Below are 57671 nucleotides of genomic sequence, written 5' to 3'. Positions count from 1 at the left end.
GGCGCGGTCAGGGTGACCGTGGCCGACGTGGTCGGCGCCGGGCGCGCCTGCGGCGAGGTGGCGGGCTGCGGCTGGGCGGCATGGACCGCGCCGGACAACGCCAGCGCGAGAGCGAACACGAGGGGGGTACGGCGCATCGGAAGCGGGACTCCAGGGAAGTGCGACAAGGCTAACCACATAAAGTGAAACGCCGCCCTTCGGCGGCGTCGGTGGCCTGATCCGGCAAAGCCGTCATTTCAGGTTGGCGAGCATCCAATCGACCGTGGCATGGATCTGCTCCTCGGTCAGCGCCGGATTACCGCCCTTGGGCGGCATGATGCCACCGTCCGGGCCCGTATAGCCCTCCACTGCGTGCTTGTAGAGCGTGTCCTTGCCCTGGGCGATGCGCGCATCCCAATGCCCGTGATCCAGCGTCGGCGCCTTGCCGACGCCATTGGTATGGCAGGCGGTGCAGAGGTTGTCGTAGATCACCTTGCCGTCGGTGGTGCCACCGTAGGCGACCTGCGAGGCGGCTTTGACCAGCGCGGCGGCATGGGCGGCGGCCTGCGCGGCGGCACCGGTGCTGCCGGCGTACACCGCACCGGCCGGCGCGATGCGCTGCTCGGTACGTTTGGCCGCCATCGGCGAGACTTCAGGGGGAATGCTGGTATGCAGGTAGGCCGCAAAGATGATGAGGCCGAGTGTGATGGCCATCAGCAGCGCGATGACCATGGAAAAGCGTTTCAGGAACTCGAGGTCGTAATTCCGCACTCTCTATACCCCTGGCTGGTAGTCGTTGGACCACGGCTTGTCGGCCGAGTATGACCAGCGTCGGCGGCGCTGCGCAAGCGACCGCCGGGTGTCGCAATGCAGCATCGGCGCGGCTCAGGCGCCCGCGGCACGCAGGCAGAAAACACAGATCGACTCGACCAGCGCATCTTCGTCGCCGTGCGCGTCGCGGCTCAGTGCGGTCGGGCCGACCAGCGCCTCGGTGAACGCGCCGACGATGCAGGCCGCTGCGACATGGGTGTCCTGCGGCGGGAAGGTGCCTGCCTCCACGCCATCGGCGACGATGCGCCGGAACACATCGCCGAACAGACGGCGGCAGCGGATGCGCTCGGCTTCCACTTCCGGATCGACCGGCTCGGCGATGAAGGCATAGGCCAGCCCGGGCCCGGCCAGCGCGCGGCGCACGAAGGCGGTGATCGCCCGGCGCAGGCGCTCCGGCGCGGGCAGCGGCTCGGCCGCGATCGCCTCGAAGATGCGCAGCTCGTGCTCGACGGCGGCGGTGAGCACCTCCACGAACAGTTCGGCCTTGGAGGGGAAGTGCCGGTAGATCAGGCCGGTGGAGACCCCGGCTTCGGCCGCCACCGCGGTCACCGGGGCGTTGCGGTAGCCGCCGGCCGCCACCAGCACACGGGTCGCCAGCAGGATGCGTTCACGGGCGCCGGCAAGGCGTTCTTCCATCAGGGCGGAGCGTTTATAGGCCATTTGTTGATTCTATGTTCAATTTTTGAATTTGTGTTCACTTCTTTGTCGAACCCGGCTACGCTGGGGGTACATCGCCCGCGGGACGGCCCTGTCAGCCCGTCCATCCCTCCCGGCGCGTCCCATCCCTTGTTGTTGCGGAGTCGCCCATGCACGTCCCGACCATGAACTTCGATCTCGGCGAAGAGATCGACCTGCTGCGCCAGAGCGTGGCCCATTTTGCCTCCGCTGAAATCGCCCCGCTGGCGGCCCAGGCCGACGAAGAGAATCTGTTCCCCAATGCGCTGTGGCGCAAGCTCGGCGAACAGGGCCTGCTCGGCCTGACCGTGGAAGAGGAATACGGCGGCAGCGGCATGGGCTACCTCGCGCATGTGGTGGCGATGGAAGAAATCTCGCGCGCCTCCGGTGCCATCGCGCTGTCCTACGGTGCGCACTCGAACCTGTGCGTGAACCAGCTGCGCAAGAACGGCAACGAAGATCAGAAAAAGCGCTACCTGCCCGGCCTGTGCAGCGGCGAGCTGGTCGGCGCGCTGGCCATGAGCGAACCGGGCGCCGGCTCGGACGTGGTCTCGATGAAGCTGCGGGCGGACAAGCGCGGCGATCACTACGTGCTCAACGGCAACAAGATGTGGATCACCAACGGCCCGGATGCCGATGTGCTGGTGGTCTATGCCAAGACCGATCCGGATGGCGGCGCCAAGGGCATCACCGCGTTCCTGATCGAAAAGGGCATGAAGGGCTTCTCCACGGCGCAGAAGCTGGACAAGCTCGGCATGCGCGGCTCCAACACCTGCGAGCTGGTCTTCCAGGATTGCGAAGTACCCGAAGCCAACGTGCTTGGCGTGGTCGGCGGTGGCGTCAAGGTGCTGATGTCCGGTCTGGACTATGAGCGCGTGGTGCTGTCCGGTGGCCCGCTCGGCCTGATGGCCGCCGCGATGGATGTGGTGATGCCGTACGTGCACGAGCGCAAGCAGTTCGGCGAGGCGATCGGTACCTTCCAGCTGATCCAGGCCAAGCTGGCCGACATGTACGTGGGCCTCAATGCCTGCCGCGCCTATGTCTACGCGGTGGCACGCGCCTGCGACCAGGGCCGCACCACGCGCCAGGACGCGGCCGGCGCGATCCTGTATTCGGCCGAGAAGGCCACCTGGCTGACCGGCCAGGCGATCCAGATCCTGGGCGGCAACGGCTACATCAACGAGTACCCGACCGGGCGGTTGTGGCGCGATGCCAAGCTGTATGAAATCGGCGCCGGCACCTCGGAGATCCGCCGCATGCTGATCGGCCGCGAACTGTTCCAGCGCACCAAGTAAGGGCCCTGCCATGACCGTATTGAGCACCCAGCTGCAACCGGGCAGCGACACCTTCGAGGCCAACCGCGCCGCGCTGCAGGCGGTGGTCGACGACCTGCGCGCCACCCTGGCGCAGACCGCACTGGGCGGCAGCGAAGCGGCACGCGCCAAGCACACCGCACGCGGCAAGCTGCTGGTGCGTGACCGCATCGATGCCCTGCTCGACCCGGGCAGCGCCTTCCTGGAAATCGCCCCGCTGGCCGCGCACGGCATGTATGGCGACCCGATCCCCAGCGCCGGCGTGGTTGCCGGTATCGGCCGGGTCTCGGGCGTGGAGTGCGTGATCGTGGCCAACGATGCCACGGTCAAGGGTGGCACCTACTACCCGATGACGGTCAAGAAGCACCTGCGCGCGCAGGAAGTGGCCGAGCAGAACCGCCTGCCCTGCATCTACCTGGTGGATTCCGGCGGTGCGTTCCTGCCGCTGCAGGACGAGGTGTTCCCGGACCGCGACCATTTCGGCCGCATCTTCTACAACCAGGCCAACCTGTCCGCGCAAGGCATTCCGCAGATCGCCTGCGTGATGGGCAGCTGCACCGCCGGTGGCGCCTACGTGCCGGCGATGAGCGATGAAACGGTGATCGTGCGCGAGCAGGGCACCATCTTCCTCGGCGGCCCACCGCTGGTGAAAGCGGCCACCGGTGAAGTGGTCACCGCCGAAGAACTGGGCGGTGCCGATGTGCATACGCGCATCTCCGGCGTGGCCGACCACATGGCCGACAACGACCTGCAGGCGCTGGCCCGGGTCCGCGCGATCATCGCCCAGCTCAACTGGCGCAAGCCCGAGCCGGCACTGGCGGTGCAGGCCCCGGTGGAACCGCGGCATCCGGCCCACGAGCTGTACGGCGTGATCCCGGCCGACACGCGCAAGCCGTACGACGTGCGCGAAGTGATCCTGCGCCTGGTCGACGATTCGCGCTTTGATGAGTTCAAGCCGCGCTACGGCAACACCCTGGTCACCGGCTTCGCGCACCTGCATGGCTACCCGGTGGGCATCATCGCCAACAACGGCATCCTGTTCTCCGAGTCCGCGCTGAAGGGCGCGCACTTCATCGAACTGTGTACCCAGCGCGGCATTCCACTGGTGTTCCTGCAGAACATCACCGGCTTCATGGTCGGCCGCAAGTATGAGCACGGCGGCATCGCCAAGGACGGGGCCAAGCTGGTGATGGCCGTGGCCTGCGCCAAGGTGCCCAAGTTCACCGTGGTGATCGGCGGCTCGTTCGGTGCCGGCAACTACGGCATGTGCGGCCGCGCCTACTCGCCCAACTTCCTGTGGATGTGGCCGAACGCGCGCATCGGCGTGATGGGCGGCGAGCAGGCCGCCAGCGTGCTGGCCACGGTCAAGCGCGACGGCATCGAAGCCAAGGGCGGGCAGTGGTCGGCCGAGGAAGAAGACGGCTTCAAGTCGCCGATCCGCGCGCAGTTCGAATCGCAGGGCCACCCGTACTACGCCAGCGCCCGCCTCTGGGATGACGGCGTGATCGATCCGGCCGACACCCGTCGTGTGCTGGGCCTGGCGCTGTCAGCCAGCCTCAACGCCCCGGCGAAGAAGACCGACTTCGGCGTGTTCCGCATGTAATGCACGGGCGGTGCCGCCTGGCACCGCCGTCCCTGGCCCGCGCAACGAGACCACCATGTTCACCAAGATCCTGATCGCCAACCGTGGCGAAATCGCCTGCCGCGTCATCGCTACCTGCCAGCGCCTGGGCATCGCCACCGTGGCGGTGTACTCCGACGCCGACCGCAACGCGCGCCACGTGCGCCTGGCCGACGAGGCCATCGCGATCGGCCCGGCGCCGGCGCGCGAGAGCTACCTGCGCGGCGACGCCATCCTGGCCGCCGCCCGCCGCACCGGCGCGCAGGCGATCCATCCTGGCTACGGCTTCCTCTCGGAGAACGCCGGCTTCGCGCAGGCCTGTGCCGAGGCGGGCATCGTGTTCATCGGCCCCTCCGCCGCGGCGATCCGCGCGATGGGCGACAAGAGCGCGGCCAAGGCGCTGATGCAGCAGGCCGGCGTGCCGCTGACGCCGGGCTACCACGGCGACGAGCAGATCCCCGAGTTCCTGCGCAAGCAGGCCGACAGCATCGGCTACCCGGTGTTGATCAAGGCCAGCGCCGGCGGCGGTGGCAAGGGCATGCGCCGCGTGGATGACAGCGCCACCTTCACCGAGGCGCTGGCCAGCTGCCAGCGTGAAGCGCAGTCCGCCTTCGGCAACGCACACGTGCTGGTCGAAAAGTATGTCGAGCGTCCGCGCCACATCGAGATCCAGGTGTTCGGCGACAGCCACGGCAACGTGGTGTACCTGTTCGAGCGCGACTGCTCGGTGCAGCGCCGCCATCAGAAGGTGCTCGAAGAAGCGCCTGCGCCCGGCATGACGCCCGAGCGCCGCGCCGCGATGGGCAAGGCCGCCGTCGATGCCGCGCGCGCGGTCAACTACGTCGGCGCGGGCACGGTGGAGTTCATCGCCGGCCCCGATGGCGATTTCTACTTCATGGAAATGAACACCCGCCTGCAGGTGGAACACCCGGTCACCGAGTGCATCACCGGCACCGACCTGGTGGAATGGCAGCTGCGCGTGGCCAGCGGTGAGCCACTGCCGCTGCAGCAGGATCAGCTGCAGATCCGCGGGCATGCACTGGAAGCCCGCCTGTACGCCGAAGATGCCGACCGCGGTTTCCTGCCCTCCACCGGCACCCTGCGCCACCTGCGCCTGCCGGCCAACACCGCGCACGTGCGCGTGGACGCCGGTGTCGAGCAGGGCGATGCGATCACCCCGTTCTACGACCCGATGATCGCCAAGCTGATCGTCTGGGATGTCGACCGCGACGCCGCGCTGCGCCGCATGCAGCAGGCCCTGGCCGAGTGCGAAGTGGTCGGCGTGACCACCAATGCCGCCTTCCTGCGCCGGCTGGTGATGACCGATTCGTTCACCCAGGCCAAGCTGGACACCGCGCTGATCGAGCGCGAGCAGGCCGCCCTGGCCCCCAACGACGGCGACAGTGATCCGGCGCTGTTGGCGCTGGCCGCGATTGCCGGCGTGGCCACCAGCGAAGCCGCCCGCCGTGATGCGCGTGACCCGCACTCGCCGTGGCAGGCCCAGGACGGCTGGCGCCTCGGCGCGGCCGCTGCACGCGCGCTGACGCTGGAGCACCGGGGCGCGCAGCGCAGCGTCACCGTGCAGGGCGCGGGCGCGGGCGCGGGCGAACAGTGGACCGTCCACATGGACGGCAACGCGCTCGCGGGCAGCGGTGGTTTGGACGGTGATGCACTTCGCGTACAGATCGGCGAGCAGCTGCACCGCGCCACCGTCATCCGCGACGGCAACGAGCTGTACCTGTTCGGCAGCGAAGGCGTGCAGCGCTTCACCCTGCATGATCCGGTCAGCGAAGCGGACCAGTCCGTTGCCGATGCTGGCAGCCTGGTCGCGCCGATGCCGGGCCGTATCGTCGCCACACTCGTGTCACCGGGCACGGCGGTCAAACGCGGCGCGCCGCTGCTGGTGCTGGAAGCGATGAAGATGGAGCACACGCTGCAGGCACCCGCCGATGGCACCGTGCAGGGCTACCGGGTGAAAGCCGGAGACCAGGTGGGCGATGGGGCGGTGCTGGTGGATTTCGAGGCGGGGTGAGTCACCCGGTTGGCGGCTCGGCAGTGAGTACCGGCGTCCACACCTGGCCGCCGGGGTCGAACTCAGAGGTCGACATCTGCTGTGCGCGCCAGCCTACGCCACACACGGCGAGCGGGCTGAGCTGCATGGGATCCATGCCGAGCACCTGCTCGATATCCTGTTCGTTGATCGCGGCCGTAACAAAGGCCCCCAGGCCCTGTTCGGTCGCGCAGGTCAGCAGCAGCTGCGAGATGTGGCCAACATCCAGGATCACCGCGCGGTAGGCCTTGGGATGGTGGCGGTACTTCCAGTAGGTGCGCGCGAACCGGGGGGCCAGCACGATCAGCACCGGCGCATCGGCAAACCAGTGTTGGCCTGCGGTGAACAACGCCGCCAGCTCTGCCATGGACCGCGCATCGGAAGGCAGGGCGGACACGCCGTGCGAGGCAGGATCGTAGTGATACAGACCCGCCTGGAGACCCTCGACATGCTGCACCAGCAGATACGCTTCGGTGGGATGCAGGCCCCCGGCGGACGGTACGTTCTTTTTGAGAAACACCGCGTCTTCTTCGACCACCTGCCGTCCAGTTTCAGCCAGGGTGCGCTGCAGCAGTCGTGACAGCTCGGCCAGCGGCAGTGGCTGCGCCGTATCGAAGTTGCGGCAGGTGCTGCGCTCGCGCAGGCTGCGGTCGAACGCCTCCTCGGGCTGGCGTGGCAGGCGACGAGGTTCTCCTGCGTGGGGAGCCAACGCGGGCGGTGGCGGCCCAAGGTGTGCACGCAGCCCCGCCGCGGTGTGCAGTCCCGCCGATTCCAGGGCTTTCACGCTGTCCTGGCCCTGCCAGCGGCCCTGCCAATGGAGCATCGCGGCAGGTCCCCACCACGGCACCTGCCGCAGCTGCGCTTCACGTTCAGCCAACGCGTCGCGATCTGCGCCCTGTGCCTGGACCAGCCCATGCGCCAGCAGGTAGCGCAGATCGCTGTCATCTTCCCCGGCGGGCCGTGGCTCCCATCGCTCCGGGTCGAGACGTCCCAGCAGCAGCACCTGTGACTCATTGAGCTCGACCGGCGCCGGCAGGTGCGGTGCCAGCGCCGTCCAGACACTGCGCAGGGTCATGCCCGTACCACCGGATACCAGCGCGCGCAGATCGAAGGAGGTCTGCTGTCGGGGCTCGAGGTAGAGGGTGCGGCATCGGCGCAGGTGGAGGGTATCGTGCATGGGCAGCCAGAAAGGGAAGCATCGCGTGTTCCAGTGTGTCGGCCGGGATCGCCAAAGATGAAGGCCGATGATCATCGGGCGACTCAAGCGCTTCACGCGCCGGCCGCTATCGATCGCGGCTGTAACGTCACACCCCGGCCTGCGCGTACGCCCCCTCCTTCCCTCCGCTATCTCCGAGACATCCCACATGACCAGCACTTCTCCGCCGCTTTCCTCCAACGATGCCGTACAGCTGCTGGATCTGCTCAGCAGCGACGATACGTTCCGTACCCTGTTCCAGGCCGATCCCGCCGCCGCGCTGGCGACCATCAGCGCCGAGGCGGGCGCGGCATCGTGCGACTGCGAATCAGGCGGTCCGCTGGCCAGCAAGGAAGAATTCCTGGCCGCTCGTACGCGCCTGCTCGCCCACCTGACCGCCACCAGCTCGTTCAGCTTTCCGCACTGTTTCGTCAGCGGTGACATCGACTCACAACTGCAGCGCAAGCCGCAGCCCTGAGGTCTGGCGGTTACTGCAACGACGTCGCGTCCAGACGTCGTTGTGCGGCCCGGCTGTCATGGACATTCAGCGCCTGCAGGAGATAGGAACCGGCGTTCTCCGCGTAGGCCCTGCCGCGTTGTGTCGCCAGCCAGCGTTGCTCGGCGGCGGCAGCCACCTGGTCCCCGGCGGCCACCAGGCTGTCCTGCAGGGCGACGTGGACCTGGAACAACTCGCTGCCGTCGATGAGCGCGCGCAAGCGCTGCACCGATTGCGCAGCCCGGCCATCCACGCGATCCTGGTTGGCCACCAGCACCGCCACCATCTGCGTTCCACGCGGGTCATCCAGTGCCTTGGCAAGTCGCTGCAGATGCGGCAACTGGCGACGTGCCACGTCATAGAGCTCGGCGCGTTGCGCGAGATAGGCCGAGGCAGCGGCCATGTACAGCCACTCTCCCCGCTCGCCTGCCGCAGGATCGGCCGCCTGCGCGATCATGGTGGCGATAAGCTGCTCATATTCGTGTGCGCCGGCCTTTCGCACGGCAATGCTGGCCAGCGAAAGCGACTGCGCCTGGAACATTCCGCAGATCCGCGCATTGTCACCACAGTGGCGCAGCGCACCTGCATTGGCCCGCAGTGCCGCCGCCGGCTCGCCTGCGTCCAACGCGACGGCGGTGCCCTCCAGGTGCATGGCAAGATCATCCTCCCGAGCGGCGGCAAGCATGCGCTGGGCGCCCACCAGGTCGCCATGAGCGGCGAGCGCGGCGACCATGTGGCGGTTCACTGACCATTGACCGATCCGTGCGGATTGACGATAGCTGCGCAGTGCCGCATCGGCGTGATTCTGCGCCAGCTCGGCGCGACCGAGCGCCTGCAACGCCATGGCCTGCAACGGGTTCTGTGCGACAGCGGCCTTGCGTGCAGCCTGCTCGGACTCGCTATACCGCCCCACGCTCAGCATGGACCAGGCGTAGTTGGCATGGGCGCCGTGGTAATCGGGATAGAGATCGCCCAAGAGCTTCCACTTTTCGGCCGTGGCGAGTGTTCCGGCGCCGTTGAGATCGGCATCCCAGGCGTCCATGTACAGCCGATCCCGCCCTGACAAGCGACCGGCAGCGCGTTTTGCCGCGGCCAGCGATTGCCGGGCCCCTTCGGGATTGCCCCGGCCCCACTGGATGCGCAGCTGTGCCAGGTAGGCGAACGCGAAGTCCGGATCGAAACGCACCGCCTGCCCGAAAAACCGCTGCGCGTCGTCATAGCGTCCATCGCCGTATGCTTTGACGCCCATCGCGTAGGCATGCAGCGCATCCAGGCTGGCCGTCGCCACCTTGGGCAGCGGCATCGAGTCCCGCGAGATGTCATGCATGGCCTCGCCGAGCTCCACGCGCATCTGAGCCACGACGTCATCGGTGGATCCCAGCAGGGATTCCATGCCGCGGCCATCGGCATGGTCGGACCACGCCGTATTGCCGGTGTTGGGATCGATCAGTTCCAGTGAAACACGCAGCCGCCCATGCACTTCGGCCACGGTGGGTACGATCACGGCTCTGGCACCCTCACGCAGCGCGACCTCGATCGCCGCGTCGCGGTCCAGCGCTCCACCTTCGCGACGCATCCGCTCCAGCGTTTCCTGCACCTTCATGTCGCTGAGCACATTGACGTAACGCGACTGCTCCAGAGAAATGCGGAACGCCTGTTGAAGACTGTCGTCCAGCAGTGCATTGCCGGTCAGGTTATGGAGGTTGCCCAGTACCACCCAATCCCGTTCGCCGAAGGCAATGGCCGGCGTCGGGCGTAGAAAGGCCCAGGTGCCGAAGACCATGCCTGCCACCAGCGCCACCTCGGCCAGCAGTGTCATCGGCCGGCGCCACAGCGGCACGGCACGGCGGGCCTTGGGGCTGCCGCGTGGGGCACGCAGCGGCGCAAACTCCGGTTCGCCCACTTCATGGATGTCCTGGCGACCGGGCATGCCCTTGAACCGCCAGCCGCCGTGCGATTTCCACACCAGTCGCTCGCCACGCTCCCCCAGCTCGCCCACCGCGCGATGGGTCAGCGATTCGGCCACGGCCGAGAGCAGGATCTGCCCGGGCCGGGCAAGGGCCATCAGGCGCGCGGCCATCGGCTTGGCCAGGCCCTCGACCTCCAGCGATTTGGCCCCAACCTTGATCGCCTCGGGGCTGTTTTCCCAGGTCAGCACTTCGCCGACGTGCAGGCCCGCGCGTGCGCGCAGCACGATGTTGCGTTGCTTGCCGATCTCCTGCAGGCCGCGCTGGTAATCCAGCGCAAAGCCGAGACCATCGATGGCGCGCTCGAACAACAGCAGCAGGCCATCGGAACGATCGATCAGGCGACCATTCCACGGTTGCTGCAACACCAGCACCAGCCGGTCATGCGCCTGGAACAGCTCCGCCGCCGCCGCATCGCCAATCCGCTCCACCAGGATCAACGAGTCGCACAGATCGGTGAACAGCAGCGCCCGCATCTGCGGGGCCTGGGTCGACGTTCCGTTGTCGCCGTTCATGCCGATCTCCCGATCAGGGTGTGGCGGTCGCTGATCGCGACCAGTGCAATCGGTTGCCGCCCAGCCGTTTGGCCTGGTACAGCGCATTGTCGGCGCGGGCGTACCACTCGCTCCAGTCGGTCTGCGGGTCGATCAGACAGACCCCGATGCTGACCGGGCACACATGCGGCACGCCATGCGCACGGCCGATCAGGCCATGCACCGCGCTGAGAATGAACTCGGCGGCGTGCTGCAGGCTGTCCTGGTCGGCGCTGCGCAGCAGCAGGCAGAATTCGTCGCCGCCCAGCCGGCAGGCCACGTCCGGCTCGGTGGCCACCGAGCGCAGGATGTTGGCCACGCTCTGCAGCACGCGGTCGCCGGCCTGGTGGCCGTGCACATCGTTGACCTGCTTGAACTGGTCGCAGTCGATCAGCAGCAGGCCCTGCGGCGCGCTGTTTTCCTGCGCACGGCAGTCCTGCAGGTAGAGCGCGAGGCCACGCCGGTTGTGCAGGCCGGTCAGCTCGTCGGTGCGCACCAGCTCGCGCGTGTGGGTGAGCTGGTGAGTGGTGACGTAGAGGTTGTCCAGCGCGGTTTCGAGATCGTGGTTGCGGCGGCGCAGCTGGCGGATCAACACCTGCTCGTTGCTCACCACCCGCATGATCGTGCGGCGCAGGAAGTAGGCCAGCAGACCAGGGTCGCGGTCGACCAGACGCTGGAAATCGTCGTGGTCCAGTTCCAGCACGATGCTGTCCTCGACCGCACGCGCGCCGGCCGTGCGCTGGTGGTCGCCGATCAGCAGGCCCAGCTCGCCGAAGAATTCATTGGGACCGAGTGACTTCACGACGAGGTCTTCGCCGAAGTCCAGTTCGATGCAGCCGCTGACGATCACGTACATCGTGTTGCCGGCGTGGCCGCGATGGAACAGATGGGTGCCTGAGGGCAGCTTGCGTTGCCGGCCGAATTCGGAGAACAATGCGGACTCGCCGTTGCTCAGGATGGCGTGCACGATCTCAGCCATCGCCTTGCGGTCGATGTCTGGTTCCTGTTCGCACATGATCGCCGCCGCACCCTTGCCGGTCATTTCCGAACACCCGCTTTTCAGCGTCCCCCTGGTGAGCGATGGAGGATAGCACTCCTCAAAACTGTGCGCCCTATCCCATTTCCGACTTTTACCCCCCAAGATCGTGAAAACACGCGTGTTCTACCGCGTGTGACGATGTGAAGAGGCGGGTCCCGAGACGACGCAGGGCGGCCGATCCCCGACCGGCCGCCCTGTGGGCCTTCCTTGGCCGCCCTTCCTGGATCAGGCCGCCCGTTCGGCGTTGAACTGCTCTTCCTCGGTGGACCCGCTCAGGGCGGTGGTCGAGGACTGGCCCTGCTGGATCGCCTGGGTCACCGCGTCGAAGTAGCCGGTGCCGACCTCGCGCTGGTGCTTGACCGCCGTGAAGCCGCGGTCGGCGGCGGCGAACTCGGCTTCCTGCAGCTCCACGAAGGCGCTCATCTGGCGGCGGGCGTAGCCGTGGGCCAGGTTGAACATCGAGTAGTTCAGGGCGTGGAAGCCGGCCAGGGTGATGAACTGGAACTTGTAGCCATATTTGGCGATCTCCTTCTGGAAGGTCGCGATGGTGGCGTCGTCCAGGTTCTTCTTCCAGTTGAAGCTGGGCGAGCAGTTATAGGCCAGCAGCTTGCCCGGGAACTTGGCGTGGATCGCTTCGGCGAACTTGCGGGCGAACTCCAGGTCCGGCTTGCCGGTCTCGCACCAGATCAGGTCGGCGTAGGGGGCGTAAGCCAGGCCGCGGCTGATGGCCTGGTCCAGGCCGTTGCGGGTCTTGTAGAAGCCTTCCACGGTGCGTTCGCCGGTGGTGAACGGCTGGTCGTTGCCATCCACATCGCTGGTCAGCAGGTCGGCGGCCTCGGCGTCGGTACGCGCCACCAGCAGGGTCGGCACGCCCATCACGTCGGCGGCCAGGCGCGCAGCGTTGAGCTTTTCGATGGCCTCGCGGGTCGGCACCAGCACCTTGCCGCCCATGTGCCCGCACTTCTTCACCGAAGCCAGCTGGTCCTCGAAGTGCACGCCGGCCGCGCCGGCCTCGATCATCGCCTTCATCAGTTCGAAGGCGTTGAGCACGCCGCCGAAACCGGCTTCGGCATCGGCCACGATCGGCTGCAGGAAGTCGATGTCATCCTTGCCTTCGGCATGGTGCAGCTGGTCGGCGCGCAGCAGGGTGTTGTTGATGCGCTTGACCACCGCCGGCACCGAATCGGCCGGGTACAGCGACTGGTCCGGGTACATCTGGCCGGCCAGGTTGGCGTCGGCGGCGACCTGCCAGCCGGACAGGTAGATCGCATTCAGGCCGGCCTTGACCTGCTGCATGGCCTGGTTGCCGGTCAGCGCACCCAGCGCGTTGACGAAGTCCTTTTCCTGCAGGTACGTCCACAGCTTCTCCGCGCCCAGCCGCGCCAGCGAGTGCTCCACGTGCACGGTGCCACGCAGGCGCACCACATCGGCGGCGGTGTAGTTGCGGGTGATCCCGGCCCAGCGCGGGTCGGTGTTCCAAGCGTGCTGGATCTGTTCGGCGGTCTGCAGGGTGCTCATGTCGAATCTCCAAAGGGAACGGATGCGGTAACAGCAGGTGGATGGCGGGTGGTCAGTCGAGGCGGTCGTAGGCCGGCAGGGTCAGGAAGTCGGTGAGCTCCTCGCGGCGGCTGAGGTCGGCCAGCAGCGAGATGGACTCGGGGATGCGGGCGCTGCCGGGCAGCGCGGCGCTATCGCCCAGCCGCGCCGGCAGCTGGGCCAGGGTGGCGTCGAGCAGGGCCAGGTCGATGGCGGTGCCGTCGTCCAGGTGCTGGCCGGGGGTATGCAGCCACTGCCACAGCTGGCTGCGGCTGATCTCGGCGGTGGCCGCGTCTTCCATCAGGTGGTGGATCGGCACGCAGCCGTTGCCGTCCAGCCAGGCGGCCAGGTAGCGCACGCAGACCTCGACGTTGCCCTCGAAACCGGCGCGGGTGATGGTGCCGGTGGGCGCGGCGATCAGGTCATCGCGGCCCACCTGCACGTCGTTGCGCAGCACGCGGTGCTGGTTCGGTCCGGGCATGTGCTCGTCGAAGATCGCCTGCGCGACCGGGATCAGCGCGGGGTGGGCGACCCAGGTGCCGTCATGGCCGGCGGTGACTTCGCGCAGCTTGTCCGCCCGCACCCGCGCCATCGCCTGCTCGTTGGCGGCCGCGTCGTGGTTGATCGGAATCTGCGCGGCCATGCCGCCCATCGCATGCGCGCCACGGCGGTGGCAGGTGCGGATCAGCAGCTCCGAATAGGCCTTCAGGAACGGCTGGGTCATTGTCACCTGGCCGCGCTCGGGCAGCACCTTGTCGGCGTGCCGGCGGAAGGTCTTGATGTAGGAAAAAATGTAATCCCAGCGGCCACAGTTCAGGCCGACGATGCGGTCGCGCAGCGCATGCAGGATCTCATCCATCTCGAACACCGCCGGCAGCGTTTCGATCAGCACGGTGACCTTGATCTGCCCGTGCGGCAGGCCCAGCATGCCCTCGATGTGCGACAGCGCGGTCTCCCACAGCGCCGCCTCTTCCATGCTCTGCAGCTTGGGCAGGTAGAAGTACGGGCCACGCTGCCTGCACATCAGCGTGCGGGCGTTGTGGAAGGCGAACACCGCCGCATCGAACAGGCCACCGGCGATCGGCTGGCCATCGATGCGCACGTGCTTCTCATCCAGGTGCCAGCCCCGCGGGCGGACGATCAGCACGGCCTGCTCGTTGAACGGCCGCAGGGTGTACTGCTTGCCCGGCTTCCCATCCACGGACGGGCCGGTGTGGGTCAGATCGCCACGCACCGCGCCGATCAGCGCCTGCTGGCCGGCCAGCAGGTTGCGCCAGGCCGGGGCGGTGGAATCCTCGAAGTCGGCCATGAACACCTTGGCGCCGGAGTTCAGCGCGTTGATGACCATCTTCGGGTCGGTCGGGCCGGTGATCTCCACCCGGCGGTCCTGCAGCGCCTCCGGCAGCGGGGCGACGTGCCAGTCGCTGGCGCGGATCTCGGCGGTATCGGCTCGGAAGTCCGGCAGGCCGCCGCCATCGAAGAAGGCCTGGCGGGCCACGCGTGCCTGCAGCCGGCGCTGACGCTCCGGCTCCACCGCCCGGTGCAGCGACACCAGCAGCGCCAGTACCCCCGCCGGCAGCAGCGCGGACTGGCCAGCCAGCTGGGTGGTGAGGGCAATGCCGGGGGTGGCCGGTGCATCGGCGGGGGTGGGCTGGGCGGTGGCGTAAGCGACGGCGGACATGGCGGGCTCCTGCGGTGCGGTTGAGCTCCACCGTGCGCCGCCGTGCCGATATTTGACAAAGCAGTTATTGCAATGGCTTACATAAGGTGGGCTTATACTCGTGACGCCATGACCACGCCGCGCACGCCAAGTCCCCGGTTTTCCTACAAATCCGATCGGCTCAAGCCGCTGCGGGCGTTCTGCCAGACGGTCCGCCTGGGCTCAGTCTCACGGGCAGCTGAGGCGCTGTTCGTCAGCCAGCCGGCCATCAGCCAGCAGTTGCAGGCCCTGGAGCGCGAACTCGGGGTCAACCTGTTCGAGCGCAGCGGCCGCCGTTTGGTGCCCAGCCGCGAAGGTCAGTTGCTGTACGAGATGGCGCTGCCGCTGGTGGAGAACCTGGACGGGCTGGAGGCCAGCTTCCGCGACAAGGTCAAAGGGCTGGACGCCGGCGAGCTCAACATCGCGGCCAACAGCTCGACCATCCTGTACCTGCTGCCGCGCATCGTGGAGCGCTTCCGCCAGCGCCACCCGGACGTCCGCCTGACCCTGCACAACGCGATCAGCGCCGACGGCACCGACCTGCTGCGCAGCGATGCGGCGGACCTGGCGGTGGGCTCGATGACCGACGTGCCGGCCGACCTCAGCTACGCCCCGGCCTACCGCTTCGAGCAGGTGCTGATCGCCCCGCCCGATCATCCGCTGGCGCATGGCGAACTGAGCCTGGAGGCGATCTCGCAGTACCCCCTGGTGCTGCCGCCCAAACGCCAGATCACGTACCGGCTGGTGGACCAGGTGTTCCAGCGGCATCGGCTGCCCTACACCGTGGCGCTGGAGGTGGGTGGCTGGGAAGTGATCAAGCAGTACGTCGCGATGGGCATGGGCATCTCGATCGTGCCGGCGCTCTGCCTCCACGATGCTGATCGCGAGAAACTGGTGACGCGCTCGATGAGTGCGTGGTTCCCGGAGCGCAGCTATGGGGTGATCGTGCGGCGCGGGCGTTTCCTGTCACCGCAGGCGCGGGCGTTCATCGAGCTGATCCAGCCGGACCTGTTCAGTCCGCGCAGCTATGATGAAAGTGGTCATTCCGAGCGCTGACGCACGCCCCATGTCCATCGAACTCCGCCACCTGCGCTACTTCCTGGCCGTCGCCGAGACACTGCACTTCGGCCGCGCGGCCGAGCGGCTGGGGATGTCGCAGCCGCCGCTCAGCCAGCAGATCCGCCAGCTGGAAACACTGCTCGGCGCGCGGTTGTTCCTGCGCGCGAACCGCCGGGTGGAACTGACCGACGCCGGTCGTGTGCTGCAGGAGCAGGCGCGTGAGGTGCTGGCGCGGGTGGAGACCGCGATCGATCTGACCCAGCGCGCGCAGCGCGGGGAAACCGGTGAGCTGCGCATCGGGCTGACCCGGGCCACGCCGCTGTCCACGCAGATTCCGCGCGCGATCTTCGCCTACCGTCAGCAATTCCCGCAGGTGCAGTTGAAACTGCGCGAGATGAACACCCTGCAGCAGATCGATGCGCTGATGGCCGGCGAGCTGGATGTCGGGTTGATCCGCAAACGTGCCCTGCCCGCGCCGCTGATGTCTCGCAAGCTCTTCAGTGATCCACTTGCGCTGGTGGTGCACGATCAGCATCCGCTGGTGCGTGAGTTGCCGGCCGATGCGGCGGTGGCGCTGCGGCTGTTCGCGCATGAGCCGTTTGTCGGTTTCCTGCGCGAGGTGGGTGCGGGCATCCACGATCATGTCATCGCGCTGTGCCGCAGCGCGGGGTTCACCCCACGCATCGTGCAGGAGGCAGGGGAAGCCTCGACGCTGATCAGCCTGGCGGCCTCGGGGCTGGGGGTAACGGTACTGCCTGCCTCGTGCTGCCATATCCAGGTGGACGGCGCGCGCTTCGTCGCACTCAGTGATCGCGCGGCCAGTTCCGAAGTGCACGTCGCCTGCCGACGCGGTGCGGCGTCGCCCTTGATCGGTCACTTCACCCGGCTGCTGCAGGGTGTCAGCGGCTGAGCGCGAGCGTAGCGGTACCCGGTTGCACGCGCTGGCCCAGGCGCCAGGCGATCACGCCACCGGCTACAGTCAGTACGCCGACGAAGCCGCACACGCCCAGCCAGTCCCAGCGGGTGTAGAACACGCCGCCGAGCACGCCGGCCACGCTGGAGCCCAGGTAGTAGGCGAACAAATACAGGGCGGACGCTTCGGCGCGCATCGCACCGGCGCGGCTGCCAACCCAGCTGCTGGCCACCGAGTGGCCGCCGAAGAAGCCGAACGTCACCAGCGCGATGCCGGCCGCCATGCAGCCCAGCCACGGCATCGCCAGCAGCACGATGCCCAGCGCGATCAATCCGTAGCAGATCGCCAGCACGCGGCTGCGGCCATGGCGGTTGGCCTGCTGCCCCATCCACGCCGAGCTGAAGGTGCCGACCAGATACACGCTGAAGATCAAACCGACCACGGTCTGGCTGAGGCCATACGGCGGCGCCAGCAGGTGGAAGCCGAGGTAGTTGTAGAGGGTGACGAACACGCCCATCAGCACGAAGGCGGTCGCGAACAGCCACGGCAGACCGGGATCGCCGAACAGGCTGCGCCAGCGCGCCGGCAGTTCGCGCAGGCCGCCACGGCGGCTCTGGAAGTGGCGCGAGGGCGGCAGCTGGATCCACAGCAGCACGGTACTGAGCAGCGCGATCAGCGAGACCACGCCAATGCCCCAGCGCCAGCCCCAATGGTCGGCGACGATGCCCGCGATGAGACGACCACTCATGCCGCCGATCGCATTGCCGCCGATGTACAGGCCCATCGCCAGGCCCAGCGCGCGGCTGTCCATTTCTTCGGCGAGGTAGGTCATGCCCACCGCCGGTACGCCACTGAGCGCGATGCCGAGCAGCGTGCGCAGCACCAGCAGCGTAGTCCAGTCATCCACCATCGCGGTGGCGACAGACAACACGCTGGACGCCAGCAACGCCGCGACCATCACGCTGCGGCGCCCGATGCGGTCGGAGATCAATCCCGCGATCAGCATCGAGACCGCCAGCAGACCGGTGGTCAGCGACAGGGTCAGCGCACTGTTGGCTGCGGAGACGCCGAAGTGGCGACTGAATTCGGGCAGCAGCGGCTGCACCGTGTAGAGCAGCCCGAAGGTGGAGAAGCCGGCCAGGAACAGCGCGGCCGCCGTGCGCCGGAAGGCCGGGGTGCCCTGCTGGATCTGATCGCCGTCCGCCGCTGCGGTGGCCGGGGAGCTGCGATCGGGGACCGCTGCGGTGTCGCCATTCATGCCGGTAAGGCCCGCGTGGACGGGCCGGAGCGAGGAGTCAGCGCTCAGGATAGGCAGCGCCGGCAGGTCGATCCATAACCTGATAGATCTGAATCGAGACGATCCAGATATCGATTCAGATCGTGGCCGGGATTACAGCGCCTGCCAGGTCAGGCCTTCCCCACGGCGGTAGTAGACGTGCGACGCCTTGCCATACAGCGCGCTGGCCTGGACCAGGCCGAAGAAGCGGCCGTCGGCGCTGTTGCCGCGGTGGTCGCCGAGCATCAGCACCTCGCCCGCCGGGACGGTCAGCCCGGTGATATCGGGCCCGCCGCCCTGGCCCAGATCCAGCTGCGCCAGATGCTGGCCGAAGTCTTCGATCTCGCCGACCCCGGCCTGGGCCAGCGGATGGCCATTGATGCTCAGGTGACCATCGTGCAGCTCGACCCGATCCCCGCCGACCGCCGCGATGCGCTTGATCAGGCGGGTGCCGTCCTGCGGTGAATCGAACACCGCCACGTCACCCCGCTGCGGCTGGCCGGTGTGCAGCAGCTCCATCGAGGTGAACGGCAGGCGCACGCCGTAGGCACGCATGTCCACCACCACCCGGTCGCCCGGCATCAGCGTGTGCTGCATCGAGCCGCTGGGCACCTGGTAGTGATTGGCCAAGGTGTCGCGCGCCGCGGCGAGCAGGCCGAGCATCACCAGCAGCGGCAGGGCTTCCTTCCTCAGCCAGCGCAGCAGGCGATGGTCGGTGGGGGCGGCGTCGGCGGGGGTGTCCATACGGGCGCTCCAGGAAGTGTGTGGCTGTGACCGGATGGACGGCGGGCAAGTTCCCTGCCCCGCGCTGAAAAAGCTACGCACTGTTTACGCAGGGGCCGTCCGGTCGGCATCGCGGTTTTACGGGGCGCGGCCGCATCGTGGCGACACCGCGCCGAAGGGCGCTTCGAAGAGACGTTCCATGACCATCCTGCTGATCCGGCACACACCGTCGAACGCCGTGCCGGACGCGTCGCCGCTGCCTGCGCGGGTCGCCGGGCACCGCCTGGCCTGCCGCGACTGCGACTCCCTGCCGACCTTGGTACGCTGCCTGCAGCGTGCCCAGCGCAGCCGCCCGGCACTGGTCCTGATCGCCACCGCGGCGGTCGATGCGCCGCAGTGGGCCCGTTATGGCCAGGCGCTGCGCACCGCGCTGGAGGACCTGCCGGCGCCGTACATCGAGATGGCCAGCAACGACGACGACGCGCTGGACGAGCACCTGCATCCGCAGCATGCTCCGGCCGCGCGGGTGGTGTGCAGCAGCGGCCGCCAGGACGCGTGCCGCCTGTCGTTGGCGATCGCTGCCCATCGCCTGCAGGCCGTGGAGGACTGAACCATGTCGATCTTCATCATCCGCGGGCCGGAAGCGGCCGGGCAGCTGATCCGTACCGCGCAGCCGTTGCCGCCGCTCGTTCTCAAATCCCTGGTGCACCGTGCGATCGATGCGGGCACCACGGTGGCGATCCGCGCGTGCGGCTCGGAGCAGGAGTTGCTGGATGCCCTGCGCGTGGCCGATCACAGCCGCGGCGAAGTCACCCTGCTCGATCCGGGTGCGTGCGTGGACAGCGCGCGCCTGCAGCGCCTGCTGCCGCATCTGCACAACGCCTACGTGGAAGTGCACGACGACGATGCGCGCGCACCGGAAGCGTGCTTGCCAGCGGAGGTGGGCCAGCGCATCGGCGTGGCGCGCGGCTACTGCGCGCAGAGTTACATGCACGCGCTGGAGATCGCGCTGGATCACCTGGGGTGCAGTGAGATCGCCGAAGGCGTGCACGTGGGGACGTGATGCGCGGAGTCGGTGGGGCGGGTGCTGGGCCCCTATGCCCTTGGAGGCGAAATAAAGGGGGAGGCGGCGGCCGCAGGCCGACGCCGGAGGACATTCGCCGGAAAGGGCATAGGGGCCCAGCGCCCGCCCCAGCGGAGCCGCAACCAAAAAAAACGGCAGGGTTTCCCCTGCCGTTTTGGTTTCAGCGTGTACCGGTGGCAGGCGTATCGGCCAGTCACCGGCGTACCGACCAACGGTCGGTACCTACCGGGATGCCGCGATTATTTCAGGCCACGATTGACCAGCAGCGGTTCCACCGACGGATCCTTGCCGCGGAACTCGCGGTACAGATCGGCCAGCTCCACGCTGTTGCCGCGCGAGAGGATCTTGTCGCGGAAGACCTGGCCGTTCTCCGGGGTCAGGCCACCATTTTCCTTGAACCACTCGAAGGCGTCATGGTCCAGCACCTCGGCCCAGAAGTAGGCGTAGTAACCGGACGAATACCCGCCACCCCAGATGTGATCGAAGTAGCTGGTGCGGTAGCGCGGCGGCACCTGCGGCAGGTCGACCTTGAACTTCTTCAGCGCGGCCGCTTCAAACGGGGCGACGTCCTGCAGCTTGGCGTCGGCCGGCTGGGTGTGCCAGGCCAGGTCGAGCAGGGCCGCCGAGAGATACTCGGTGGTCGCATAGCCCTGGTTGAAGGTGCGGGCCTTGAGGATCTTGTCGACCAGCGCCTGCGGCATCGGCTCGCCGGTCTTGTAGTTCTTGGCGTAGTTGGCGAAGACCTTCGGGTCCAGCGCCCAGTGCTCGTTGAACTGCGAGGGGAACTCGACGAAATCGCGCGAGGTGCTGGTACCGGCGATGGACGGGTACTTCACCTTCGAGAACATGCCGTGCAGCGCATGGCCGAACTCATGGAACATCGTGGTCACGTCATCGAAGCTCAGCAGCGCGGGCTGGCCGGCGGCGGGCTTGGTGAAGTTGCACACGTTGTAGACCACCGGCTTGGCACCGGTCAGGCCGTCCTGTTCGACGAACACGTCCATCCAGGCGCCACCGGACTTGCTGTCACGCTTGAAGTAGTCGGTGTAGAACAGGGCCAGCGAGGTGCCGTCCTTGTCGAACACTTCGTAGACCTTCATGTCCGGGTGGTAGGTCGGGATGTCGGTACGCGGCTTGAAGGTGATGCCGTACAGCTGCGTGGCGGCGTAGAAGACGCCGTTCTGCAGGACGTTGTCCATCTCGAAGTACGGCTTGATCTGCGATTCGTCCAGGTCGTACTGCGCCTTGCGCACCTGTTCGGCGTAGAAGTCCCAATCGGAGGCAGCAAGCTTGAAACCGCCCTTCTGTGCGTCGATCACCTTCTGCATTTCGCTGATCTCGCCACGCGCCTTGGCGGTCGCCGCCGGCACGGTGTCGGTCAGCAGCTTGAGCGCGGCGGCCGGGGTCTTGGCCATCTGGTCGGCCAGGCTGTAGGCGGCATAGTTCTCGAAGCCGAGCAGCTTGGCCTTCTGCGCGCGCAGCTGGGCCAGGCGCTGAATGGTCTCGCGCGTGTCGTTGGCGTCGCCCTTTTCAGCACGGGTTTCCGACGCCTTGAGCACGGCGGCGCGCTGCTCGCGGTCGCTCAGCGAGCCGAGCACCGGCTGCTGGGTGGTGTTCTGCAGCGGCAGCAGGTACTTGCCATCGAGGTTGCGGGCCTTGGCATCGGCGGCGGCGGTGTTGATCGCATCCTCGTCCAGGCCGGCCAGCTTGGCCTTGTCATCGACCACCACGGCACCGGCGGCGGTCGCAGCCACCAGACGGGTGTGGAACTGCGTGGCCAGCGTGGTTTCTTCCACGTTGAGCTTGCGCAGCGAGGCCTTGTCGGCATCGTTCAACTGCGCGCCGGCGCGCACGAACTCCTGGTAGTCACGTTCGACCAGGCGCTTCTGCACCGGGTCCAGGCCCAGCGCATCGCGCTGGTCGTAGATGGTCTTGATGCGGGCGAACAGCTTCGGGTCGAGGTTGATCTCGTCCTGGTGTTCGGCCAGCTTCGGGGCGACTTCTTCCTGCACCTTCTGGCGTGCATCGTTGGTGTCGGCCTGGACCAGGCCGAAGAAGATGCGCGACACGCGGGTCAGCGTCTCGCCACTGCGCTCCAGCGCTTCGATGGTGTTGTCGAAGGTGGCCGGCTCGGGGTTGTCGGCGATCTTGCGGACTTCAGCCAGGTGCTGCTTCATGCCTTCGTTGAAGGCCGGCAGGTAGTCACTGTCCTTGATCCTGTCGAACGGCGGCGCCTGGAACGGCAGCGTGCTGGCGCTCAACAGCGGGTTGGCGGACGCATCGGCCGGCTGCTGGGTCGGGGCGGGCTGGGTATCGGTCACGGGGGTGGACTCCTTGCCGGAACAGGCCGCCAGCGCCAGGCTGATGGCAGCGGCCAAAACTACGGTACGCGACATGAAACGGGCTCCTTGGATGAGGGCGCGGGACGGAAAATCCCGCAGCCGGTCACCCTACTCCCAAAGCCCGCAGGCGGCATGTGCCGGTCGTGGCGCGTGGCTGTGCGGGCCGTGGGGGCTACTCCGCCCGACCCGCCCGGCCGCGCTCAGACGGTGCCGCGGGTCTTGCCCTGCCAGGGGCGGTAGTACGCGCGGATCGCGGCCATGTCGGCCACGTCGTTGCCAGTGGGATGGAACAGCGGGCCGATGCCGATGGTCTTTTCCGGGTAGTGGAAGTACGCCGCCAGCACGGGTACATCGGCCATGCGCGCGATCTTGAGGAAGCCGGCCTTCCAGTGCTGCACCGCCTTGCGCGTGCCTTCCGGGGTGATCGCGTACCACAGGCGGTCCGAGCCACGGATCAGGCTGACCGCCTGCTCCACGGTGCCCTGCGGCGAGCTGCGGTCCAGCGGGATGACGCCGAGCTTGCGCAGCAGCGGCCCCAGCGGCCACCAGAACAGCGAGGCCTTGCCCAGCACCTTGACCTGCATGCCCAGCGCGATCTTCGCCGCCATGCCCCAGAAGCCGTCCCAGTTGGACGAATGCGGGGCGATGATGAACACCACTTTGGGCACATCGGGCAGGGTGCCGGTCACTTTCCAGCCGCCCAGGCGCAGCGTGCAGCGGGCCAGCCAGCGGAGGAAGCGGTTCGGTTTGACCTGCGGCATGTTCGGCGGAACCACCGGCAACAACGGACTTCGGTTGTTCAAGCAATCACTCCCAATTGCGTGTGGTGCGCCCGCGCTTGATCTGCGCGCGCCCCTTTTTGGCGTCCAGACGACGCAGTTTCGACCCGTAGGTCGGCTTGGTGGCCACGCGTGCCTTGGGCACGCTCAGCCCCGCCTGGATGAAGGCGGCCAGTCGATCGCGCGCGTCCTCGCGGTTACGGTCCTGGGTACGGAAACGCTGTGCATCGATGACCAGCACGCCTTCGCCGGTCATGCGCCGGTCGCGGCGGGCCAGCAGGCGCGCGCGCAACGGCTCGGGCAACGAAGGCGAGCCGGCCACGTCGAAGCGCAGTTCGACGGCGGTGGAGACCTTGTTGACGTTCTGGCCACCGGCGCCGCTGGCGCGCACGAACCGCTCGACGAGTTCCGTATCCGGAATCGTCAGGTGCGCGCTGATGGTGACTGGCCCGTTGCCCATGGGCGGCATTGTAAGGGGAGGACCGCCAGTCGGGTGACTGCAACGTGCGTGGATGTCGCCGATAACGTCCTCAATTACGGCCTGATGACGCCATCGCAGGTATTCTCCGGAGTCCACGCAACGCAGGATGCTCCGCCATGTCCCTGATCCGCCCGTTGGCCCGCCGCGGCCTGACCCGCCTCACTCTGGCCCTGGCGCTGGGCCTGGCCGCGATCGCGCCGGCCTTGGCCGCGCCGCCGTCGGATGCCGACATCAACCGCCTGCTGGCCGCCTCGCGCGCGCAGAGCATGCTCGATACGATGCTGCCGCAGATCGAGGCGATGCAGCGCCAGCAGTTCCAGCAGGTGGCGCAGCAGCGTCAGCTGGATGCGACACAGCAGGCCCAGCTGCAGCGGATCGAGCAGCGGACCAGCCAGACCGTGCGTCAGGCGCTGTCCTGGAAGGAGCTGCGGCCGATGTACGTGGATCTGTACAAGCAGACCTTCAGCAAGGAAGACGTGCTGGCGATGGCGGAGTTCTATGAGAGCTCGGCGGGGCAGAGCCTGCTGGACAAGACGCCGGCACTGATGCAGAACGTGATGGTGGCGATCCAGGCCAAGATGCAGCCGCTGTTCGTGGATCTGCAGAAGGACCTGGAAGCGATCGTCAATGAGCCGGCGCCGGCAAAAAAATAACCGGTAGAGCCGACCGTTGGTCGGCTGTCGTGAAGTAGAGCCGACCGTTGGTCGGCTATCGCACGACCCAACCAAACAGATCCATCGCCTTGCGGAATTCGACGTCCACCGGCGCGCTGATGTCCATCGGCGTGCCGTCCGGGTGCGGGAAGCGCAGGCGCTCGGCGTGCAGGAGCATGCGGTGGATGCCCTGCATGCGGAAGCTGCGGTTGTGGCGACCGTCGCCGTGGCTGGTGTCGCCGATCAGGTGATGCGAGAGGTGCTTGAGGTGGCGGCGGATCTGACGGAACCGGCCGGTCTGCGGCTGGCAGCGCAGCAGGGCGTAACGTGAGGTCTCGAACTCGCCCATCGGAATGGCGATCTCGCCCACGGCGACGCGCTGGAAGTGGGTGATCGCCTGCTTCTTGACCGGCTTGCCGGGGCCGCCATCGAGGTCATGGTCGACGGTAAAGGCCTCGTCGGCCGGCCAGCCGCGGCAGATCGCGAGGTAATCCTTGGTGACGTCGCCGCCCATCAGCGATTTGCCGAGCACGCTGGCGCTTTCGCGATCAAAGGCAAGCAGCAGGCAGCCGCTGGTGGCGCGGTCCAGGCGGTGGACGAGGAAGATCGGCTTGCCGAGCTGTTCGCGCAGGCGGTCGGCGAGGAAGTCGTCTTCGCCCCGGGCGAGCTTGCTGTCGTGGACCATCAGCCCGGCGGGCTTGTTGACCACGGCAAGCTGGTCGTCCAGGTGCAGCAGTTGCAGGGGCGGAAGCGCAACAGGCGCCTCGGCGATGGCCTCTGCCTGCAGCTCGATCGCGCTCATCGGCGCCACCAGGCACTGGCCAGCGAGAACACGCCCGCCGCGCCGGTCACCCAGCTCCACACCGGGGCATCGCCGAAGTACCAGCCACCTGGCTGCAGGCCATACAGCACCGCAGCGACGATCATCAGGCCGACGCCGGCGATCGCGGCCACCGCGCGCTTCTGCAGCTTCTGCACGCTGACGTTCAGCGCCGCCAGATCGCGCGAGCGCATCGACAATTCGTGGTCGCCTTCCACCTGCTGGCGCAGCCAGGCGTGGACCAGGCGCGGCATGTCCGGCGTATGCGTCATGATTTCAGGCAGGCGCTTGCGCACTTCCTTGAGCACGCGGCGCGGGCTGTAACGCTCGCGCAGGATGCGTTCCAGCACCGGCCGCGCGACCGCCCAGATGTCCAGTTCCGGATCGAGCTGACGGCCGACACCTTCGATGTTGAGCAGTGTCTTCTGCAGCAGGATCAGCTGCGGCTGCAGCGTGAGCTCGTAGCGCTGGGCCACGCGGAACAGCTTGATCAGCACCTCGGCCAGCGAGATCTGCGACAGCGGGCGGGTGAAATAGGGTTCGCACACCGAACGCGCGGCCGCTTCGAGTTCATCGATGCGCACGTTGTTGGGCATCCAGCCGGCCTCGACATGCAGCGCGGCCATGCGCCGGTAATCCTTGTTGAAGATGGCCATGAAGTTCTCGGCCAGGTAGTACTGATCTTCTTCGGACAGCTGGCCCATGATGCCGAAATCCAGCGCGATGAAGCGCGGGTTGTCGCGGCGCGCCGGATCGGTGTCGACCCAGATATTGCCGGCGTGCGCATCGGCGTGGAAGAAGTTGTCGCGGAACACCTGGGTGTAGAACACCCGCACGCCCTTGGCGGCCAGCGCCTTGCGGTCGATGCCGGCCTTGTCCAGCGCGACGATGTCGTCCGAGGGAATGCCCCACACGCGCTCCAGGGTCAGCGCGCGCTCGGCGGTATGGCTCCAGATCACTTCCGGTACGTACAGATCGTCCGAGTCGATCCAGTTGCGGCGCAGCACGCTGGCATTGGCGCCTTCGCGCTGAAGGTCCAGCTCGGCGGCCAAGGTGTTTTCGACTTCGGCGACCACCTCGCGCGGGCGGATCTTGTCGGCGCGCGGGTGCGCGCGCTCGATCAGCGCGGCGGCCGACTTGAGCAGCGCGATGTCGGCGTCGATCTGCTTTTCGACGTCCGGGCGCAGCACCTTGACCACCACCTGGCGCCCATCGGCGAGCGTGGCCGCGTGCACCTGCGCGATCGAGGCCGAGGCCAGCGGCTGCAGATCGAAGCTGGCGAACGCTTCGCTGACCGGGCGCCCGAGCGCACGCTCGACGATGGCCTGCGCGGCGGCGCCATCAAACGGTTTGACCCGGTCCTGCAGCAGGGTGAGTTCGTTGGCGACATCGGCCGGGATCAGGTCACGGCGGGTGGAGAGGATCTGGCCGAACTTGACGAAGATCGGGCCCAGGTCCTGCAGCGCCAGGCGCAGGCGCGCACCGCGCGACTGTGCGGCGATGTCGGCCGAGGCGCGTGGCACGAACGGCTTGGCCAGGCGCAGCCAGCGTTCGGCCGGGGTGCCCTGGAGCAGATCGTCGAGGCGGTAGCGCAGGATGATGCGGCCGATGCGGCTGGCCCGGAAGATCGCCTTCATGCGCCCACCCGCCGCAGGCGCTGGACGCGCACGGCCATGCGTTCAACGTCGTCGCGCATCACGTCCACATCGTCGTGGAAGGCATCCAGTTCTGCTCGGGGTACCACGTCGCGCGACTCCTCGGTGACAAATTCAGCGGCGCTGTGCGCCAGGTCGGACGCGCCGCGGCGGGCGTGCTGCAGTGCCGAGCGCAGGGTATTGGCGATCTGCACGCCCATGACCTCGCCGAACACGCGCACGAACGGCTGCTGCCAGTCCGGATCGAAACGGGTCGCCAGCTGCTGCAGGCGGCGGGCCAGCTCGGCATCGCCGGAGACCTTGACCCGCCCGGGCGGCGCATCACCGCCACGGCGTGCATTGGCCAGGAACGGCAGCTGGGCCAGCACCCCGCCCAGCGTGCTGCGCACGGCCAGGTCCGGCTCCTGCTGCGGATCGACCGGGCCGACCGTGAGCCGCTCACCGTCCACCCCGATCCGCATCGCCAACGCAGGCGATTCCAGGGTCAGGGCGATGTGGCGGCCATCCAGCGCGGCCAGCGCGCTGCGGGTGTCCGGGTCCAGCGCCAGCGCGCGGTTGAGCGTGAGCTGCAGCGCATTGCCAGCCAGCGGCTTGAGGGAAGAGAGCAGGGAACGGGCCATCACCGCATTCTACCGTGCCCCCTTGAACGGCGGGCGTCCGCGGGCATCACGCGTTGCGCGTTTTGCCATGCACCGCGCGCCGGTCCATCCTGTGTGGTTCCAGAAGAGGCAGGAGCGGCAACAGGCATGGGCAAGACCCGGGTAGGCATCATCTTCGGCGGCCGTTCGGCCGAGCACGAGGTCTCGCTGCAATCGGCGAAGAACATCCTCGATGCACTGGACAAGGACCGCTTCGAGGTCAGCCTGATCGGCATCGACAAGCAGGGCCAGTGGCACGTCAGCGACCCGCGCGACTTCCTGCTCAATGCCGGTGACCCGGCACGGATCGCGCTGCACCGCTCGGGCAATGCGGTGGCGGTGCGGCCGGGCCTGGAGCGCCAGCAGCTGGTCCCGACCGATCCGGCCACCGCGCTGGAGCAGATCGACGTGGTGTTCCCGATCGTGCACGGCACGCTGGGCGAGGATGGCTCGCTGCAGGGCCTGCTGCGCATGGCCAACCTGCCCTTCGTGGGCTCGGGCGTGCTCGGCTCGGCGGTGGCGATGGACAAGGACGTGGCCAAGCGCCTGCTGCGCGATGCCGGGCTGGCGGTGGCGCCGTTCGCCTGCTTCAACCGGGTCACGGCGGCCCGGGCCGATTACCCCGCGCTGGTCGCCGCGCTGGGCACGCCATTGTTCGTGAAGCCGGCCAACCAGGGCTCCTCGGTGGGCGTGAGCAAGGTGCGCACTGAAGCGGAATTCCATGCCGCGCTCGCGCTGGCACTCTCGTTCGATCACAAGGCGCTGGTGGAATCGGCGATCGACGGCCGCGAGATCGAATGCGCGGTGCTGGGCAACGAGCACCCCGAAGCCAGCGTCTGTGGCGAGGTGGTCGTGCACGATGATTTCTATTCCTACGACACCAAGTACATCAGCGAAAGCGGTGCGGACATCGTGGTGCCGGCGGCCATCACCGATGCGGAGCAGTCCCGTATCCGGGAAATCGCCGTGCAGGCCTACCAGGCACTGGATTGTGCCGGCCTGGCACGCGTGGATGTGTTCCTGACCTCGGCTGGCGAGGTGGTGATCAACGAGATCAACACGCTGCCCGGCTTCACCCGGATCAGCATGTACCCGAAGCTGTGGGCGGCCAGTGGGCTGGATTACACCGCGCTGATCACGCGGCTGCTGGAACTGGCGATGGCGCGGCACGCGCACGAGCGCGATCTGCGCAGCTCCATCGCAACGACGGCCTGAACATCGTTGCCGATGTCAGGCCGTCGTGATTTCCGCAGCGCGTCCCACGCCGGAGAGAGGTGGCGCGGGACGCGCCGGACACTAGGTCCGCTTGCGGAACATCGACACCACCGCCAGGATCAGGAAGACGACGAACAGGATCCAGGCAACGTTGCTGGCAGCGCCGGCAATGCCCGAGAAACCCAGTACCGCCGCGATGATGGCGATGACAAAAAAGATGACGGCGTAATGCAGCATGTCGACCCTCGCGTTGATGCGTGCCGGAGTTGGCGTGGGGCCATGTTCACCAACCTGCGGTGTTCAGGGAGTGATGGAATCCTGTGCGTTCGATGAAGATGCCAGCCGGGCCAGCCCTTCTTCGATGCTGACCCGGGGCACATAACCGAAGTCGCGGCGCGCCGGTTCCATGCTGTACCAGTGCGGGGTGCACAGCTGCTCGGCCAGGAAGCGCGTCATCGGCGGTTCGCCGCGCAGGCGCAGCAGCGGCCACAGCCGCTCGCAGACCGCGCCGATCCGGTAGGCCGCCTTGAAGCTGATCGACTTCGTCACCGGCGGGGCCTCCACGGCGGCCAGCAGCTTGTTGAGCAGCTCGCGCATCGGCAGCGGCTCGCCGTTGGAAATGAAGTACGCCTTGCCGGCGCAGGCCGCGCCCGGGGCCAGGTGTTCCAGAGCCAGGAAGTGGGCGAGTGCGGCGTTGTCGATGTAGGTGGTATCGACCTTGTTCTGCCCATCACCGACAAAGCGCAGGCGGCCGGCCCGGGCGCGCTCGGCCAGGCGCGGCACCAGCTGCTGGTCACCCGGGCCCCAGATCAGCCGGGGCCGCAACGCGACGGTGGCCAGCTGCGCATCGTTGGCGGCCAGCACGCGCTGCTCGGCGATGGCCTTGGTGGCCGCATACGGTGCCTGGAAGTTTTCGCCATACGGCACCTCGTCCGCGCCCAGGCCCTCGACCGGATGGGTGGCGCGATGGGTCACGCTGGGCGTGGAGGTGTAGACCAGCTTGCCCACGCCGTGCGCGCGGCAGGCCGCGATGACGTTGTCGGTGCCGACCACGTTGGCCTGGTGGTAGCTGTCATAGCTGCCCCACGCACCGGCCTTGGCCCCGTTGTGGAGGACCGCATCGACCCCGGCCACCGCATGCATTACTGCCTGCGCATCGGCCAGATCACCGCGGATCTGGCCCACGCCCATCGCCTGCAGCGCGGGGTAATGGCCGCGGTTGAACGCCAGCACCTGGTGACCGCGCTCGATCAGCCCCTTGCACAGGGCCTGGCCGAGGAAGCCGCCGCCACCGGTCACGAGGATCTTCATGCGTGCTGCTCCAGTTGCGCGGTGGCCCAGACCGCGAGCTTCTCGCGGCCGATCTTGGCGTTGTGGCGGATGTCGACCGGGAAGCCCGGGTGGAGCAGGAAGCGCTCGATGCGCGCGGTATGCGCGTGCGCGGCGGCCTCGCGGCGCAGCCGCTCGACCAGCGCGGGGGAATCGACGGTACCGGGCAGCAGCTCGTAGCACAGCACCGGCACCTGCCGGCCCGGTGCACCCACGCCGACCAGCGCGGTGCGGGCGAGGCCATCGAGCGCGTTGAACACCGGCTCGACCTGCTCGGTGTAGAGCGGGCCCTGCGCGGTTTCCACGCGCTGGGTCTTGCGCCCACAGAACCACAGCCGGCCCTGCGCATCGAAGTAGCCGACATCGCCCATCCGGTGCACGACCCGCGTGCTGCCATCGGCCAGGGTTTCGGTGATCTTCGCCGCGGCGGTGGCCTGCGGGCGGTTGAAGTAGCTGTCGGTGGCGGTCGGGCCGGCCACGGTGATCTCGCCCACCTCGCCGGCGGCCAGCACGCGCGCCTGCGACCAGCCCGGCAGCGGCGCGTCATCGATGGCGATGATGCGCACCTCGTTCGGCGCGACCACGCGGCCGACACAGGTGCCCGCGCCGGCCTCGGTGGCCTGGCGGGTGTTCTCCAGCTCGCGGCCTTCGATCACGGCCACCGGCAGGCACTCGGTGGCGCCGTAGGGGGTCCAGAACTGGGCGTCATCGGGCAGCAGGCGGCGGATGCGCGCGACCACGTCGGGCGGCACCGGCGCACCGGCCGAGGTCACCCGGCGCACGCTCGGCAGCGGCTGGCCGTGATCGGCCAGCACCCGCATCAGCGCCGGCGAGCCGAACAGCTGGGTGACGCCGAAGCGGTTGATGGCGTCATGCAGCTTGCGCGGATCGGCCTGGGCCGGGCGGGTCGGGTCCATGTCCGGGATCACCGAGGTCAGCCCCAGCGCCGGATCGAACAGCGCGAACGGCGGGAAGGTCGGCAGGTCCACCCCGCCCGGCGCCATCCCGAAGGCGGCGCGCAGCAGCTCGACCTGACCGACGAAATGACGGTGGCGGTAGACCACGCCCTTGGGCACGCCGGTGGAGCCGCTGGTGAACAGGATCGCCGCGACATCCTCGCCATCGGTCGGGGCCAGCGCAGGTGCCGCCGTGGCGCCTTGGGCTTCCAGCCGGGCCAGGGTGGTGCCACCCCAGCCCCAGCGACGGCCGACGGTCACCAGCAGGCGCGCAGAGCGGCACCAGCGCAGCACCAGGCGCGCCATGTGGGCCAGGCCGATGCCGATGAAGGCCTCCGGCTGGGCCTCGTCCAGGCATTGCTTCAGCGCGCGCTTGTCGATGCCCGGGTCGACCAGCACCGGGACCGCGCCGTTCTTGAACAGCGCGAACATCAGCAGGAAGAATTCCGGCGAGGGCCGCACCATCACCACCGCGCGCACGCCGCGGCCGATGCCGTGCGCGGCCAGCCCGGCCGCCATCGCATCGCTGCGGGCGTTGAGGGTGCGGTAATCCAGGGTGACGTCATAACGCGCCATGCCGCCGGGCCCGGGCTTGCCGGGGCAGCGGATGGCGATCTGGTCGGGGCGTTCACGGGCCAGCTCGGGCAGGCGCGCGGCGATATTGATGGCGCTGTTCATCCGTTCATTGTCGCCGCTGCAGAAAAATCTTGCGCGCCGGCCAAGGGCGTGGAAAATTCGCGGCCTTCCCACCCATCCACGCATGGCGTGGATCTACGTGTATTCAGCCGGTGCCCCATGCCCCATCCCTGCCTCACCTGCGGCGCCTGCTGCACCCAATACCGTGTGGCCTTCCACTGGATGGAATCGGACGAGGTCACCCCCGGTGGCGTCCCGCACGAGCTCACCCAGGTGCTGGACCCGCACCGGCTGTGCATGCGCGGCACGCTGTCCAAGCCGGTGTACTGCGTGGCGCTGGATGCGGAGATCGGCGTGTACTCGCGCTGCAGCATCCACCCCAACCGCCCCAGCGTCTGCCGTGAGGTGGATGCCTCGTGGGAGTACGGCAAGGCCAGCCCCCAGTGCGACAAGGCGCGCGTGGCGCACGGCATGCCGGCGCTGACCCTGGCCGATTGGCGCTGGCGGGACGAGGCGGACAATGACGATGATCATCCCGATGACAACGGCAATTCCCCGGCACCGCCGCAGGCACCGATCGCAGCGTAGTTGGGGGCGCCGGGTGTTATGACGCCGGGGCAGAAGCAGCCGACCAGAAAGCAGCCGACCAACGGTCGGCTCTACCGACGGGGTCGGATGCGACCCAGCGTCAATACCAACGGCTCAGATCGGGTTCGCGTCCAGAAACGCGCGGATCTTCGGCACCAGCACCTCGTGCTTGTCTTCCAGCACGTAATGCCCGGCATCCTCGAAGGCATGCACCTGCGCCTGCGGCAGTGCGGCCTGGAAGCCGGCCAGGAAGTGGTGGTCGAACACGAAGTCACGCAGGCCCCAGCCGATGAAGGCCGGGCGGTCGGCGAACGAAGGCAGCGCCTCACCGGCGCGCGCCAGCAGCGACCAGGCCTTGTCGGCCGGTGACAGCGGGATGTCCTGCATGAAGCGGATGGTGCTGATGCGGTTGGCGTAGCTGTTGTACGGCGACACGTAGGCGCGGCGCACCTCGGCCGGCATCTTCCGCTCCACGCCCAGCCACGAGGCACCGGACGAGAAGGCGTTGAAGGTGCGGATGATCCACTCACCCACCGTCCAGTGGCGGCCCAGCGCGATCTGCCACGGCATCTTCTTCGCGGCCGGCATCGGGAAGGCGGCGGTGTTGAGCACCACCAAGCGCTTGACCTGCGCGTGGTGCGACAGCGCCCAGCCGAAGCCGATCATGCCGCCCCAGTCGTGCACGGCCAGGGTCACCGGGCCGGTGATGCCCAGGTGCGCGAGCAGCGCGTCGAGGTCATCCACGCGCGACTGCAGGGTGTAGTCGTAGTGCGCGTCATCGGGCTTGTCCGACAGGCCCATGCCGATATGGTCCGGCACGATGCAGCGGTATCTGTCCGACAACCCGGCCACCAGGGTGCGCCAGTAATAGCTCCACGACGGATTGCCGTGGACCATCACCACCACCTCGCCATCGCGCGGGCCTTCGTCGAGATAGTTCATCGACAGGCCGGGGCGCACCTCGAAGCGGTGCGGATGGGCGGGGTAACCGGGCAGCTGGGGCATGCAAACGCACCTGTGAAAAGGGCCGGCAGAACCGGCCCTTGATGTTCAATTCCAACGCCGCAGCAGCCTGCGGCGACTGGTTTACCAGACCACTTCGGCCATCGAGCAGTTCAGGCCCGAGCCGATGCCGAGCAGCGCGATGCGATCGCCCTTCTTCAGCTTGCCCAGCTGCTTGAGCTTGCTCAGCACGATCGGCACCGAAGCCGGGCCGATGTTGCCGTGCTCGCCGAAGATCGTCATCACCTTCTTCGGGTCGATGCCGAAGTTCTTGATGAAGGCGGCGGTGTGCGGCTGGCTGACCTGGTGGATGACGAACTGGTCCAGTTCCTCCACGGCCCAGCCCAGCGCTTCACGGGCGGCCACGAAGGTCTTCTGTGCCAGCTTGATGCCTTCGATCAGCAGCATGCGGGTGTCGGTGACCATGCGGTCCAGGTTGCCCCGGCACAGCTGGTTCCACTCGGTGGCCGAGCGGGTCACGCCACCGCGGTAACGCGGGGCATCGGGCACCAGCTCGGTGCGCGCCATGACCATCGCCGCGGCACCGCAGCCCAGGGTCAGCGCGGCCATCTCGTTGCGGAAGTCATCGGCGGTCACGCCCGGCAGGGCCATGCGCTCGAGGGTCTTCTCGTACACCAGGTTGGCGGTTTCACCGTCGACGATCAGCGCGTAGTCGATCTCGCCGCGTTCGAGCATGCGGGCGGCGATGTCCATGCCGTTGATGAAGGCCAGGCAGGCATTGGCGACGTCGAAGGTCATGCATTCATCGCCGACCCCCAGGTTGCCCGAGACGATGCTGGCCGTGGACGGCTCCAGGTAGTCGCGGCTGACCGAGGTGTTGACCAGCAGGCCGATCTTGTCGGCGCCGATCCCGGCGTCTTCCAGTGCTTTGCGGGCGGCCAGCGTGGCGGCGTCGGAGGCCAGCATGTCGGCATCCCACAGGCGGCGGGCGTGGATGCCCGCGATATCGCCGAGCACATCGGTACGGATGCCAAGGCGATCCAGCGTCGGCTTCAGCCGTTCGTTGATTTCCTTGGACGTCAGCGTGTGCGGCGCGTCGATGTGCGCCAAGCCGGCGATCGATACATTCTTGAAGAGCATCAGTTAGCGCCAAGGCTCAGGCAAAGGGGGCGCTATTGTAAGCCGGCACGGCTTTCACCGCACCTTTACGAATTCACGCCCGGGCGTATGGTCCGGGCGCGGGGTGAAGGGTTCAGCGTGGCGGGCACTGGAAGGCCAGGAAACGCTGGCTGCCATCGGCGGGCAGGCCCGAGGCCTGCACGGCGTTGGCACCGGCGCTGGGCGCCTCGTTGCGGGCCAGGGTTTCCAGCTCCTCCTGCACGCGCAGCGGGTTGCGGTTGTAGAAGCCGACCTTGCTCTTCACGGTCACCACCACCTCGCCCTTGCTCTGGCAGCCGCTGGGAACCGCACCGGCCGGCAGCACGCGGACCGTCTTGCCGGAGGACTCGATCGGCACCCAGGTGCAGGCGGAAACGCTGAGGATCAGGGCGGACAGAAGCAGAATGCGCATGGACAAGGCCTGGCTGGAATACGTAAGGGAGTGTGCGGGAAACAACTGAATCGGGGGTGATCAGGGGCCGGGAGGGTTCCCGGCACCTGAGGGGCGGGCCAGCGCGATGGCTGACCCGCTGTCGGCATCACCGGGCCTTGGGGGCCGCGGCCGGGGCCGCCGCCGCCGGAGCAGCCGGAGCAGCCGGAGCCACCACCTTGCCTTCGGCATCGATCACCTGCACCTGGCCGAGGTTGAGCGCACGCACCGGTGCCTCGGTCTGCTTGAGGTCACCGACCACCACCCAGGTCAGCGCGTTCGGGTCCAGCGTGGCCGCGGCCTGCTGCACCTGGGCCGGGGTCATCGCCTCGATCTCGGCCTTGCGCTGGACCACATAGTCGTCCGGGCGCTGGTAACGCACGATCCCGCTGATGGTCCCCATCACCGCGCTGGCGGTCTCGTAGGCGCCGGGCAGGCTCAGGTTCTGGATGTTGCGGATGCGCGCCACTTCGGCCGGGGTGGCCGGCTTGGTACCGCTGGCGAACTCGGCGATCTCCTTGCGCATCTCCTGCATCGCCTCGGCGGTCTTGTCGATCTGCACCGGTGCGCGGGCGCCCCACGGGCGCTGGCCCAGGGTGTTGCTGGCGCTGCTGCCGGCACCGTAGGACCAGTGCTTCTGCTCACGCAGGTTCATGTTCAGGCGCGAGGTGAAGTCCCCGCCGAGCACGCCATTGGCGATGTCGAAGCGGGTCGAACCCGGGTCCTTGGACGAGGGCACCACCTGGCTGGCGAACAGGTTGGCCTGCACCGCGCCCGGCTGGTCGATCAGGTACACCCGGGCCTGGGTCGGCCGTGCCACGTCCACCGGGGCCTTGACCTGCGGCGCCGGACCCTCGGCCTTCCAATTGCCGAGCTGGCGTTCCAGCAAGGGCACGATTTCCTTCAACGTGGTATCGCCGACCACGATCAGGGTGCCCTGCTCCGGGCGCAGCCAATCCCGGTGGAAATCGACCAGGTCTTCGCGGGTCATGGACTGGATGTCCACTTCATTGCCGCTGCCGGTGAACGGGATCGCATACGGATGACCGGCGCCGTACAGCAGGGTCGGCATCACGCGCATTGCAACCGCGCTGGGGTTGACCTTCTCCTGCTGGATGCCGGCGATCCAGGTGGCCTTGACGCGATCGATCTCGGCCTGGTCGAAGCGCGGCTGGCGCAGCATGTCCGCATACAGGGCCAGCGACGGGGCCAGGTTTTCCTTCAGCGCGGACAGGTACACGCTGGTGCTGTCCAGCGAGGCGGAGGCATCGAGCTTGGCACCCAGTGCATCGGCGGCATCGGCGAACGGCAGCGCGCCGAGCTTGCCGGCGCCCTCGGTGAGCAGCCCCATGGTGAAGTTGGCAGTGCCGGACTTGCGGCCCTGGTCGGCGGTGAAGCCACCCGGGAACTCATAACTGAACTGCACGACCGGGATGTCGTGACGCTCGGCCAGGATCACCTGGGTGCCGTTCTTCAGCGTGGCGCGGTGCAGTTCCGGGAATTTCAGATCCGGGAAGGTCTTGGTCTGCGGCACGCCGGTGCTGCGGTCGACCTGCTTGGCCAGGGTCGTGAAGCTGGGGTCCACGGCGGGCACGGTGAACGGCTTGGGCGTTTCCGAAGGCAGTTCGGCCAGCGCAACGCGCGCGCCCGGCTCGACCACGATGGTGTGGTCGCCGGCGCCCAGCCACTTGGCACCGACATCGCGCACCTGCGCGGCAGTGGCCCCATCGATGGTGGCCAGCGACGTGCGGAAGCAGCCCGGGTCGCCTTCGTACACGGTGCACTCGGCCAGCGCGTCGGCCTTGCCGCCGAAGCCACCGATGCGCTCGATGCCGCGGATGAACCCGGCGCGGAAGGCGGTCTTGCCACGGCTGAGCTCATCGGCGGTCGGACCGTCCCTGGTCAGGCGCTTCACCTCTTCATCGATGATCGCCTCGACTTTGGCCGGGTCCACGCCCTGCTTCACGCTGGCCATGATCACGAAGTTCGAGCCCAGCTGCGAGCTGTAGGCGCCGGCGCTGATGTTGTCCACCAGCTTGTCCTGGTGCAGCAGGCGCTGATCCAGACGCGAGGACTTCGCACCGCCGAGGACCTGCGCGAACAACTGCAGCTGGTCGATGTCGGTGGTGCCGACCTGGGCGACGTTCCACGCGCGATAGATGCGCGCCTGCGGCACCTTGTCGGTCATCACTTCGCGCGTGCTCTTCTCGCGCTTGGCCACGTCCACCTTGGGCTGGGCCATGCTCGGGCCGGCCGGGATGTCGCCGAAGTACCTGGCGACCTTTTCTTTCGCGGTGGCCACGTCGATGTCACCGGCCAGCACCAGCACGGCATTGTTGGGGCCGTACCAGGTGCGGAACCACGTTTTCACGTCGTCCAGCGAGGCCGCGTTGAGATCGTTCATCGAGCCGATCACGCTGTGGTGATACGGATGGCCTTCCGGATACATCGCGCGGGTCAGCTTTTCCCAGACCTGTCCATACGGCTGGTTCTCGCCCTGGCGCTTCTCGTTCTGGACCACGCCACGCTGTTCGTCCAGGGCCGCCTGGTCGATCGCGCCGAGCAGATGGCCCATGCGGTCGGACTCCATCCACAGCGCCATGTCCAGCGCGGTGGTCGGCACGTTCTCGAAGTAATTGGTGCGATCGGTGTTGGTGGTGCCGTTCTGGCCGGTGACACCCACCTGCTTGAAGGGCTCGAAATACTCGCCGTCGTGGTTCTCGCTGCCCTGGAACATCAGGTGTTCAAACAGGTGCGCAAAGCCGGTGCGGCCGGCCGGTTCGTCCTTGCTGCCCACGTGGTACCAGATGTTGACGGCCACGATCGGCGCCTTGCGGTCGGTGTGCACCACCACGCGCAGGCCATTGGGCAGGGTGAACTGCTCGAACGGAATATCGACCTTGGCCACCGTGGCCGGCTTGGCCAGGACCGGTGCCGGCGCGAGTGAGCCCAGTGCGGCGGAGAGCGCTACAGCCAGCAGCGCGGCACGCGGTCGAAGTTGGACGGCCATTCCGGTTCCTTGGTCATGAAAGTGAAGCCGGATGCTAGCGCGCCGTCCGGGCAAAAGGCATCGGCCAACAGTCATTGGGGGGGAAACGGACGGCGCACACGCCTGCCAGCGGACACCTGTCCGGACGGCGGACACCCCATTCCCCCGAAAAATCCTTTGAAATCAACGTTGAAAAGTTGGCACGCGTCCTGCGTGGTACTGGGCGAAGGAAACAGGGATCAAACCGAAACTGACTGGACGCTGAACAAAAACAAGAAAGATCAAATTGTTCTTGCAAGCCCCGAATCGGTGTACTACCTTACTACCACACCACTGCTCACCAACACTAAACAGGACCTCGCCATGAACACCAAGACGCTCGCCATCGCCATCGCCCTCGCCGCCGGCTCCGCATTTGCTTCGTCGGTGCAGGCCGCTCCCGCCATCGTCACCCTGGACACCGTGCAGGTCCGCCCGTCGGCCGACCAGATCGCCCAGGCCGAGGTTGAGCGCACCAGCAGCGTCCCGACCCTGGCCGTGGTGGAAGTGCGCCCGACTGCCGGCCTGATCGCCGATTACCGCGCCGAACTGGCCGCCAACCGCCACGTCACCACGCTGGCCGCCGTTGAAGTGCGCCCGACCGCCGAACAGCGCCAGGCCCTGGCTGCCGAGCAGACCCGTGACCGCGGCTACGTCGCCACCTTCACCGCTGCCGCCACCGCCGTCGCCAACGAAGTGATCATCAACCTGCCGACCCTGCAGGTGCGTCCGTCGGCTGCCGATCTGCAGGCCCTTGCCCTGGAAACCGCCGCTGCCGCCGCCTCGACCCTGATCCGCCAGTAAGCGGTAGCTGCGGTCCCCCGCAGCCACGGCGTACACTTCGCCGATGACTGCCACGCCCACGTTCCATGTCGTTCTGTTCCAACCCGAAATCCCGCCGAACACCGGCAATGTGATTCGCCTCTGCGCCAACACCGGCGCGCGGCTGCACCTGATCGAGCCGCTCGGTTTCGACCTGAGCGACAAGCAGCTCAAGCGCGCCGGCCTGGACTATCACGAATACGCCCGACTGCAGGTCCATCCAGATCTTGAGACCGCCCTGCAGGTGATTGCGCCCAAGCGCCTGTTCGCGCTGAGTACCCGCGGCAGCGTGCGTTACGACACCCAGCACTTTGAAGATGGCGATGCCTTCCTGTTCGGCCCGGAAACCCGCGGCCTGCCCCAGGACCTGCTCGACAGCCTGCCCCACGGCCGCCGCCTGCGCCTGCCGATGCAGCCGGGCAACCGCAGCCTCAATCTGTCCAACACGGTCGCGGTGGTGATGTACGAGGCGTGGCGCCAGAACGGGTTTGCCGGCGGGGAATAAGATGCCGTGCCGACCACCGGTCGGCACCTACCGGTGACACAGGCACCTGCCGGCCGCGTAGCACCTGACCGTTGGTGTAGCACCTGACCGTTGGTGTAGCACCTGACCGTTGGTCAGGTGACCTCAGAACGCATTGATCCCGGTCAGCTCGCGCCCGATCACCAGCTGGTGCACGGTCTCGGTGCCCTCGTAGGTGATCACCGATTCCAGATTGAGTGCATGCCGGATCGCCACATGCTCGGTGGTGATGCCCGCGCCACCGAGCAGGTCGCGGCACTCGCGCGCGATGTCGATGGCCATGCGGCAGTTGTTCCACTTGGCCAGGCTCACCTGCTGCGGCTGCAGCTGCCCGGCGTCCTTCAGGCGCCCCAGCTGCAAGGCCAGCAGCTGCGCGGTGGTGATCCGCCGCGCCATGTCGGCCAGCTTGATCTGCGCACTCTGCGTGGCCGCTACCGGCCGGCCAAACAGCACGCGCTGCTTGGTGTAAGCCAGCGCTTCATCCAGGCAGGCCACCGCGGCACCGATCGGGCCCCAGCTGATGCCATAACGCGCCTGGTTCAAACAGCCCAGCGGGCCTTTGAGGCCCTGCACGTTGGGCAGGCGGTTACGGTCGGGCACGCGCACATTGTCGAAGAACAGCGCGCCGGTGAGCGAGGCACGCAGGCTCATCTTGTGCTTGATCTCCTGCGTGCTGTAGCCGGCCATGCCCTTCTCGAGCACGAAGCCCTGGATGCCGTCTTCGGTGTGTGCCCAGACGATGGCGATGTCCGCCACCGGCCCGCTGGTGATCCACATCTTGCTGCCGTTGATCAGCCAGTCACTGCCATCGCGCACCGCGCGGGTCTTCATCGCCGCCGGATCGGAGCCGCCATGCGCCTCGGTCAGGCCGAAGCAACCGATCACCTTGCCGGTGGCCATGTCCGGCAACCAGCGCAGGCGCTGTTCTTCGCTGCCGTAGGCGTAGATCGGGTACATGCACAGCGAGCTCTGCACCGAGACGAAACTGCGCAGGCCCGAATCGCCACGCTCCAGTTCCTGGCAGATCAAGCCGTAACTCACCGCGTTCAGTCCGCCGCCGCCGTACTGCTCGGGCAGGCTGGAGCCGAGCAGACCCAGTGCAGCGATCTCGGGGATCAGTTCGTCCGGAAAGCGGCCTTCATCAAATGCATCACCGATGATCGGCAGCACCCGGGTATCAGTGAAGCGCGCCACTGTCGCCTGCACCGCGCGCTCCTCCTCGCTCAGCAGCGAACGGATATCGAACAGATCGAACGGATTGAGTGACATGGCATCCCGGCAGGTGGCGGTGGAACAGGCCCCCATTGTGGTCGTTGTGCAGGAAGCGGCCAAGGGACGGCGCCGCAGCGTGGTTGCTGCGCCGCAGCATCCCCGGTAGCCAACACGCGCCGACACCGCTCTCATCGTCGGCGATCTAGGCTTACATGCGCCGTGCCGGTACTCTGGCGCACTGATCCACCGTTTCGCCGTGGTGTGACACGCGCGATTCCCAGGCAACCGCCGCCGTTCAACCCGCGGCACTACCCAAGAGTTACGCAGCCCCATGAGCGAAGAAATCAACGTCCTGCCCCCGCGTGAAGTGATGGAATTCGATGTGGTGATCGTCGGTGGCGGCCCTGCTGGCCTGGCCACGGCGATCCGGCTGCGCCAGCGCGCCATCGAGGCTGGCCGCGAGCTGTCGGTCTGCATCCTGGAGAAGGGCTCCGAACCCGGCGCGCACATCCTGTCCGGCGCGGTGATGGACCCACGCGCGTTGACCGAACTGTTCCCGGACTGGGCCGAGCGCGGCGCACCGCTGAAGCAGAAGGTCACCCGCGACGAATTCCTGTTCCTCAACGAAACCGGCGCGCGCAGCACGCCCAACGCGTTGCTGCCGGAGTGCTTCCACAACGAAGGCAACTACATCGTCAGCCTGGGCGAGGTCACCCGCTGGCTGGCGCAGCAGGCCGAAGCGCTGGAGGTGGCGATCTTCCCCGGCTTCCCGGCAGCGGAAGTGCTGTACAGCGACGACGGCGCGGTGATCGGCGTGGCCACCGGCGACATGGGCATCGAGAAGAACGGTCAGCCCGGCCCGGCGTTCGAGCGCGGCATGGCGCTGCACGCCAAGTACACGATCTTCGCCGAAGGCTCGCGCGGCCATCTCGGCCGCCAGCTGATCGCCCGCTTCCAGCTCGATGCCGGCAAGGATCCGCAGGCCTACGGCATCGGCATCAAGGAACTGTGGCAGATCGATCCGGCCAAGCACGAACCGGGCCTGGTGGTGCACGCCGCCGGCTGGCCGCTGGACAACGCCACCTACGGTGGCGCGTTCCTGTACCACGCCGAGGGTGGCAAGGTGTCGATCGGCTATGTGGTCGGCCTGGACTACAGGAATCCGTGGCTGAGCCCGTTCGAAGAGTTCCAGCGCTTCAAGACGCACCCGGACATCCGCAAGCACCTGGAAGGGGGCAAGCGCATCGGCTACGGCGCGCGCGCGATCACCGCCGGCGGCCTGATGTCGCTGCCCAAGACGGTGTTCCCCGGTGGCGCGCTGGTCGGCTGCGAGGCCGGCTACCTCAACGTCAGCCGGATCAAGGGCAGCCACGCCGCGATCAAGACCGGCATGCTCGCCGCCGATGCGGCCTTCGATGCGCTCGCCGCTGATCGCCAGCACGACGAGTTGAGCGCCTATCCGCAGGCGTTCGAGAGCAGCTGGCTGCATGCCGAGCTGCAGCAGGCCAAGAACTTCAAACAGTGGTTCAAGAAGGGCCAGACCGTGGCCACGCTGATGACCGGCATCGAGCAGTGGCTGCTGCCCAAGCTGGGCATCCGCAACCCGCCGTGGACGCTGCGCCACAGCACGCCGGACCACGCGTGCCTGGAGCCGGCGTCGAAGCACGCGAAGATCACTTATCCCAAGCCCGATGGCGTGCTCACCTTCGACCGCCTCAGCTCGGTGTTCCTGAGCAGCACCAACCACGCCGAAGACCAGCCCAGCCACCTGACGCTCAAGGACGCCAGCGTGCCGGTGCGGATCAACCTGAGCGAATACGCCGGACCGGAAGCACGTTACTGCCCGGCGGGCGTGTACGAGTTCGTCGGCAGCGATGGTCATGAGCAGTTGCAGATCAACGCGCAGAACTGCGTGCACTGCAAGACCTGCGACATCAAGGACCCGACCCAGAACATCGTCTGGGTGACCCCGCAGGGCGGCGGCGGCCCGAACTACTCGGGGATGTGACCGGCCCGGCCTGCGACCACCGGTCGCAGGTCATCGGATGCGGCAGGCGCCACCGCGCTCGCTATCCTGAGCGTCCTGTTGGACCTGACCGTTGCGCCATGGCCCCTGCTTTCCGATCGACATTGGCGTTACTGGCCTGCCTGCTGCTGGCAGCGTGTTCGCGCACCCCGCAAACGCCGGAGCAGGCCCATCAGCAGGATCTGCAGCGCGCGTTCGCGATCTGCGCCGGCTGCCACACGGTCAGCCCCGGGGGTGTGCACCGCTTTGGCCCGAACCTGCACGGCGTGATCGGCCGGCGCGCCGGCAGTGTCACCGGCTACCCGTACTCCACCGCCATGCGCGAGGCCGGGCTGACCTGGAACGAGCAGACCCTGGATGCGTTCCTGCGCTCGCCGACCCACGTGGTGCCGGGCACCCGCATGGTCAACACCACCGCCGACCCGGAGCGCCGGCGGCAGGTGATCGAATACCTGCAGCAGCAGCGATGATCGGCAGGGCGCCGGTCAGGACGCCTGCAGCTGCACCAGATAAGCGCGCAACGCCGCATCGAATGCGCTGACCGCCTCGGCGTGCGCCGCCACGCCTTCGTCGTCGACGCGTTCCATCAGGCTGCGCGCCTGTAGCGCCAGCGCATCGGCCCCCAGCGTTGCCACGGCCCCCACCAGCCGGTGCAGCACATTCACCAGCGCGGGCCCGGCCTGCGCATCCAGGGCTGCCTGCAGCTTCACCAGATCCTCGGCCGAGGCCGTGCACAGGCTCTCGATCAGCACGCCAGCCACGTGCTCCGAACCAAACCGGCGCACGAGCGCGGCCCGGTCCGGCGGCGCGTCATCCGTACCCGATGCCTGCACCGCGCCGGACGGCGGGCGATCCCCGTCCGGCAGCCACTGCACCAGTGCCTGGCGCAAGGCGCCCAGTGCGACCGGCTTGGCCAGCAGATCGTCCATGCCGGCCTCGCGGCAGCGCTGCAGATCGTCCTCCATCGCGCTGGCGGTCAGCGCGATCACCGGCAGCCGGGCGCTGCCGCGGTCGCGCTCCTGCTCGCGGATGCGGCGGGTCATGGCATAGCCGTCCATGACCGGCATCCGGCAGTCGGTAAGGACCAGGTCGAAACGGGTACGCGCCAGCAGCGCCAGTGCCTGTTCGCCGTTCTCGGCCAGCACGTGTGGCAGGCCCAGCTGTTGCATGCGCCACCCCATCAGCGCCTGGTTGGTGGGATGGTCCTCCACGATCAGGATGCGCCGCTGCTGCACTGCGGCCGGCAACGGCACCGCCTGCGTGTGTTCTTCCGCGGCGCCGGGCTGTTCGTCCACCGGCACCACCGGTACGGTCAGCAGCACCTCCACGCGCGTGCCCTCACCGGGCACGCTGTGCAGCGTCAGCGTGCCATGCATCATCGCCACCAGGCGCTGGCAGATGCTCAGCCCCAGCCCGGTGCCACCGTACTGGCGGCTGGTCGCCGCGTCGGCCTGTACGAACGGCGCGAACAGCCGTTCGCGCTGCTCGGGCGAAATGCCGATGCCTGTATCGCGAACGGTCAGGCGCAGCCGCTGCGCGCCGTCGGCCTCAGCGTCGAGCACCGCCAGCGCGATGCCGACCTCGCCGGCACGCGTGAACTTGATGGCATTGCTGAGCAGGTTGAATGCGATCTGCCGCAGGCGCATGCCATCGATCAGGTGCATGGCCGCGAGCGCGTCGTCGATCTGGATCTGCAGGTCCAGTCCCTTGGCCACCGCCTGTGGGGCAAGCAGCTGCTGCACATTGCCAAGCAATGCGCGCAGCGCGACCGGATGCGGTTGCAGCGACAGCGCGCCGGCCTCGATCTTGGAGTAGTCCAGCAGGTCATCGAGGATCTGCCGCAGCATCTGCGCCGAGTCCTCGATCACGCTGATGATGCGGCGCTGCTCGCCATCCAGCGAGGTATGCGAGAGCACCTCCACCATGCCCAGCACGCCGGACATCGGCGTGCGGATCTCGTGGCTCATCGTGGCCAGGAATTCGGATTTGGCGGCGGTGGCGCGCTCGGCGGCCGCCTTGGCCAGCGCCAGCGCGTCGGCCTGGGCGCGCGCATCGGTCACATCGATCCAATAGCCGCTCCACAGCAGCACCCCGTCCTCGGCGTCGTAGGGCAGCGCGCGCGAACGTACCCAGCGCAGCATGCCACTTGGGCGGGTACGGAATTCCATGTCCAACGGGGCGAAGTCACGCGCGGCGCTTTCCATGGCCTGGCGCACACTGGCGCGATCACGCTCGTCGATGCGCGCCATCAGCGCGCTTTCATCGGCCATCGCCTCGGCCGCGGTGAGCCCGAACAGCGCTTCGGTGTCACCGGCGATATACGGCAGCGACAGCCGGCCATCCCGTTCGCGACGGCCCTGGTAGACGATCGCCGGCAGGTTGTCGGTGACGTCGGCCAGGCGCTGCTCGGCACGGCGGCGCATCGTCACTTCACGGCGCAGGCGCCAGTGGCCCCACCCATGGACGAGCAGTGCGGTCAGCAGCACCAGGGCCAGCGGCACCGCCCAGCGCGCGATCCTGCGCCAGTCCAGATCGCTGCGGTACTCGGCCGACAACCAGTCGCTGCGGATCGCTTCGTGCTCGCGCGCGCTCATGTTCAACAGCAGGCGGTCGAATGTGGTGGCCAGCGGCGCATACTGGCGTTTGACCGCCAACGACAGGCGATCGCTGAATCCCGCCGGCGCTGCCACCTGCAGCTGCGCGGGATAGTGATCACGCACGATCCGATCGATGACGGCCAGGTTGCCGATGTAGGCATCGGCGTCTCCCTTGGCCAGCCGTGCCAGCGCCAGTTCGGCGCTGCGCGCGGGCACGATGCGCGCATTGGGGGCCTGCTGCAGGACATACCCGCGCAACCGCTCCGGATCGGACAGCAGGATGCTGCGGCCATCCAGATCGGGCACGCCCAGCACCGATGCACTGCCACTGGCTGTCACCACGACGTTGGGAACGGTGATGAAGGGCTGGCTGAACACCCAGCCGTCGCCCAGGTAGTTCGAATCGTTGGGGATGCCCATGATCGCGTCGACCTCGCCACGGCGCAGCTGCTCGCGCACATCGAACCAGTCGTGCGCCGGCACCCGCGTGAGCTGCGCCCCCACCGTGCGCAGCAGGCGCAGGTACTCGGCCGAGACACCGCTGGGCCGGTCGGCACTGTCGATGAAGGCCAGCGGTGCCGCGTTCGGCGCGAAAGCAAGGCGCAGCGGCGTTTCCAGGACACGCCGCTCCGCGCTGCCCAGGATCACCTGCGACTGCACCGACCATCGCGGCGTCGGGAGCCAGCGCCGTTCCAGGCGCTCGCGCTCGCTCTCGGCGAGCGCGGCCAGGCCCATGTCCAGCGCTTCAGCCAAGGGCTGCTTGGCGTTGGGCACACCGAAATGCAGCCGCTCCGGTGGCAGGTCGCTGGGGCGCAGCAGGCTGACATCGGTCAGCCGTCGCTCGGCGATCAGGGTCGTGGCCACATAAGCGTTGCCGATGTAGACATCGGCCTCGCCCCTGCCGACCATGGCCAATGCGGCGGCGGTGCTGGCCGCGGTCACGCGCCGGGCTTCGGGAAAGCGCGCGCGCACTTCGTCGCTGGTGACGAACTCGCGCTCGGTGACCACGCGCAGGCCGCGCAGGTCAGGATCAGACGATGCCCGGGTTTCGCCGGGGCGGCCCACCAGCGCCAGTGGCGCATGGGCATAGGGGCGGGTGTAGACCATGCAGCGCGTGCGATCAGCGGTGAGGGTGATGTTCATCACCACATCGACTTCGCCCCGACATGCCGCCTCCAGGACGTCGGTCCAGTCGCGATACATCCGCACCTGCACCTGCACCCCCAACTGCCGGGTCAGCAGGCTGAGATAATCGTAGCCGAGGCCGACCGGCGTGCCGTCGCGCATGGACTCGAATGGCGGCCAGCCGCTGTCGTACATACCCAGGATGATGGTAGGGTGCCTGTCAAGCCACTCGCTCTGGTGGGCGGGCAAGGGAGGCGATGAAGCAGCGGATGCCTGCATGCCCATCGCCATCGCGAGCACGAACAGAACCAGCCAGCGAACGACGTGGGTACGCATGCTGCCTGATCTCCGTAGAATGACGTTCCCATCCCGGCACGGCCCGACGGCTGCCTCACAGGCAATACTAGTCCATGACCCTGCGCATTATCATTGCCGATGACCATCCAGTCGTACGGATCGGCACGAAGGCCGTGATCGAATCCAGCGGCGTTGGCCAGGTGGTGGCCGAGGCCAGCACCGTGGCCGAGCTGATGACCGCACTGGGCGACCACGAGTGCGATGTCCTGGTCACCGACTACTCCATGCCCGGCGGCGCGCAGGCCGATGGCTTCGCGATGATCGCCATGATCCGCCGTCGTTTTCCCGAGCTGCCGGTGCTGATGCTCAGCGTGTCCAACAATCTGGCGATCCTGCGCATGGTCGTCGCTACCGGCGTGCTGGGGCTGGTCGACAAGACCTCGTCGATGGACGAACTGCCGCTGGCGATCCAGACGGTGCAGCGTGGCATGTCCTACGTCAGCCTGTCGCTGAAGGAACGCATTGACGCAATCGGCACGGAGAGTGTCGAGGAAGGCGAAGCCCGTCCCCTGTCACCGCGCGAAGTGGAAGTGCTGCGTCTGCTCGGCAGCGGCATGACGGTCAAAGAGATCGCCATCCATCTGCACAAGAGCGTGAGCACCATCAGCCGCCAGAAAGGCGATGCGATGTTGAAGCTCGGTCTGAAAGGCGACGCCGAGTTGTTCGATTACCTGCGCGACGGCGAACGCTGATCCCAGACGCCCGATAGCGGGCGCGTTTCTCATTTTTCTGCGCCGGCGATGCACCGTCATCGTCGCGATGCAGTGCGCGCGTGCATAGCAGATAGCCATCTCCCCATAGTTTGGACGCCACCTAGAGCAATAGTTGCGACGTTTCGGAGAGATTTATGCACTGACTATGCTCACAGCTGAGTACATAGCTTGGCACACGACTCCATAGGCCATTGATTTTAAAGGCGATTGACGCATAGTTCGTGCATCCGGCAGCAAATGCACAGACTATGCGCAGATGACAGATAGCCACCGCCCAATCGAGGTCGCTGTCTGATGCTGGGAGTTGGGAAGTTTGATGAAGTCGCCCAAGGATTGCGGGACGTGCTAGATGGTTGCGAACCGTCCAAATATCGATCTATTTGGCACCCAAAGGGTAAGCGTGAAGGGCCGCTCCATTCAATCGATTGATTCACAAGACTTTTTTCGACATCCGGCGGGTCCCCTCTGTAAGGCTAGTAACACAGTCACCAGATTGCTACAGGGCGTGCATCACTGTGAGTGTGTGGTATACGTCTTGTGAAGAAGCTATAGACACGGAAGCTGAATTGGGGGCAGCTGGAGATGGCAATTGAAACGAGACCGTATACCGTGGCTTCGCTCTGCGACGGCAATGAGTGGTCAGTCCCGGATGCAGACCTCTTGGCAGTTCAGATTGCCATGGTCGCCTTAGGTCAAGCGGATCATTTGGCAGAGATCCTAAAGGCCTCCGGAGTTCCGCAAGTGGAAGCAGACGGTATCGCCAGATCGGAAGCCATTAAACTCGTCACGGCCAGCGCAGATAACCCTTACCACCGCGATGGCTGGTTGTTCCAAGTCATGTCGTGGATATGCGCGCATCGCCTCAATGCAAACTCAGCTATCCGAACACCACACATGATTCTTGCCCACAAAGGGCTGGACGGCCTGCAAGTTGAGGCAGGTGAGAATGGAATTAGCCATGTCGTAATCTTCGAGGACAAGGCGACAGATAATCCCCGGGATGTGATCCGTGATGAGGTCTGGCCAGAATTTCGCGAACTGGAGTCTGGGTCCCGTCAGAACATGATTGCTGCAGAAGTGGTTTCCCTACTCAAGAGTTCTGGCTATCCAAACGCCACCGATGCAGTTAAGAGCATCATCTGGAGAGAAGCCAGGGTGTTCAAGGCATCCATCACGGTTGGAGACTATCATGCATCGCCGCGAGGTCTGAGTTCACTCTTTATGGACTATGACGAAGTTGTCAAAGGCGACATGAGCCGACGTAGAGGGGACATCTTTCATGTCGCCGACCTGCGAGGATGGATGCAGGAGCTAGCCGAGAAAGTAGTCGCCATTCTTGATTCCGGGGTGAAGAGTGTTTGATCGAGAGACCCTGGATCTAATAGCATCCGCCCCCAGCCTTCAGGGGCTTGAGTCCCGGGATTTGGCGAAGGAGCTAACCGCTGCTTACACAAGGATCGTTGCCGCACGAATAAGGCTTCGTAGTGGTGAAGAGGCTGATCACGGCATCGACAGCCTAATTGACGAGATGCGAAGGCTTGCATTCGTACAAGAGTCGCTGGTTTCTCTGGCCCCAGAGTCTGATATCAGGAGGTCAGCGGCGTTTGTCGCAGGGACCGCGCATCATGTGGTTTTTCAAGCAGAGGCACTCTCTGCTGAAGCATCTGCCAGCTGGGAGCTTAGGCTGGACGCGATACCGGCGGGCATTTCCTCTTCGCTGCTGTTTCTAATTGCGCAGTCTCATGCGGACGCGGTGGAAATGACGAAGACGATGGCTCCGCCTGAAAGCTCCGGGAGTGTAAGTTCGTCGCTCATCGACGCACTTCGACGCCTCATCAGAGGCGATCTTGCGACAGTGGCTACCGGTAGCAACTCGACAAGCAGTTGGATGGAGAGCCCTTCGCCTAGCATTGGCCTGGGTGCCACTGCTCTCTACGGCATGATACTTGACGGGGTCAGACTTCTTTCGAGCGAGCTGATGGGAAGGCCGGAGCCGGTCAGGAGCAGCAATGAGATTTTTTCACGTGTGGCCGAGCTATCCATTCGAAAAACAGAATCGACCAATCTCTCCAACCGGCCTGTAGTCTCTGAAAGTACTTACCCAGGGCCATTTCATCTGGCATCTTTGCTCTTGGCGGCAGGAACAGAACTCCGAGCGTCCTCGCTCGTATCGATCAAGCCGCCATCAGGAGTTCCAGAAGACAGGTGGCGCGAGAAAATGGGGTTGATTGCAGGTAGTAGACCCTATCTCTGGAAGAACCATCTACAGGCAGTTAGTAGAGGTTATCTTGATAATGGAGTTTCATCCGTAGTCAGCTTCCCAACCGGCGCAGGCAAATCCACTCTATCTGAGCTAAAGATCGCAAGTACGCTGCTGGCGAATCGGAAGGTGGTGTTCCTTGCGCCCACGCTTGCTTTGGTAGATCAGGTCGCCCGTTCTTTGGGGGCGGCTTTCCCATCTGGAGAAATTCAGAAGGAACGGAGTTCAGATTCTGTTGAAGACATCGTCAACGAGGGACTTCCTGAAATTTCAGTGATGACCCCTGAGCGTTGCTTGGCACTCCTCGGATACGAGCCCGCCGCGTTCGCTGAAGTTGGTCTTCTGACGTTCGACGAATTCCACCTCATCCACTCTGCCGGAGTTGGCCGTGACAGGAGATCCATCGATGCAATGGTTTGTCTACTGAACTTCACGCTTGCGGCTCCTTCTGCAGATCTTCTGTTGATGTCCGCAATGGTCAGCAATGCTTCGCAAGTGGCAGCATGGGTTGAAAACCTAACCAGCAGGCCATGCCTTGCACTGGATTTGAACTGGAAGCCCACTCGGCAGGTACGCGGTGTCGTGCTTTACCAAGCTGCCGAGGTCGCGTCGAGCCAGGCTGTGTTAGCTGCTGCAGCGAGGGCCAGAAGGACGGCGGCGCCTCCTGTCTCAGTAAGACGCCAATTGCAGGTTAAACCCTACGGCTTTATGGGCCTTCAGCAAACGTGGATGACCAACCATATAAGTGATTACCTCCTCGTTCCGCTGCTAGACCGAAATGTCAAGCTGGGTGCGGCGGGCACACGCACGTCGGACTGGTACCTTACCCCGAACTCCACCGAAGTTGCGGCAGAAATTGCCATCGGTGCAGCCACACGTTCTGCAAGCGAGACCTTGAAGACGCTGGTCTTTACCCAAACCATCCTTTGGGCAGCCAGTATCGCGAGGAAGGTTTCAGATGCGCTCCCAGTACGAACGATTTCACTGAACCAGTCTGAGCGGCAAAATTTTGACGCGGCACTCACCGAGCTGGGCGAACGTAGTGCTCTGTATGCTGACGTTGGCGACGGACACGATCTGAGAAGTCGGGCCCTTACGCATCATGGCCTGTTACTTCCGCAGGAGAGGGCCCTTCACGAATCACTTTACAGGCGGCCCGATGGGGTTGATGTCGTCGTAGCGACCTCAACCCTAGCACAAGGGATGAATCTACCAAGCCAAGTCGTGATCATATCCAGTGATCAGAGATTCGACGCCGACTCGGAGCGAATGGGGACTCTGGAGGCTCATGAGCTGCTGAATGCAGCGGGCAGGGCCGGGCGGGCGGGGGAAAATTCATTTGGCTTCGTCCTAGTTATCCCTGGTAGGGTTATGCGTTTCGACGGTGAGTCCAACACTATCAGTCGTTACTGGAATCAGCTTAGGGAGGTGTTCTCTCAAAGCGACCAGTGTTTGGCAGTTGAGGATCCGCTTGCTCGAGTGCTTGACCGGATGCATGCATCCACAGACGAGTTGGATGAAACCGCCCGATACATGCTTCGACGACTCCCGATTTCCTTTGATCGCGAGTCTTCTAGATCTGCCGTTCGCGAGTACCTTGGAAGAACGATGGGAGCCTTCTCAGCAAGTGCCCAAGGAGGCCAAGACTGGGTGGACGTAAGCTCCGAGGTAGTAGCTAGGTTCCGAGACGAATTCGGGGCTGAGCAGAATCCAGACTGGATAGACAAGTTGGCGGCTTCAACGGGAGTTGAGCCCACTGTCATCAGGGGCTTGGAGGCTCGTATGCAGAGGAACTGCCCAGGTGATTTCGCCAATGTGAGAGAGTGGACCGAATGGGTCTTTGACTGGCTTGCAGAAGACCCCTCTCTGGTCCCGCAGCTAGTGAGGAAGGGAAATCTTGAAGGCCTCTTTGAAAGAGACTACGCGCGATTTAGCTCAGACCGAGAAAAAGGGCAGTGGGCTATACCCCGGCTTCAAGAGTTGTTGCTCATGTGGATGGAGGGTAGGTCATTTGTAGAGATGGAAGTTTCGCAGGCCATCGGAGCTAGTAGTGCTGGCAAATGTAAATGCTCGCGGATATTTGCCTTGAGGGTAGTTCCCGACCTTTCATTCATCTTTGGCCTTCCGGAGCAGTTAATCAGAGCTAGGCGGAGGACTGCCAATGACGATGGCGAGTCCGCGGCAAGTGCTTCGAAGCTCTCTGCCTGCGTCAAAGAGGGCTACGCAGAGGTTGAACTTCTTGCACTGTCTTATGTAAAAAATCTTTCTATGGTCCGTCGTGCGGTTCATGAACTCTGGACCGATGTTGAGCGAATCGCACTGTCGCCAATACATCCTGAAAGGTGGGCTGAGACACTGGCTCGAGTGCGGTCGGCCCATCAGGTATACGAAGAGCTGAGGTAGTCATGAGAGGTGCAGCAGACATGCTCTCGTCTCGCTCCCGTGGCGACATCACTCTTGCCTGTCTACCCCAACAGTTTCACCGTAACTGACGGGGGGCTGGTGTGACATCCAACCTATTCTCACTGTTGTTGAAGTCGAGTTGACCGCGCGCCTTTGGCTCAGCTCGTGCCAAGTGCTCTCGATCAATGCCCCCATTTCGGCTTCTTTCATTCACAAGTGAACAAGGGAGCAAGTGTGAGCCGGCTTCAAGTAATGCTTGCCACCTACGTGCTTCTCACCGCCTGCGGACGCCACGGCGACTACAACGATTACGAAGCTGATGCAGAGGTGGCAGCTGCCGCGGCAGAGGATGCAACGCAAGCGACATACGAAGAGTACGGGGCCGACAGTGAAGGTACGGGGGCTGATCTCAGCAGTGTTGATCCTTACGCCATAGAAGACAGCGGCAACTATACTTGCACGCAAGATTGCTCAGGTCATGAAGCCGGCTTTGCGTGGGCACAGGCAAACGACATCTCTGACACGTCGGAGTGTGGCGGCAACTCTCAGCCCTTCATCGAAGGATGCGAAGCCTTCGTCGAGAATCGCCAGGAGTACGCCGATAAACAAGCACAGGAAGCCGCTTTGCAAGCGGCTGAGGCTGCCGGCAATGAAGCTGAGGAGTACGAAGACGATCGCGGGCACCTGATCGACGGGCGCTATTAGCGCAAGCGTTGGCTAGCTCGCTATCTGGCCAATCGCTAGTACTCATCCATAGGACTGAGCCGCCCAAGCTTCTGTGGACACCTAGCACACGTAATGGACTGGCCCCACCACTTCTCGCCGGCAGGGAAGCTGTCCGCGCAATCTGCAAAGTAAGGCCACAAAAGGCGCCATCCCGAAGGCGTCGGCTGTTACGCGTAAGCCTTTGATTTGATGGAGCCCATAACCATTTATGGCTCCTAATGGCCTGCCGAACCCAGATCGCTTGCAACGGACCGTGGATTCCGTATGTTTCGGTGGCATGAGCACCCTTTCACTACCAAGAGCAGCACTTCAATCCCAGTCCGAGGATGAACTGCTAGGGACGATCGTGGATGAGTTTGGACTCTACGTACGTATTGCCGATGCTTGGCAGGCCCTGGGCTTCCGCAGTCTCGAGGCAGCAAGGCGTGCCGCCGTCCAAGGCCGCCTAGGCGTTGACGTGGTGCATATGCCCGGCCGTCGAGGTCGCGTAGTCCCTTCACAAGCCCTCGCCCGCTGGCTCTTCGTGGCCTCAAGAAGCAGGACCCAATAACCTGCTCGCCCTCATTTCCGCAGCGACCGTACAGGAGAGCACCCATGCGATGAGCTGAGTTCAACCACTAGGGTAGAAACAACAAACCCCGGCTTGCAGGCCGGGGCTTGTGTGCAGCTAGCGTTTGGATCCGCTGAGCTGAATCTACCCCCGTCCCGTACTTCTTTCAAGTACCCGCGCGGCCGGGAGGGTGAGGTATTGCCCTCGCCCAGCCAAGGGAGGCCTAGATGACGCCAGATGAACTGCAAAACCACCTAAGAACCTTGGATCTTTCTTTAGAAGACCGGGCATTCGCGTTTGACCTGTACGGCCATGGTGCCGGGCGAACCGTCGGCGCCTATGCACTAGACAATGTGATTGTCGATTTCAGTTCCAAGAAGTGTCGCGCAATACGCCGGCTCGAAAGCCACACAGTTGAGCAGACATATGCCTTAGAGCTTGAGCTGGACCCCGACGTAATTTCGTATGTCTGCCAAGTCAGGTGTCACGGCATACGACGAGGACGCCACATAAGCACCGCACACGCAGATTTCTTCGTGATTCGGAGGTCGAATGTTGAGGTGGTCGAGTGCAAGTCGATCACCAAGCTTGATTCGCTGGTTAAGAAGAAGCCAGATGAGTGGATTCGGGATGGCAGCCATTACCGTAACCTGGCGTATGAGCGATGGGCGGAGTCGCATGGAATTACGTACGTCGTGCGGGCCACCTCCCCATACAACAGCCGCTACCTCCGGAACCTGCAGTTCATCTATCAGAGCTGGGATGAGGAGCTATCACTCGCCCGCCGCGAGGGATTCATAGAAGTCCAGAAGCGACTCACCGCAGGGCCTAAAAGCATCTCAACGTTGATGGTAGAGATAGCTTGGTTCAATGCCGGAATTGCCGCCGCCCTGCTCGCCGATAAGCTTCTTTTCGGCCCGATAGAACATGTGCCTCTCATAGACGTACGGAACTTCTACCTTAGCCTTAATCCGGAACAGGCGCTGGCCATCGGTGTGGAGTTCAGTAAAGGCATCGACGCTCTCTATCTGGACGCGAGCGATCCAATGTCACTCGCCAGTTCAACCGACGTGGAAAAAGCGGTTGCAAGACTCAAGAAGCTCGACCGAGTCATCGCAAGTGGAGAGCCCTTGCCTCGCCGCATGCGGGCTCTGGAAAGGAAAGTTAGGGCCGCACGCGCGGAGGGGCGAAATCCGCTGCAAGAAGCGCTTACCAAATATGCAAACTCCGGGAACAGGTCAAGCCGCCTCACGTCCACCCAAACGGAGGTTCTCAACAAAACAATCAAGTCCCACTGGCTAGGTGGCTTGGTGACGAGCAAGTCTGATCTACATCGAGAGCTCGTCGGCCAGTGTGAAAAGCTCGGCATAGTTGCGCCCGGTTATAAGGCGCTCCTAAGCCGAGTGAAGAACACGTCCCGAGCGGTTCGCGATCTTGCGGTTGGCGGAAAGCGTCGATATCAGGCAAATAAGCCTCGCTCTGACGCGCGCGTAAGATCGGGATCCGCACTGGCCGTACATTCCGTGCTTCACGTTGATGCGACAAAGATCGACCACAGAACATTCATCCAAGGACAAGAAGGCATGGAGGACCAGTGCCCGCTGCTCTATTGCGGACGCGACGAAGCTTCTGGACACGTCATGGCGCACGCGTTTGTCTTCGGTCCAGCCAGGCGGGATGGAATTCTCATACTCTTGCGGAACTATGTTCGAAAGCACCAGAAGCTCCCTCATTCAATACTGATCGATCGGGGCTCTGACCTAAAGTCCGTCCGATGTGAGGTCTGCCAGATACCTGGAGTAACATTTCTTACGGCGCCGACTGGCGGAAGCCGATATAACTCTGAGTGCGAGACCATCCAAGGCCAGATCAATGCGATGGTGAGTCATCGGTTGATCGGCAGCACGAAGCCCGATCAGGCCGGAAGAAGCGTCGACGGAAAGTTCAAGAGCCGCTCGACCGCTCGAATGGAGTTCTCGACCACCGAGTCCGAGATCAATGAGCTCCTGTACGGCCTGCTCCCACGGCTCCCTGGCGCAGATCACTGCGGATCTGGTGAGCGCATGGAAGAACTCATCCGCTTGGCACCTAACTCAGGCCTCCCCATCGTCTTGAACGACGACCTGCTTTTCCGCACCGCTGTGAAGCTTAAGTCAACGTCTTATGAGACAACGCGCGGATTCCGCTTCTGCGGAAGAAACTACACAAATTCAGAACTCTGTAGCCGCCTAGCCTCTGAGAAGATTCTGGAGGCGCGTCGGGACCCAGAAGATACAACATTCGTATGGATTCAGACGACCGCCAGGCGCTACAAAGCGTGGTGTTCTGAGGTTACCAAGATCGGCCACTACACGCCTGAAGATCGATTGTTCGAGGCAATGTGGGATCAGTTCCTTCGCCCGGAAACGGTGATTAGGAAGGAAGACATCCAAAGGCAGAACTACGAAAGGACCAGCGCGGCTAATGCAAGACAGCGCTCTTTGGATGCAGAGCAAAGGAAGGGTGAGAACAGTGCGCCTCCTCTTAGGAAATCAAAGCCGCTCAAAGCGGATGGCGGTCTGAAGATTGACTTCAGTGCTCTTCCTGACCTGGTCACCGAAGGTAGTCGCGATGAGCATTGAGTTTCCGTTGGTCAATCTGCTCTGTAACGAGTCACTTCCCTTCATTCCACACGAACGGTTCGTGACAGCTGAGCGCGAGATGCTTGGCTCCATTGCACGCGCGAGGCCCGGGGAGTTCGTATGGCTTGTTGCCCCGTCGTGGTCAGGCAAGAGTGAGCTGCGACGTCGTCTTATGCCATCGCTTGCAGGCCGACCTAAGCACTGGCCTATCGGCAGCATCCCCTTGATCTCAGTAAGAGCTGTCCTGAACCAAGGCGACAAGTTCAACCCCAAGGATTTTGCCTTGAGGCTCCATCAGGAGATCACAGAACCTGAGATAGGTTGGCTAGAGCCTGACTCCCATCTTGGCAGTCCCCACAGGTTTGACGAGTCTGCTGAAGAACGCGCGTCCTCTCATTTCTGGCAAGACGTTCGATCGCGTCGAGCGGAGAGAGAGCTCCGACTCTCCTTTGAAAGAATGGCGAAGGTTCGCGGCCTAAAGTACATAGTCATCGACGAAGTCGCAAATATCTGTCGAGTCACAAGGACGCAGAGTGCTCGCAACTACATGCTTGGAATCATGGCCCTCATCGAGGAGATCGGCTGCGCGGCGGTCATGTTCGGTACGCATGAGGCCTCTCCCCTCTATGAAGATGCTCAGGAAATCTTCAACCGCTCGGACATCGTCTACATGCGACCGTACAACCTGAAGATGCAGCAGGACCTAGTAGGCTACGCGACGTTGGTAAAGGCAATCGGCGCAGGCTTTCCGTTATCCCATCCCACTCTGCTTCAGGACAACCTGGAGCTGGTTGCATTGAATGGAGGAGGAATATTCGGCCCAACTGTAAGATATCTCCGACGTGCAAATGAGCTGAGGTGCAGAGCTGGATGCTCGAAGCTGACTTCTGACCACCTCAAATCGGCTTCAGGCACACCAAAGAACCACAGCTCGTTCTGGCGAGACATCGATCATTTCAATCGTCTTGCGAGCTCAAAGCCTACAACGTCACTAGCCGACTACTTGAACATTGAGCCTAGCGCTGACGGTGCGGCCGGCGCATGACAGTTCACATTCCAAACTGGACGAAGCTTCCACCCCTAAAGCTCATTGGGGCTGGGACCTCCGGCACTGAGTCCCTCAGTAGCTACTGCCTGCGACTAACGACCCTGTGCGCAGTTCCTTGGTCATCGTTTATCGCTCTTCTCGATGCTGCATCAGGGTCTGAGCCAGGCACTTACAACGATTGCTCGAGGCTATCCGGCTCCGGTCCTGTAGTGCGCAGGCGAGCGAAAGCGCTGGAACGATTAACCGGTCAGTCACTTCTAGGGGGAACGCTCCTAGGAATCGGTGAGCTTGTCTCAGGGAAGTCAGCGACGCTTTGCAAGGGTGCATCGTGGTGTCCAAGATGTCTAGTCGATAGCGTCCAGGAAGATGATTTTCCATATTCGCGTTTGATCTGGCGCTTCGCTGCGTACTCTCACTGTGCCACGCACGGAGCGAGAATTGAAAACACCTGTCCACACTGCGGCAGTTCTGGGTTCAGAGCTGTGAACATCTTAGTGTGTCCAGGATGCAAGGGCTCACTCACCGTCGGCGCACGCTTCGATCCTCCAAACCGTGCTGAGAAATGGACAAACCACTGCGTCGAAGAGCTAATCCAATGGACCGCCGATGACCCCGCTCGGGTTCTGGAAAGATCCAGGCTGTTAGCGTTTGTCCAAGCCGTGGACGATGTTGGCGAGGCCAAGAACCAACGTTACCGGCCACTCAAGACGCATAGAGAGGATTTCGTTCGCTACATGGTATGGCGCGACGCCAATGTTCCGACATTGAGATTGCGACCAAACATTGGGCGAGTAGACTTGGGGGACCTTCTCAGGGCGGCAGCGAGACAGTGTGTCTCTGTGCTGGACATGTTGCTCAGACCAGCAGAGTGCGCATCTGCGCTGCTGCCAGGGGTTCACTATTCCGTCGACATCCCACTTGGACGCGCAAATCTTCCCGATGCGTGGATAGCATTCTCCAAGACAATCGAGGCGTTGATTTCAGACACGGCTTGCCTCCTGCCCTCAATGCAGGAGTTGGCTCGCACT

46 protein-coding genes (1 of these 46 cut by a window edge) are annotated in these 57671 nt (G+C 65.4%); 21 read left to right on the top strand and 25 right to left on the bottom strand.

Annotation, left to right across the window (positions count from 1 at the left end; all coding sequences use genetic code 11):
* From ABE472_RS02955 to ABE472_RS02945, 3 genes are all read right to left on the bottom strand, one after another.
* Positions 1-137, bottom strand: the start of a protein-coding gene (locus tag ABE472_RS02955; RefSeq protein ID WP_346465421.1) for an ExeM/NucH family extracellular endonuclease. Its footprint begins 1309 nt before the window's first position; 137 of the gene's 1446 nt are visible here — the first part of the coding sequence; its start codon is at positions 135-137; the stop codon falls past the left edge of the window.
* Positions 138-231: 94 nt separating this feature from the next.
* A complete protein-coding gene (locus tag ABE472_RS02950) occupies positions 232-750 on the bottom strand; it encodes a c-type cytochrome (RefSeq protein ID WP_070474313.1) in 519 nt (172 codons plus the stop codon).
* 114 nt (positions 751-864) lie between these two features.
* Positions 865-1470 carry a TetR/AcrR family transcriptional regulator gene (locus tag ABE472_RS02945; RefSeq protein WP_121044348.1) on the bottom strand — a complete coding sequence of 202 codons (606 nt, stop codon included), beginning with the start codon at positions 1468-1470 and terminating at the stop codon, positions 865-867.
* A gap of 146 nt (positions 1471-1616) precedes the next feature.
* On the opposite strand from ABE472_RS02945, the gene ABE472_RS02940 reads away from it, so the two are divergent.
* From ABE472_RS02940 to ABE472_RS02930, 3 genes are read left to right on the top strand one after another with little or no spacing between them, the layout of a single operon-like run.
* Positions 1617-2780, top strand: a complete 1164-nt coding sequence (locus tag ABE472_RS02940; RefSeq protein ID WP_121044350.1) for an isovaleryl-CoA dehydrogenase — start codon at positions 1617-1619, stop codon at positions 2778-2780.
* Between the two features lie 10 nt (positions 2781-2790).
* Positions 2791-4401 (top strand): carboxyl transferase domain-containing protein, encoded by a 1611-nt coding sequence (locus tag ABE472_RS02935; protein WP_070426393.1) that lies wholly within the window; start codon positions 2791-2793, stop codon positions 4399-4401.
* A gap of 55 nt (positions 4402-4456) precedes the next feature.
* Positions 4457-6451, top strand: a complete 1995-nt coding sequence (locus tag ABE472_RS02930) for an acetyl/propionyl/methylcrotonyl-CoA carboxylase subunit alpha (RefSeq protein WP_346465419.1) — start codon at positions 4457-4459, stop codon at positions 6449-6451.
* A 1-nt stretch (position 6452) separates the two neighbouring features.
* On the opposite strand, the gene ABE472_RS02925 is transcribed toward ABE472_RS02930, so the two are convergent.
* Complete coding sequence (locus tag ABE472_RS02925; RefSeq protein ID WP_313219874.1) at positions 6453-7721, bottom strand: putative peptide maturation dehydrogenase; 1269 nt, start codon at positions 7719-7721, stop codon at positions 6453-6455.
* A gap of 112 nt (positions 7722-7833) precedes the next feature.
* On the opposite strand from ABE472_RS02925, the gene ABE472_RS02920 reads away from it, so the two are divergent.
* Positions 7834-8142 (top strand): NHLP-related RiPP peptide, encoded by a 309-nt coding sequence (locus tag ABE472_RS02920; RefSeq protein WP_167390353.1) that lies wholly within the window; start codon positions 7834-7836, stop codon positions 8140-8142.
* Between the two features lie 10 nt (positions 8143-8152).
* On the opposite strand, the gene ABE472_RS02915 is transcribed toward ABE472_RS02920, so the two are convergent.
* From ABE472_RS02915 to aceB, 4 genes are all read right to left on the bottom strand, one after another.
* The gene (locus ABE472_RS02915; RefSeq protein ID WP_346465417.1) at positions 8153-10642 is read right to left on the bottom strand and encodes a putative peptide modification system cyclase; all 2490 of its coding nucleotides are present in this window, start codon (positions 10640-10642) and stop codon (positions 8153-8155) included.
* Positions 10643-10655: 13 nt separating this feature from the next.
* On the bottom strand, positions 10656-11702 hold the full coding sequence (locus ABE472_RS02910) for a GGDEF domain-containing protein (protein WP_313208905.1): 1047 nt from the start codon (positions 11700-11702) through the stop codon (positions 10656-10658).
* Positions 11703-11924: 222 nt separating this feature from the next.
* Positions 11925-13217 (bottom strand): isocitrate lyase, encoded by a 1293-nt coding sequence (gene aceA / locus ABE472_RS02905; RefSeq protein ID WP_284128539.1) that lies wholly within the window; start codon positions 13215-13217, stop codon positions 11925-11927.
* Between the two features lie 52 nt (positions 13218-13269).
* Entirely contained in the window at positions 13270-14916 is a 1647-nt protein-coding gene (gene aceB / locus ABE472_RS02900) for a malate synthase A (RefSeq protein ID WP_346465414.1), read from the bottom strand.
* Between the two features lie 108 nt (positions 14917-15024).
* Between aceB and ABE472_RS02895 the strand changes: the two genes are divergently transcribed.
* Together ABE472_RS02895 and ABE472_RS02890 are read left to right on the top strand one after the other, a co-directional pair.
* Entirely contained in the window at positions 15025-15990 is a 966-nt protein-coding gene (locus ABE472_RS02895) for a LysR substrate-binding domain-containing protein (RefSeq protein WP_121044373.1), read from the top strand.
* A 10-nt stretch (positions 15991-16000) separates the two neighbouring features.
* Entirely contained in the window at positions 16001-16903 is a 903-nt protein-coding gene (locus tag ABE472_RS02890) for a LysR substrate-binding domain-containing protein (protein ID WP_102788821.1), read from the top strand.
* Here ABE472_RS02890 and ABE472_RS02885 read toward each other — a convergent pair.
* Together ABE472_RS02885 and lepB are read right to left on the bottom strand one after the other, a co-directional pair.
* On the bottom strand, positions 16893-18164 hold the full coding sequence (locus ABE472_RS02885; protein ID WP_313219869.1) for an MFS transporter: 1272 nt from the start codon (positions 18162-18164) through the stop codon (positions 16893-16895). The two genes, ABE472_RS02890 and ABE472_RS02885, sit on opposite strands and share 11 nt — an antisense overlap.
* A gap of 132 nt (positions 18165-18296) precedes the next feature.
* Positions 18297-18926, bottom strand: coding sequence for a signal peptidase I (gene lepB / locus ABE472_RS02880; protein ID WP_346465411.1), 630 nt, complete (start codon positions 18924-18926; stop codon positions 18297-18299).
* A 178-nt stretch (positions 18927-19104) separates the two neighbouring features.
* Between lepB and ABE472_RS02875 the strand changes: the two genes are divergently transcribed.
* A complete protein-coding gene (locus ABE472_RS02875) occupies positions 19105-19515 on the top strand; it encodes a hypothetical protein (RefSeq protein WP_346465409.1) in 411 nt (136 codons plus the stop codon).
* Positions 19516-19518: 3 nt separating this feature from the next.
* On the top strand, positions 19519-19968 hold the full coding sequence (locus tag ABE472_RS02870; RefSeq protein ID WP_346465407.1) for a 3-dehydroquinate dehydratase: 450 nt from the start codon (positions 19519-19521) through the stop codon (positions 19966-19968).
* 260 nt (positions 19969-20228) lie between these two features.
* On the opposite strand, the gene dcp is transcribed toward ABE472_RS02870, so the two are convergent.
* The 3 genes from dcp to arfB all read right to left on the bottom strand — a co-directional run bounded on the left by dcp (position 20229) and on the right by arfB (position 23570).
* Positions 20229-22385, bottom strand: a complete 2157-nt coding sequence (gene dcp, locus ABE472_RS02865) for a peptidyl-dipeptidase Dcp (RefSeq protein ID WP_019184865.1) — start codon at positions 22383-22385, stop codon at positions 20229-20231.
* Between the two features lie 146 nt (positions 22386-22531).
* Positions 22532-23092: a lysophospholipid acyltransferase family protein gene (locus tag ABE472_RS02860; RefSeq protein ID WP_313208918.1), complete on the bottom strand. Its 561-nt coding sequence runs from the start codon at positions 23090-23092 to the stop codon at positions 22532-22534.
* 46 nt (positions 23093-23138) lie between these two features.
* Positions 23139-23570, bottom strand: coding sequence for an alternative ribosome rescue aminoacyl-tRNA hydrolase ArfB (gene arfB, locus ABE472_RS02855; protein ID WP_121044396.1), 432 nt, complete (start codon positions 23568-23570; stop codon positions 23139-23141).
* 137 nt (positions 23571-23707) lie between these two features.
* On the opposite strand from arfB, the gene ABE472_RS02850 reads away from it, so the two are divergent.
* The gene (locus ABE472_RS02850) at positions 23708-24244 is read left to right on the top strand and encodes a DUF2059 domain-containing protein (RefSeq protein ID WP_313219865.1); all 537 of its coding nucleotides are present in this window, start codon (positions 23708-23710) and stop codon (positions 24242-24244) included.
* Between the two features lie 55 nt (positions 24245-24299).
* Here ABE472_RS02850 and ABE472_RS02845 read toward each other — a convergent pair whose 3' ends face one another.
* From ABE472_RS02845 to ABE472_RS02835, 3 genes are read right to left on the bottom strand one after another with little or no spacing between them, the layout of a single operon-like run.
* Positions 24300-25046: a pseudouridine synthase gene (locus ABE472_RS02845; protein ID WP_346465405.1), complete on the bottom strand. Its 747-nt coding sequence runs from the start codon at positions 25044-25046 to the stop codon at positions 24300-24302.
* Entirely contained in the window at positions 25043-26701 is a 1659-nt protein-coding gene (gene ubiB, locus ABE472_RS02840) for a ubiquinone biosynthesis regulatory protein kinase UbiB (protein ID WP_346465403.1), read from the bottom strand. Before ubiB ends, ABE472_RS02845 begins: the two co-directional genes overlap by 4 nt.
* Complete coding sequence (locus tag ABE472_RS02835) at positions 26698-27339, bottom strand: SCP2 sterol-binding domain-containing protein (RefSeq protein WP_346465401.1); 642 nt, start codon at positions 27337-27339, stop codon at positions 26698-26700. Before ABE472_RS02835 ends, ubiB begins: the two co-directional genes overlap by 4 nt.
* Positions 27340-27465: 126 nt before the next feature.
* On the opposite strand from ABE472_RS02835, the gene ddlA reads away from it, so the two are divergent.
* Entirely contained in the window at positions 27466-28572 is a 1107-nt protein-coding gene (ddlA, locus tag ABE472_RS02830; protein ID WP_346465399.1) for a D-alanine--D-alanine ligase, read from the top strand.
* An 81-nt stretch (positions 28573-28653) separates the two neighbouring features.
* On the opposite strand, the gene ABE472_RS02825 is transcribed toward ddlA, so the two are convergent.
* From ABE472_RS02825 to oleC, 3 genes are all read right to left on the bottom strand, one after another.
* Complete coding sequence (locus ABE472_RS02825) at positions 28654-28809, bottom strand: DUF1328 domain-containing protein (RefSeq protein ID WP_019184873.1); 156 nt, start codon at positions 28807-28809, stop codon at positions 28654-28656.
* Between the two features lie 63 nt (positions 28810-28872).
* The gene (oleD, locus tag ABE472_RS02820; RefSeq protein ID WP_346465397.1) at positions 28873-29883 is read right to left on the bottom strand and encodes a 2-alkyl-3-oxoalkanoate reductase; all 1011 of its coding nucleotides are present in this window, start codon (positions 29881-29883) and stop codon (positions 28873-28875) included.
* A complete protein-coding gene (gene oleC / locus ABE472_RS02815; RefSeq protein ID WP_346462725.1) occupies positions 29880-31535 on the bottom strand; it encodes an olefin beta-lactone synthetase in 1656 nt (551 codons plus the stop codon). The genes oleD and oleC overlap by 4 nt, the downstream gene beginning before the upstream one ends.
* Before the next feature lie 117 nt (positions 31536-31652).
* Between oleC and ABE472_RS02810 the strand changes: the two genes are divergently transcribed.
* Positions 31653-32081: a YkgJ family cysteine cluster protein gene (locus tag ABE472_RS02810; protein WP_152154128.1), complete on the top strand. Its 429-nt coding sequence runs from the start codon at positions 31653-31655 to the stop codon at positions 32079-32081.
* Positions 32082-32195: 114 nt separating this feature from the next.
* On the opposite strand, the gene ABE472_RS02805 is transcribed toward ABE472_RS02810, so the two are convergent.
* The 4 genes from ABE472_RS02805 to ABE472_RS02790 form a co-directional block, all read right to left on the bottom strand.
* The gene (locus ABE472_RS02805) at positions 32196-33086 is read right to left on the bottom strand and encodes an alpha/beta fold hydrolase (RefSeq protein WP_346462726.1); all 891 of its coding nucleotides are present in this window, start codon (positions 33084-33086) and stop codon (positions 32196-32198) included.
* 81 nt (positions 33087-33167) lie between these two features.
* Entirely contained in the window at positions 33168-34184 is a 1017-nt protein-coding gene (locus tag ABE472_RS02800) for a 3-oxoacyl-ACP synthase III (protein ID WP_019184878.1), read from the bottom strand.
* Positions 34185-34296: 112 nt separating this feature from the next.
* Positions 34297-34614 (bottom strand): DUF4156 domain-containing protein, encoded by a 318-nt coding sequence (locus tag ABE472_RS02795; RefSeq protein WP_046272272.1) that lies wholly within the window; start codon positions 34612-34614, stop codon positions 34297-34299.
* 127 nt (positions 34615-34741) lie between these two features.
* Complete coding sequence (locus ABE472_RS02790; protein ID WP_346465394.1) at positions 34742-37642, bottom strand: pitrilysin family protein; 2901 nt, start codon at positions 37640-37642, stop codon at positions 34742-34744.
* 342 nt (positions 37643-37984) lie between these two features.
* Here ABE472_RS02790 and ABE472_RS02785 point away from each other — a divergent pair, with 342 nt between their 5' ends.
* Together ABE472_RS02785 and trmL are read left to right on the top strand one after the other, a co-directional pair.
* Positions 37985-38464: a hypothetical protein gene (locus ABE472_RS02785; RefSeq protein WP_313219858.1), complete on the top strand. Its 480-nt coding sequence runs from the start codon at positions 37985-37987 to the stop codon at positions 38462-38464.
* A 43-nt stretch (positions 38465-38507) separates the two neighbouring features.
* Positions 38508-38987, top strand: coding sequence for a tRNA (uridine(34)/cytosine(34)/5-carboxymethylaminomethyluridine(34)-2'-O)-methyltransferase TrmL (gene trmL, locus ABE472_RS02780; protein WP_313212636.1), 480 nt, complete (start codon positions 38508-38510; stop codon positions 38985-38987).
* 123 nt (positions 38988-39110) lie between these two features.
* Here trmL and ABE472_RS02775 read toward each other — a convergent pair whose 3' ends face one another.
* The gene (locus tag ABE472_RS02775) at positions 39111-40274 is read right to left on the bottom strand and encodes an acyl-CoA dehydrogenase family protein (protein WP_313212637.1); all 1164 of its coding nucleotides are present in this window, start codon (positions 40272-40274) and stop codon (positions 39111-39113) included.
* Positions 40275-40548: 274 nt separating this feature from the next.
* Between ABE472_RS02775 and ABE472_RS02770 the strand changes: the two genes are divergently transcribed.
* Entirely contained in the window at positions 40549-42225 is a 1677-nt protein-coding gene (locus tag ABE472_RS02770; protein WP_346465391.1) for an electron transfer flavoprotein-ubiquinone oxidoreductase, read from the top strand.
* A gap of 98 nt (positions 42226-42323) precedes the next feature.
* Positions 42324-42713, top strand: a complete 390-nt coding sequence (locus ABE472_RS02765; protein WP_313212639.1) for a c-type cytochrome — start codon at positions 42324-42326, stop codon at positions 42711-42713.
* A 15-nt stretch (positions 42714-42728) separates the two neighbouring features.
* Here the strand turns inward: ABE472_RS02765 and ABE472_RS02760 are convergent, their stop codons facing one another.
* Entirely contained in the window at positions 42729-46301 is a 3573-nt protein-coding gene (locus tag ABE472_RS02760) for a transporter substrate-binding domain-containing protein (protein ID WP_346465389.1), read from the bottom strand.
* A gap of 74 nt (positions 46302-46375) precedes the next feature.
* Between ABE472_RS02760 and ABE472_RS02755 the strand changes: the two genes are divergently transcribed.
* The 6 genes from ABE472_RS02755 to ABE472_RS02730 all read left to right on the top strand — a co-directional run bounded on the left by ABE472_RS02755 (position 46376) and on the right by ABE472_RS02730 (position 56640).
* Positions 46376-47014: a response regulator transcription factor gene (locus tag ABE472_RS02755; RefSeq protein ID WP_313212641.1), complete on the top strand. Its 639-nt coding sequence runs from the start codon at positions 46376-46378 to the stop codon at positions 47012-47014.
* Positions 47015-47617: 603 nt separating this feature from the next.
* On the top strand, positions 47618-48397 hold the full coding sequence (locus ABE472_RS02750) for a hypothetical protein (RefSeq protein WP_346465387.1): 780 nt from the start codon (positions 47618-47620) through the stop codon (positions 48395-48397).
* The gene (locus tag ABE472_RS02745) at positions 48390-51698 is read left to right on the top strand and encodes a DEAD/DEAH box helicase (protein ID WP_346465385.1); all 3309 of its coding nucleotides are present in this window, start codon (positions 48390-48392) and stop codon (positions 51696-51698) included. Before ABE472_RS02750 ends, ABE472_RS02745 begins: the two co-directional genes overlap by 8 nt.
* Before the next feature lie 252 nt (positions 51699-51950).
* The gene (locus tag ABE472_RS02740) at positions 51951-52403 is read left to right on the top strand and encodes a hypothetical protein (RefSeq protein ID WP_346465383.1); all 453 of its coding nucleotides are present in this window, start codon (positions 51951-51953) and stop codon (positions 52401-52403) included.
* Between the two features lie 798 nt (positions 52404-53201).
* The gene (locus tag ABE472_RS02735) at positions 53202-55595 is read left to right on the top strand and encodes a hypothetical protein (RefSeq protein WP_346465381.1); all 2394 of its coding nucleotides are present in this window, start codon (positions 53202-53204) and stop codon (positions 55593-55595) included.
* A complete protein-coding gene (locus tag ABE472_RS02730; protein ID WP_346465379.1) occupies positions 55585-56640 on the top strand; it encodes a hypothetical protein in 1056 nt (351 codons plus the stop codon). The genes ABE472_RS02735 and ABE472_RS02730 overlap by 11 nt, the downstream gene beginning before the upstream one ends.
* Positions 56641-57671 lie beyond the last annotated feature (1031 nt).

Source organism: Stenotrophomonas sp. TWI809 (assembly GCF_039673205.1).
Classification (GTDB): domain Bacteria; phylum Pseudomonadota; class Gammaproteobacteria; order Xanthomonadales; family Xanthomonadaceae; genus Stenotrophomonas.
This window is presented reverse-complemented; position numbering and strand designations above follow the sequence as displayed.

What these genes read in the sequence shown, in the direction of transcription:
- ABE472_RS02735 (WP_346465381.1), top strand. Translation starts at nt 53,202, where the DNA reads ATGACGCCAGATGAACTGCAAAACCACCTAAGAACCTTGGATCTTTCT.
- oleD (WP_346465397.1), bottom strand. Translation starts at nt 29,883, where the DNA reads ATGAAGATCCTCGTGACCGGTGGCGGCGGCTTCCTCGGCCAGGCCCTG.
- ABE472_RS02770 (WP_346465391.1), top strand. Translation starts at nt 40,549, where the DNA reads ATGAGCGAAGAAATCAACGTCCTGCCCCCGCGTGAAGTGATGGAATTC.
- ddlA (WP_346465399.1), top strand. Translation starts at nt 27,466, where the DNA reads ATGGGCAAGACCCGGGTAGGCATCATCTTCGGCGGCCGTTCGGCCGAG.
- ABE472_RS02785 (WP_313219858.1), top strand. Translation starts at nt 37,985, where the DNA reads ATGAACACCAAGACGCTCGCCATCGCCATCGCCCTCGCCGCCGGCTCC.
- ABE472_RS02730 (WP_346465379.1), top strand. Translation starts at nt 55,585, where the DNA reads ATGAGCATTGAGTTTCCGTTGGTCAATCTGCTCTGTAACGAGTCACTT.
- ABE472_RS02925 (WP_313219874.1), bottom strand. Translation starts at nt 7,721, where the DNA reads ATGATCATCGGCCTTCATCTTTGGCGATCCCGGCCGACACACTGGAAC.
- ABE472_RS02845 (WP_346465405.1), bottom strand. Translation starts at nt 25,046, where the DNA reads ATGAGCGCGATCGAGCTGCAGGCAGAGGCCATCGCCGAGGCGCCTGTT.
- ABE472_RS02935 (WP_070426393.1), top strand. Translation starts at nt 2,791, where the DNA reads ATGACCGTATTGAGCACCCAGCTGCAACCGGGCAGCGACACCTTCGAG.
- ABE472_RS02760 (WP_346465389.1), bottom strand. Translation starts at nt 46,301, where the DNA reads ATGCGTACCCACGTCGTTCGCTGGCTGGTTCTGTTCGTGCTCGCGATG.
- arfB (WP_121044396.1), bottom strand. Translation starts at nt 23,570, where the DNA reads ATGGGCAACGGGCCAGTCACCATCAGCGCGCACCTGACGATTCCGGAT.
- lepB (WP_346465411.1), bottom strand. Translation starts at nt 18,926, where the DNA reads ATGGACACCCCCGCCGACGCCGCCCCCACCGACCATCGCCTGCTGCGC.
- ABE472_RS02750 (WP_346465387.1), top strand. Translation starts at nt 47,618, where the DNA reads ATGGCAATTGAAACGAGACCGTATACCGTGGCTTCGCTCTGCGACGGC.
- ABE472_RS02940 (WP_121044350.1), top strand. Translation starts at nt 1,617, where the DNA reads ATGCACGTCCCGACCATGAACTTCGATCTCGGCGAAGAGATCGACCTG.
- aceB (WP_346465414.1), bottom strand. Translation starts at nt 14,916, where the DNA reads ATGTCCGCCGTCGCTTACGCCACCGCCCAGCCCACCCCCGCCGATGCA.
- ABE472_RS02875 (WP_346465409.1), top strand. Translation starts at nt 19,105, where the DNA reads ATGACCATCCTGCTGATCCGGCACACACCGTCGAACGCCGTGCCGGAC.
- ABE472_RS02800 (WP_019184878.1), bottom strand. Translation starts at nt 34,184, where the DNA reads ATGCTCTTCAAGAATGTATCGATCGCCGGCTTGGCGCACATCGACGCG.
- trmL (WP_313212636.1), top strand. Translation starts at nt 38,508, where the DNA reads ATGACTGCCACGCCCACGTTCCATGTCGTTCTGTTCCAACCCGAAATC.
- ABE472_RS02775 (WP_313212637.1), bottom strand. Translation starts at nt 40,274, where the DNA reads ATGTCACTCAATCCGTTCGATCTGTTCGATATCCGTTCGCTGCTGAGC.
- dcp (WP_019184865.1), bottom strand. Translation starts at nt 22,385, where the DNA reads ATGTCGCGTACCGTAGTTTTGGCCGCTGCCATCAGCCTGGCGCTGGCG.
- ABE472_RS02895 (WP_121044373.1), top strand. Translation starts at nt 15,025, where the DNA reads ATGACCACGCCGCGCACGCCAAGTCCCCGGTTTTCCTACAAATCCGAT.
- ABE472_RS02740 (WP_346465383.1), top strand. Translation starts at nt 51,951, where the DNA reads ATGCTTGCCACCTACGTGCTTCTCACCGCCTGCGGACGCCACGGCGAC.
- oleC (WP_346462725.1), bottom strand. Translation starts at nt 31,535, where the DNA reads ATGAACAGCGCCATCAATATCGCCGCGCGCCTGCCCGAGCTGGCCCGT.
- ABE472_RS02765 (WP_313212639.1), top strand. Translation starts at nt 42,324, where the DNA reads ATGGCCCCTGCTTTCCGATCGACATTGGCGTTACTGGCCTGCCTGCTG.
- ABE472_RS02890 (WP_102788821.1), top strand. Translation starts at nt 16,001, where the DNA reads ATGTCCATCGAACTCCGCCACCTGCGCTACTTCCTGGCCGTCGCCGAG.
- aceA (WP_284128539.1), bottom strand. Translation starts at nt 13,217, where the DNA reads ATGAGCACCCTGCAGACCGCCGAACAGATCCAGCACGCTTGGAACACC.
- ABE472_RS02835 (WP_346465401.1), bottom strand. Translation starts at nt 27,339, where the DNA reads ATGGCCCGTTCCCTGCTCTCTTCCCTCAAGCCGCTGGCTGGCAATGCG.
- ABE472_RS02910 (WP_313208905.1), bottom strand. Translation starts at nt 11,702, where the DNA reads ATGACCGGCAAGGGTGCGGCGGCGATCATGTGCGAACAGGAACCAGAC.
- ABE472_RS02915 (WP_346465417.1), bottom strand. Translation starts at nt 10,642, where the DNA reads ATGAACGGCGACAACGGAACGTCGACCCAGGCCCCGCAGATGCGGGCG.
- ABE472_RS02755 (WP_313212641.1), top strand. Translation starts at nt 46,376, where the DNA reads ATGACCCTGCGCATTATCATTGCCGATGACCATCCAGTCGTACGGATC.
- ABE472_RS02805 (WP_346462726.1), bottom strand. Translation starts at nt 33,086, where the DNA reads ATGCCCCAGCTGCCCGGTTACCCCGCCCATCCGCACCGCTTCGAGGTG.
- ABE472_RS02870 (WP_346465407.1), top strand. Translation starts at nt 19,519, where the DNA reads ATGTCGATCTTCATCATCCGCGGGCCGGAAGCGGCCGGGCAGCTGATC.
- ABE472_RS02795 (WP_046272272.1), bottom strand. Translation starts at nt 34,614, where the DNA reads ATGCGCATTCTGCTTCTGTCCGCCCTGATCCTCAGCGTTTCCGCCTGC.
- ABE472_RS02860 (WP_313208918.1), bottom strand. Translation starts at nt 23,092, where the DNA reads ATGCCGCAGGTCAAACCGAACCGCTTCCTCCGCTGGCTGGCCCGCTGC.
- ABE472_RS02850 (WP_313219865.1), top strand. Translation starts at nt 23,708, where the DNA reads ATGTCCCTGATCCGCCCGTTGGCCCGCCGCGGCCTGACCCGCCTCACT.
- ubiB (WP_346465403.1), bottom strand. Translation starts at nt 26,701, where the DNA reads ATGAAGGCGATCTTCCGGGCCAGCCGCATCGGCCGCATCATCCTGCGC.
- ABE472_RS02930 (WP_346465419.1), top strand. Translation starts at nt 4,457, where the DNA reads ATGTTCACCAAGATCCTGATCGCCAACCGTGGCGAAATCGCCTGCCGC.
- ABE472_RS02885 (WP_313219869.1), bottom strand. Translation starts at nt 18,164, where the DNA reads ATGAATGGCGACACCGCAGCGGTCCCCGATCGCAGCTCCCCGGCCACC.
- ABE472_RS02790 (WP_346465394.1), bottom strand. Translation starts at nt 37,642, where the DNA reads ATGGCCGTCCAACTTCGACCGCGTGCCGCGCTGCTGGCTGTAGCGCTC.
- ABE472_RS02920 (WP_167390353.1), top strand. Translation starts at nt 7,834, where the DNA reads ATGACCAGCACTTCTCCGCCGCTTTCCTCCAACGATGCCGTACAGCTG.
- ABE472_RS02945 (WP_121044348.1), bottom strand. Translation starts at nt 1,470, where the DNA reads ATGGCCTATAAACGCTCCGCCCTGATGGAAGAACGCCTTGCCGGCGCC.
- ABE472_RS02825 (WP_019184873.1), bottom strand. Translation starts at nt 28,809, where the DNA reads ATGCTGCATTACGCCGTCATCTTTTTTGTCATCGCCATCATCGCGGCG.
- ABE472_RS02810 (WP_152154128.1), top strand. Translation starts at nt 31,653, where the DNA reads ATGCCCCATCCCTGCCTCACCTGCGGCGCCTGCTGCACCCAATACCGT.